General features: G+C 67.6%; 48 protein-coding genes and 1 tRNA gene (2 of these 49 only partly in view). 23 read left to right on the top strand and 26 right to left on the bottom strand.

Going from position 1 to position 56812, the window contains the following annotated elements:
• Positions 1–99, top strand: partial view of a stealth family protein gene (locus ACP7AI_RS08215; protein WP_426165991.1) — the 3' portion only. It extends 864 nt beyond the left edge of the window; 99 of the gene's 963 nt are visible here — the last part of the coding sequence; its start codon lies off the left edge, out of view; it ends in the stop codon at positions 97–99.
• Here the strand turns inward: ACP7AI_RS08215 and ACP7AI_RS08210 are convergent, their stop codons facing one another.
• Genes ACP7AI_RS08210 through mutS form a run of 3 tightly spaced genes read right to left on the bottom strand, consistent with a single transcriptional unit; the run spans position 100 to position 4789 of the window.
• Positions 100–1071, bottom strand: a complete 972-nt coding sequence (locus ACP7AI_RS08210) for an NAD(P)H-dependent glycerol-3-phosphate dehydrogenase (RefSeq protein ID WP_426165988.1) — start codon at positions 1069–1071, stop codon at positions 100–102.
• The gene (tsaD, locus tag ACP7AI_RS08205; protein WP_426165986.1) at positions 1068–2192 is read right to left on the bottom strand and encodes a tRNA (adenosine(37)-N6)-threonylcarbamoyltransferase complex transferase subunit TsaD; all 1125 of its coding nucleotides are present in this window, start codon (positions 2190–2192) and stop codon (positions 1068–1070) included. Before tsaD ends, ACP7AI_RS08210 begins: the two co-directional genes overlap by 4 nt.
• 32 nt (positions 2193–2224) lie before the next feature.
• On the bottom strand, positions 2225–4789 hold the full coding sequence (gene mutS / locus ACP7AI_RS08200) for a DNA mismatch repair protein MutS (RefSeq protein WP_426165983.1): 2565 nt from the start codon (positions 4787–4789) through the stop codon (positions 2225–2227).
• 206 nt (positions 4790–4995) lie between these two features.
• Here mutS and ACP7AI_RS08195 point away from each other — a divergent pair, with 206 nt between their 5' ends.
• The 3 genes from ACP7AI_RS08195 (at position 4996) to queG (ending at position 9215) form a co-directional block, all read left to right on the top strand.
• The gene (locus ACP7AI_RS08195; RefSeq protein ID WP_426166592.1) at positions 4996–7203 is read left to right on the top strand and encodes an NADP-dependent malic enzyme; all 2208 of its coding nucleotides are present in this window, start codon (positions 4996–4998) and stop codon (positions 7201–7203) included.
• Positions 7203–8018, top strand: coding sequence for an alpha/beta fold hydrolase (locus ACP7AI_RS08190; protein WP_426165980.1), 816 nt, complete (start codon positions 7203–7205; stop codon positions 8016–8018). Before ACP7AI_RS08195 ends, ACP7AI_RS08190 begins: the two co-directional genes overlap by 1 nt.
• 156 nt (positions 8019–8174) lie before the next feature.
• Entirely contained in the window at positions 8175–9215 is a 1041-nt protein-coding gene (gene queG, locus ACP7AI_RS08185; protein WP_426165978.1) for a tRNA epoxyqueuosine(34) reductase QueG, read from the top strand.
• Between the two features lie 6 nt (positions 9216–9221).
• Here queG and ACP7AI_RS08180 read toward each other — a convergent pair whose 3' ends face one another.
• The 4 genes from ACP7AI_RS08180 to coaBC are packed head-to-tail and all read right to left on the bottom strand — an operon-like array spanning position 9222 to position 13713.
• Complete coding sequence (locus ACP7AI_RS08180) at positions 9222–11270, bottom strand: transglycosylase domain-containing protein (protein WP_426165975.1); 2049 nt, start codon at positions 11268–11270, stop codon at positions 9222–9224.
• A 31-nt stretch (positions 11271–11301) separates the two neighbouring features.
• Positions 11302–12072 carry a HesA/MoeB/ThiF family protein gene (locus tag ACP7AI_RS08175; RefSeq protein WP_426165973.1) on the bottom strand — a complete coding sequence of 257 codons (771 nt, stop codon included), beginning with the start codon at positions 12070–12072 and terminating at the stop codon, positions 11302–11304.
• A gap of 5 nt (positions 12073–12077) precedes the next feature.
• On the bottom strand, positions 12078–12530 hold the full coding sequence (dut, locus tag ACP7AI_RS08170) for a dUTP diphosphatase (RefSeq protein WP_426165970.1): 453 nt from the start codon (positions 12528–12530) through the stop codon (positions 12078–12080).
• Entirely contained in the window at positions 12520–13713 is a 1194-nt protein-coding gene (gene coaBC / locus ACP7AI_RS08165) for a bifunctional phosphopantothenoylcysteine decarboxylase/phosphopantothenate--cysteine ligase CoaBC (protein ID WP_426165967.1), read from the bottom strand. The genes dut and coaBC overlap by 11 nt, the downstream gene beginning before the upstream one ends.
• A 175-nt stretch (positions 13714–13888) precedes the next feature.
• On the opposite strand from coaBC, the gene ACP7AI_RS08160 reads away from it, so the two are divergent.
• Entirely contained in the window at positions 13889–14833 is a 945-nt protein-coding gene (locus tag ACP7AI_RS08160) for a DUF2853 family protein (RefSeq protein ID WP_426165964.1), read from the top strand.
• A gap of 35 nt (positions 14834–14868) precedes the next feature.
• Here the strand turns inward: ACP7AI_RS08160 and ACP7AI_RS08155 are convergent, their stop codons facing one another.
• Both ACP7AI_RS08155 and ACP7AI_RS08150 read right to left on the bottom strand, forming a co-directional pair.
• The gene (locus ACP7AI_RS08155; RefSeq protein WP_426165961.1) at positions 14869–16410 is read right to left on the bottom strand and encodes an AarF/UbiB family protein; all 1542 of its coding nucleotides are present in this window, start codon (positions 16408–16410) and stop codon (positions 14869–14871) included.
• A gap of 7 nt (positions 16411–16417) precedes the next feature.
• Entirely contained in the window at positions 16418–17161 is a 744-nt protein-coding gene (locus tag ACP7AI_RS08150) for a class I SAM-dependent methyltransferase (RefSeq protein WP_426165959.1), read from the bottom strand.
• A gap of 56 nt (positions 17162–17217) precedes the next feature.
• Between ACP7AI_RS08150 and mutM the strand changes: the two genes are divergently transcribed.
• The 6 genes from mutM to ACP7AI_RS08120 all read left to right on the top strand — a co-directional run bounded on the left by mutM (position 17218) and on the right by ACP7AI_RS08120 (position 23018).
• Positions 17218–18033 (top strand): bifunctional DNA-formamidopyrimidine glycosylase/DNA-(apurinic or apyrimidinic site) lyase, encoded by an 816-nt coding sequence (mutM, locus tag ACP7AI_RS08145; protein WP_426165957.1) that lies wholly within the window; start codon positions 17218–17220, stop codon positions 18031–18033.
• A gap of 277 nt (positions 18034–18310) precedes the next feature.
• Complete coding sequence (gene rpsT, locus ACP7AI_RS08140; RefSeq protein ID WP_426165954.1) at positions 18311–18580, top strand: 30S ribosomal protein S20; 270 nt, start codon at positions 18311–18313, stop codon at positions 18578–18580.
• 896 nt (positions 18581–19476) lie between these two features.
• On the top strand, positions 19477–20787 hold the full coding sequence (dnaA, locus tag ACP7AI_RS08135; RefSeq protein WP_426166590.1) for a chromosomal replication initiator protein DnaA: 1311 nt from the start codon (positions 19477–19479) through the stop codon (positions 20785–20787).
• 60 nt (positions 20788–20847) lie between these two features.
• Entirely contained in the window at positions 20848–21735 is an 888-nt protein-coding gene (locus tag ACP7AI_RS08130) for a DMT family transporter (protein WP_426165951.1), read from the top strand.
• Between the two features lie 91 nt (positions 21736–21826).
• Positions 21827–22606: an SDR family NAD(P)-dependent oxidoreductase gene (locus ACP7AI_RS08125; protein ID WP_426165948.1), complete on the top strand. Its 780-nt coding sequence runs from the start codon at positions 21827–21829 to the stop codon at positions 22604–22606.
• A 229-nt stretch (positions 22607–22835) separates the two neighbouring features.
• On the top strand, positions 22836–23018 hold the full coding sequence (locus tag ACP7AI_RS08120; protein WP_426165945.1) for a YegP family protein: 183 nt from the start codon (positions 22836–22838) through the stop codon (positions 23016–23018).
• Between the two features lie 33 nt (positions 23019–23051).
• Here ACP7AI_RS08120 and ACP7AI_RS08115 read toward each other — a convergent pair whose 3' ends face one another.
• Positions 23052–23327 (bottom strand): 4a-hydroxytetrahydrobiopterin dehydratase, encoded by a 276-nt coding sequence (locus tag ACP7AI_RS08115; protein ID WP_426165943.1) that lies wholly within the window; start codon positions 23325–23327, stop codon positions 23052–23054.
• A 44-nt stretch (positions 23328–23371) separates the two neighbouring features.
• On the opposite strand from ACP7AI_RS08115, the gene ACP7AI_RS08110 reads away from it, so the two are divergent.
• The gene (locus ACP7AI_RS08110; RefSeq protein ID WP_426165940.1) at positions 23372–23773 is read left to right on the top strand and encodes a metallopeptidase family protein; all 402 of its coding nucleotides are present in this window, start codon (positions 23372–23374) and stop codon (positions 23771–23773) included.
• A 147-nt stretch (positions 23774–23920) separates the two neighbouring features.
• Here the strand turns inward: ACP7AI_RS08110 and ACP7AI_RS08105 are convergent, their stop codons facing one another.
• Complete coding sequence (locus ACP7AI_RS08105) at positions 23921–26314, bottom strand: TonB-dependent receptor (RefSeq protein ID WP_426165938.1); 2394 nt, start codon at positions 26312–26314, stop codon at positions 23921–23923.
• 176 nt (positions 26315–26490) lie between these two features.
• Positions 26491–27576, bottom strand: coding sequence for a Gfo/Idh/MocA family protein (locus tag ACP7AI_RS08100; RefSeq protein ID WP_426165935.1), 1086 nt, complete (start codon positions 27574–27576; stop codon positions 26491–26493).
• A 28-nt stretch (positions 27577–27604) separates the two neighbouring features.
• Here ACP7AI_RS08100 and ACP7AI_RS08095 point away from each other — a divergent pair, with 28 nt between their 5' ends.
• Together ACP7AI_RS08095 and ACP7AI_RS08090 are read left to right on the top strand one after the other, a co-directional pair.
• On the top strand, positions 27605–28540 hold the full coding sequence (locus tag ACP7AI_RS08095) for an aldo/keto reductase (RefSeq protein ID WP_426165932.1): 936 nt from the start codon (positions 27605–27607) through the stop codon (positions 28538–28540).
• Entirely contained in the window at positions 28495–29595 is a 1101-nt protein-coding gene (locus ACP7AI_RS08090; RefSeq protein ID WP_426166588.1) for an LLM class flavin-dependent oxidoreductase, read from the top strand. Before ACP7AI_RS08095 ends, ACP7AI_RS08090 begins: the two co-directional genes overlap by 46 nt.
• A 41-nt stretch (positions 29596–29636) precedes the next feature.
• Here the strand turns inward: ACP7AI_RS08090 and ACP7AI_RS08085 are convergent, their stop codons facing one another.
• Complete coding sequence (locus tag ACP7AI_RS08085; RefSeq protein ID WP_426165929.1) at positions 29637–30554, bottom strand: N-acetylmuramoyl-L-alanine amidase; 918 nt, start codon at positions 30552–30554, stop codon at positions 29637–29639.
• Between the two features lie 231 nt (positions 30555–30785).
• Here ACP7AI_RS08085 and ACP7AI_RS08080 point away from each other — a divergent pair, with 231 nt between their 5' ends.
• Positions 30786–31019 carry a biotin/lipoyl-containing protein gene (locus ACP7AI_RS08080; protein ID WP_426165927.1) on the top strand — a complete coding sequence of 78 codons (234 nt, stop codon included), beginning with the start codon at positions 30786–30788 and terminating at the stop codon, positions 31017–31019.
• A 259-nt stretch (positions 31020–31278) separates the two neighbouring features.
• Here the strand turns inward: ACP7AI_RS08080 and ACP7AI_RS08075 are convergent, their stop codons facing one another.
• The 7 genes from ACP7AI_RS08075 to ACP7AI_RS08045 form a co-directional block, all read right to left on the bottom strand.
• Positions 31279–32100 (bottom strand): enoyl-CoA hydratase-related protein, encoded by an 822-nt coding sequence (locus ACP7AI_RS08075; protein ID WP_426165924.1) that lies wholly within the window; start codon positions 32098–32100, stop codon positions 31279–31281.
• Complete coding sequence (locus ACP7AI_RS08070; protein WP_426165922.1) at positions 32097–33071, bottom strand: NAD(P)H-dependent flavin oxidoreductase; 975 nt, start codon at positions 33069–33071, stop codon at positions 32097–32099. Before ACP7AI_RS08070 ends, ACP7AI_RS08075 begins: the two co-directional genes overlap by 4 nt.
• 69 nt (positions 33072–33140) lie before the next feature.
• Positions 33141–33875: an HAD family hydrolase gene (locus ACP7AI_RS08065; RefSeq protein WP_426165919.1), complete on the bottom strand. Its 735-nt coding sequence runs from the start codon at positions 33873–33875 to the stop codon at positions 33141–33143.
• 15 nt (positions 33876–33890) lie between these two features.
• On the bottom strand, positions 33891–34814 hold the full coding sequence (locus ACP7AI_RS08060; RefSeq protein ID WP_426165917.1) for an aminotransferase class IV: 924 nt from the start codon (positions 34812–34814) through the stop codon (positions 33891–33893).
• A gap of 118 nt (positions 34815–34932) precedes the next feature.
• Positions 34933–35006, bottom strand: a tRNA-Gly gene (locus tag ACP7AI_RS08055).
• A gap of 53 nt (positions 35007–35059) precedes the next feature.
• Positions 35060–35557: a RidA family protein gene (locus tag ACP7AI_RS08050; RefSeq protein ID WP_426165915.1), complete on the bottom strand. Its 498-nt coding sequence runs from the start codon at positions 35555–35557 to the stop codon at positions 35060–35062.
• Positions 35558–35634: 77 nt separating this feature from the next.
• Positions 35635–38265, bottom strand: coding sequence for a TonB-dependent receptor plug domain-containing protein (locus ACP7AI_RS08045; protein WP_426165913.1), 2631 nt, complete (start codon positions 38263–38265; stop codon positions 35635–35637).
• A 418-nt stretch (positions 38266–38683) separates the two neighbouring features.
• Here ACP7AI_RS08045 and ACP7AI_RS08040 point away from each other — a divergent pair, with 418 nt between their 5' ends.
• Both ACP7AI_RS08040 and ACP7AI_RS08035 read left to right on the top strand, forming a co-directional pair.
• Positions 38684–39289 carry a thymidine kinase gene (locus tag ACP7AI_RS08040; protein ID WP_426165911.1) on the top strand — a complete coding sequence of 202 codons (606 nt, stop codon included), beginning with the start codon at positions 38684–38686 and terminating at the stop codon, positions 39287–39289.
• Positions 39286–39765, top strand: a complete 480-nt coding sequence (locus tag ACP7AI_RS08035; protein ID WP_426165909.1) for a glutathione peroxidase — start codon at positions 39286–39288, stop codon at positions 39763–39765. The genes ACP7AI_RS08040 and ACP7AI_RS08035 overlap by 4 nt, the downstream gene beginning before the upstream one ends.
• 12 nt (positions 39766–39777) lie before the next feature.
• Here the strand turns inward: ACP7AI_RS08035 and ACP7AI_RS08030 are convergent, their stop codons facing one another.
• Complete coding sequence (locus tag ACP7AI_RS08030; protein ID WP_426165907.1) at positions 39778–40155, bottom strand: hypothetical protein; 378 nt, start codon at positions 40153–40155, stop codon at positions 39778–39780.
• 179 nt (positions 40156–40334) lie between these two features.
• Between ACP7AI_RS08030 and ACP7AI_RS08025 the strand changes: the two genes are divergently transcribed.
• From ACP7AI_RS08025 to ACP7AI_RS08005, 5 genes are all read left to right on the top strand, one after another.
• Entirely contained in the window at positions 40335–41660 is a 1326-nt protein-coding gene (locus tag ACP7AI_RS08025) for an aspartate aminotransferase family protein (RefSeq protein WP_426165905.1), read from the top strand.
• 59 nt (positions 41661–41719) lie between these two features.
• Complete coding sequence (locus ACP7AI_RS08020) at positions 41720–43003, top strand: cystathionine gamma-synthase family protein (RefSeq protein ID WP_426165903.1); 1284 nt, start codon at positions 41720–41722, stop codon at positions 43001–43003.
• Between the two features lie 112 nt (positions 43004–43115).
• Positions 43116–44834 (top strand): ABC transporter ATP-binding protein, encoded by a 1719-nt coding sequence (locus ACP7AI_RS08015; RefSeq protein WP_426165901.1) that lies wholly within the window; start codon positions 43116–43118, stop codon positions 44832–44834.
• Positions 44821–45909 carry an efflux RND transporter periplasmic adaptor subunit gene (locus ACP7AI_RS08010; RefSeq protein WP_426165899.1) on the top strand — a complete coding sequence of 363 codons (1089 nt, stop codon included), beginning with the start codon at positions 44821–44823 and terminating at the stop codon, positions 45907–45909. Before ACP7AI_RS08015 ends, ACP7AI_RS08010 begins: the two co-directional genes overlap by 14 nt.
• Positions 45845–47284 carry a TolC family protein gene (locus tag ACP7AI_RS08005; RefSeq protein ID WP_426165897.1) on the top strand — a complete coding sequence of 480 codons (1440 nt, stop codon included), beginning with the start codon at positions 45845–45847 and terminating at the stop codon, positions 47282–47284. The genes ACP7AI_RS08010 and ACP7AI_RS08005 overlap by 65 nt, the downstream gene beginning before the upstream one ends.
• Here the strand turns inward: ACP7AI_RS08005 and ACP7AI_RS08000 are convergent.
• The 5 genes from ACP7AI_RS08000 to ACP7AI_RS07980 form a co-directional block, all read right to left on the bottom strand.
• Entirely contained in the window at positions 47281–49449 is a 2169-nt protein-coding gene (locus ACP7AI_RS08000; protein ID WP_426165895.1) for a molybdopterin cofactor-binding domain-containing protein, read from the bottom strand. The genes ACP7AI_RS08005 and ACP7AI_RS08000 overlap by 4 nt on opposite strands.
• Positions 49446–49907 carry a (2Fe-2S)-binding protein gene (locus ACP7AI_RS07995; RefSeq protein ID WP_426165893.1) on the bottom strand — a complete coding sequence of 154 codons (462 nt, stop codon included), beginning with the start codon at positions 49905–49907 and terminating at the stop codon, positions 49446–49448. Before ACP7AI_RS07995 ends, ACP7AI_RS08000 begins: the two co-directional genes overlap by 4 nt.
• 82 nt (positions 49908–49989) lie before the next feature.
• Positions 49990–51645 carry a DEAD/DEAH box helicase gene (locus tag ACP7AI_RS07990; protein ID WP_426165891.1) on the bottom strand — a complete coding sequence of 552 codons (1656 nt, stop codon included), beginning with the start codon at positions 51643–51645 and terminating at the stop codon, positions 49990–49992.
• Positions 51646–51820: 175 nt separating this feature from the next.
• Positions 51821–54796, bottom strand: coding sequence for a TonB-dependent receptor (locus tag ACP7AI_RS07985; protein ID WP_426165889.1), 2976 nt, complete (start codon positions 54794–54796; stop codon positions 51821–51823).
• 256 nt (positions 54797–55052) lie between these two features.
• Positions 55053–55553, bottom strand: coding sequence for a hypothetical protein (locus tag ACP7AI_RS07980; RefSeq protein WP_426165887.1), 501 nt, complete (start codon positions 55551–55553; stop codon positions 55053–55055).
• 173 nt (positions 55554–55726) lie between these two features.
• On the opposite strand from ACP7AI_RS07980, the gene ACP7AI_RS07975 reads away from it, so the two are divergent.
• Positions 55727–56812: the 5' portion of an FAD-binding oxidoreductase gene (locus ACP7AI_RS07975; protein ID WP_426165885.1), read on the top strand. Its footprint extends 342 nt past the window's final position; only the first 1086 of its 1428 coding nucleotides appear in the window; it begins with the start codon at positions 55727–55729; its stop codon lies beyond the right edge, outside the window.

Raw genomic sequence — 56812 nt, 5'->3', positions numbered from 1 at the left:
TTCCTGTGCGTCAACGACCTGCCGCAGGTCGAGGCGGCGATCCCCGACACCCGCGCCTGGATCGAGCGCGCCATCGGCGGGCAGCAGCTGGCGGCGTAGCTATTCGGTCTTCAGCGGCCGGGACAGCAGCGCGGCGATGGTTTCCTTGAGCGGTGCCCCGCCGATCAGCGCGGCGACCGCGTTGCAGATCGGCATGTCGACGCCGGCGGCGGCGGCCGCGGCCACCAGCACCGGCGCGGTTGCCGCCCCCTCGGCCACCGTGCGGGTGTCGAGAAGGTCGGCGGCGCGTTCACCGCGGCCGATGCCGAGGCCGAGCGTGAAATTGCGGCTGTTGGCCGATGAGCAGGTCAGCACCAGGTCGCCGAGGCCCGACAGGCCGGCCAGGGTTTCGATGCGGCCGCCGCGCGCCAGGCCGAAGCGCGTCATTTCGGCAAAGCCGCGGGCGATCAACGCGGCGCGGGCGTTGAGGCCGAGGTCGGCGCCCTCCACAACCCCGCAGGCGATGGCGAGGACGTTCTTGACCGCGCCGCCGATCTCCGCACCCGTCACATCGTCGGACAGATAAGGCCGGAACGCCGGCCGGGCGAGCCGGGCGACCAGCGTTTCGCCAAGCGCCGCATCGGCACAGGCAAGGGTGACGGCGGTGGGCAGCCCGCGCGCGACCTCGCCGGCGAACGTGGGCCCCGACAGCACCGCGAACGGCAGGTCGGCGCCGGCGACATCGGCGACGACCTCGGCCATGAGGAGATGCGTGCCGGCCTCGATACCCTTGGCGCACAGCACCAGCGTCGGGCGCTGGCCGAGCGGTGCGGCGGCGAGGACGCGGCGCAGATGCTGGGCCGGGGCGACGACGAGCCAGGTGGCGACGCCGGCGAGATCGGCCATGTCGCCGGTGGCGTGAATGCGCGGCGACAGCGCGACGCCGGGCAGGAAATCGCGATTTTCATGGGTCGCATTGATGCCGGCGACAACCTCGGGTTCGCGCGCCCAGAGCAGGACGTGCTCGGTTTCGGCCATGACCTGAGCGAGGGCCGTGCCCCAGGCGCCGCCGCCGATGACACCGACGGTCATGCCCTGACACCAGCCCCGCGGACGGCCTCGGCCCCCGGATCGAGCGGCCAGCGCGGGCGGGCGGGGGCATCGAGGCCATCGACGAGGTCGAGCTTGAAGCGCTCCGCAGGGCTCAGTGTCAGTCGCTCCGCAGGGCTCAGTGTCAGTCGCTCCGCAGGGCTCAGTGTCAGTCGCTCCGCTCCGGCCCAGGCGATCATCGCGGCATTGTCGGTGCACAGCCACAGCGGCGGCGCGACGAAGGGCAGGCCGTTGGCGGTGGCGAGGCCCGAGAGCGCGGCGCGGATGGCCTGGTTCGAGGCGACGCCGCCGGCGACGACCAGCGCCGTTGCCTGCGGGAAGGCCGCGATGGCGCGGGCGGTACGGTCGACGAGGCAATCGGTGGCGGCAAGCTGGAAGGCGGCGGCGAGGTCGTCGCGGTCGGTGTCGGTCTTGTCGGGGAGCGCCTGCCACTGCCGCAGCACCGCCGATTTCAGCCCGGCAAAGGAGAAATGCGGCTCGTCGCTGCCCAGCAGAGGCCGCGGCAGTGCAAAGCGCCGGGCATTGCCGCGCGCCGCGGCTTGTTCCACCCGCGGTCCGCCGGGAAAGCCCAGCCCGAGGATCTTCGCCGTCTTGTCGAACGCTTCCCCGATCGCATCGTCGATCGTCGTCGCCAGCCGACGGTAGCGGCCGACGCCCTCGACGCCGAGCAGCTGGCAATGGCCGCCCGACACCAGCAGCAGCAGATAGGGGAATTGCAGCGAAGCATCGGCCAGCCGCGGGCTGAGGGCATGGCCCTCGAGGTGGTTGATGGCGAGCAGCGGCTTGCCGGCGCCCCAGGCCAGCGCCTTGCCGGTGACCAACCCGACCATGACGCCGCCGATCAGCCCTGGCCCGGCGGTGGCGGCGACGGCATCGACATCGGCAAGGGTGACGCCGGCTTCGCCCAGCACCTCCGCCACCATCGGTGTCAGCCGGTCGACATGGGCGCGCGCCGCGAGTTCGGGCACGACGCCGCCGAACGGGCGATGCTCGGCGTCCTGGCTGGCGATACGCTGCGCGACGATGGTGCGGTCGCCGCGCACCAGCGCGACGGCGGTTTCATCGCAGGAGGATTCGATGCCGAGGATGAGGGGGTTGGACACCTGCCCCCCATAGGCGCTGCACCGCGGCGGGTCTATTCCCCGGCGGTGAGCGCCTTCAGCTCGGCAAGCAGGTCGAGCGCCTCGCGCGGCGTGATCGCATCAGGGTCGATCGCCGCCAGCCGGGTGCGCAGCACATCGCCCACCGGCTCGGGCGGCGCAGCGCCGAACAGCGGCAGGTCGCCGAGGCCGGCAGCGATGCCGCCGGTCTTGTCGCGATTGGCCTCCAGCCGCGACAGCACGCCCCGCGCCCGCGCCAGCACCGGGCCGGGCACCCCGGCGAGGCGGGCGACGGCGAGGCCATAGCTCTTGTCGGCGGCGCCGGGGCGGACTTCGTGGAGGAAGACCAGTTCGCCCTTCCATTCGCGCGCCGTGACATTGACGGTGGCGAGGCAGCGCAGCTTGTCCTTCAGCTGGACGAGCTCGTGATAATGGGTGGCGAACAGACAGCGGCACTTGAGGTCGTCGTGCACCGCCTCCAGCACCGCCCAGGCGATGGCGAGGCCGTCATAGGTGCTGGTGCCGCGCCCGACTTCATCGAGGATGACGAGGCTGCGATCAGTGGCGCCGCCGAGGATGGCGGCGGTCTCGACCATCTCGACCATGAAGGTGCTGCGGCCCTGCGCCAGGTCGTCGGCGGCGCCGACACGGCTGAACAGCCGGTCGACGACGCCGATATGGGCGGCTCGTGCGGGCACGAAGCTGCCGGCCTGGGCGAGGACGGCAATCAGCGCATTCTGGCGCAGGAAGGTCGATTTGCCCGCCATGTTGGGGCCGGTGACGAGCCATAGCCTGGCATCGGCGGACAGGTCGCAGTCATTTGCGACGAACTGGCCCCTGTTTGCCTTGACCGCCGCCTCGACCACCGGATGCCGGCCGCCTTCAATATGGAAGGCGGCGGTGCCGTCGACGCGCGGCCGCGCCCAGTTTTCGGTCGCTGCCAGCTCCGCCAGCGCCGCCGCGACGTCGAGCCGGGCGAGCGCCGCGGCGGTTTCGGCGATGGCCTGGCTGTCGGCGAGGACGAGGCTGCGCAGTTCCTCCAGATGCGCCGCCTCGGCGGCCAGCGCATGGTCGCCGGCCTGGGCGATCGTCGTCGCCAGTGCCGCCAGGTCGACGCTGCCGAAGCGGACGACGCCGGCGAGCGTCTGGCGGTGGATCAGCCCCGAATCGGCGCGCAGCAGCGGGTCGGCGAATTTGGCGGCGACCTCGATATGATAGCCGAGGACGCCGTTGTGGCGGATTTTGAGCGCCGCGACGCCGGTTTCGCCGCGCAGCCGGGTTTCCAGCGCGATCACCGCGCTGCGGCCGTCGCGGGCGGTCTCGCGTAGCGCGTCGAGGGCGGCGTCATGGCCGGGCGCGATGCTGCCGCCGGCAGCGGCGTCGATCGGCGGTTCCGGGACCAGCGCGCGGCGCAATGCCTCGACCAGCCCGCCATGGGCGCCGATGCGGGCCAGCGTTGCCGTCAGCAGGGCGGGCGTCGTCAGGCTTGGCGTGCCGAGCGCGGCCTTCAGCGCCAGCGCCAGCGCCAGCCCGTCGCGCATCTGGGCGAGGTCGCGCGGCCCCCAGCGGCCGACCGCCAGCCGGCCGAGCGCGCGTGCCACATCGGGCATGGCGCCCAGCGCCTCGCGGGTCCGCATCCGCCGCACGCCGCCTTCGCAGAACCAGGCGACGAGTTCGAGGCGGTCGGCGATCGCCGCGGCATCGGTCAGCGGCGCGGCGAGATCCCCGGCGAGCAGCCGCCCACCGCCGGCGGTGACGGTTCGGTCGATGCACGCCTCCAGACTGCCGGCGCGGCCGCCGCCGGCGCCGCGGGCGAGTTCGAGGCTGGTGCGCGTCGCGGCGTCGATGGCCATGGTGCTGCCGGGCAGTTCGGGTCGCGGTGGCGCCAATAGCGGCACCGCGCCTTTGGCCGTCGCCTCGACATAGGCGAGCAGGGCGCCGGCGGCGGCGATCTCCGGGGCCGAAAAACTGCCGAAGCCGTCGAGCGTCACGACGCCGAAGCGCGCCTTCAGCCGGGCCTCGCCGCGGGCATGGGTGAATTCGAGCGGCGAGCGCAGGGTTGCCGGCGCGCCGTCCCAGCCTTCGGGGGCAATCAGCTCCGCAGGGTTCAGGCGCGCCAGTTCGGCGGCAAGTTCGGCGGCCGGGCAGGCGCGGGTGGCGAAGGCGCCGGTCGACAGGTCGCACCAGGCGAGACCCATCGTATTGCCTGGGGCGACGGCCGCCAGCCAGTTGGCGCGCTTGGGCTCGAGGAGGTTGGCCTCGGTCAGCGTGCCGGGCGTGACGACACGGGTGATGGCGCGGGCGACAATGCTCTTGCCGGGGCGCTTCCGGGCTTCCGCCGGGTCCTCGATCTGCTCGGCGATGGCGACGCGGTGGCCGCCCTTGATCAGCCGCGCCAGGTAACCGTCGGCACTATGGACCGGCACGCCGCACATCGGGATCGGTACGCCGGCATGTTCGCCGCGTTTCGTTAGTGCGATGTCGAGCGTCGCGGCGGCGGCGGCGGCATCGTCGAAGAACAGTTCGTAGAAATCGCCCATACGAAAGAACAGCAGGCAATCGGGCGCCTCGTCCTTCAACGCCAGATATTGCGCGATCATTGGAGACGGCGGGTTCATCGGCCCTGCAACTAGCCGGTATGCCCGCCATAGGGAACCGGGCGGGACGCGACGGATGGCCCGTCACGGGGGTTTCGCTTGCCCGAGGGGATAACGAACCCCTATCAAGGTGCCCACAAGGAGAGCCGCTGGTGCCCGACGACATTACCGACGATTTCGGCGACCGCGAGGCGCTTGCCTTTCACCGCATGGGTGGCAAGGCCGGCAAGATCGAGATCATCGCGTCGAAACCGATGGCGACCCAGCGCGACCTGAGCCTCGCCTATTCGCCAGGCGTCGCCGCCCCGGTGCGCGCCATCGCCGCCGATCCCGATGCCGCCTATGACTACACGATCAAGGGCAATCTCGTCGCCGTCATCTCCAACGGCACCGCGATCCTGGGGCTCGGCAATCTGGGCGCGCTGGCGTCGAAGCCGGTGATGGAGGGCAAGGCGGTGCTGTTCAAGCGCTTTGCCGACATCGATTCGATCGACATCGAGCTTGCCACCGAAGACGTCACCCGCTTCATCGACGCCGTCGAGCTGATGGAGCCGAGTTTCGGCGGCATCAATCTTGAAGACATCAAGGCGCCCGAATGCTTCATCATCGAAACGACGCTGAAGGAACGGATGAACATCCCGGTCTTTCACGATGACCAGCACGGCACCGCCATCGTTGCCGCCGCCGGCGTCATCAACGCGCTGCACCTGACCGGGCGCAACGCCGCCGATGTCCGGATGGTGGTCAATGGCGCCGGCGCCTCGGCGATCGCCTGCACCGAATTGATCAAGGCCTATGGCGTCAAGCACGTCATCATGTGCGACACCAGCGGAGTCATCTACCAGGGCCGCGAAAAGGGCATGAACCAGTGGAAGTCGGCGCACGCCGCCGTCACCGACGCCCGCACGCTGGAGGAGGCGATGGTCGGCGCCGATCTGCTGCTCGGCCTGTCGCAAAAGGGCGCCGTCAGCGCTGCCATGGTGGCGACGATGGCGAAGAACCCGATCATCTTTGCGATGGCCAACCCCGATCCCGAGATCACGCCCGAGGAAGTCGCCACGGTGCGCGACGACGCCATCGTCGCCACCGGGCGCAGCGATTATCCGAACCAGGTCAACAACGTCCTCTGCTTCCCCTACCTGTTCCGCGGCGCGCTCGACGTGAGGGCGACGGCGATCAACGAGGAGATGAAGCTCGCCGCCGCCAATGCCATCGCGGCGCTGGCCCGCATGCAGGTGCCCGACGAGGTCGCCGCAGCCTATGGCGGCAAGGCGCGCACCTTCGGCCGCGAATACATCATCCCGGCGCCATTCGACCCGCGGCTGATCGAGGAGATCCCGACCGCGGTCGCCAAGGCGGCGATGGCGTCCGGCGTCGCCAAAAAGCCGTTCTTCGACGAGGCGGCCTATCGCACCGAGCTGCGCAGCCGATTGAACCCGACGACATCGATCCTCGCCGGCACCGTCGAGGCCGCCAAGGCCAGGCCGCGCCGTTGCGTGTTCGCCGAGGCCGAGCAGGAAGTGGTGCTGCGCGCCGCCGTCAATTACCGCAATTCGGGCTATGGCGAGCCCGTGCTCGTAGGCCGCGAGACCCCGGTCCGCGAAGGCCTGGCGCGGATCGGCGTGCCCGATGTCGAGGCCTACGAAATCCACAACAGCAGCATCAGCCCGCTGGTGCCGCGCATGGTGGAGCGGCTGTATAACCGGCTGCAGCGCCGCGGCCATCTGCTCCGCGACGTCCAGCGCATGGTCAATCACGAGCGCAACATCTTCGGCGCGATGCTGGTCGAGCTGGGCGAGGCCGACATCATGATCACCGGCGTCACGAGGAATTTCGCGACCACATTCCGCCAGGTCCGCCAGGTCATCGACCCGTCGGAGGGGCATCGCCCGTTCGGCATCCACATGCTGGTCGGCAAGTCGGAAACGATCTTCATTGCCGACACGACGGTCAACGAGCGGCCCGATGCCGGCCAGCTCGCCGATATCGCCGAACAGACGGCGGCGGTGGCGCGGCGGCTGGGCCAGGAACCCCGCGTCGCCTTTGTCAGCTATTCCAATTTCGGCAACCCGCCGGGCGAATTTGTCGGCAATCTGCGCGGCGCGGTGAAACTGCTCGACGAACGCGGCGTCGGCTTCGAATATGAAGGCGAGATGTCGGCCGATGTCGCGCTCAACCCGGCGATGCGCAGCCTGTATCCGTTCAGCCGGCTGTCGGGGCCTGCCAATGTGCTGATCATGCCGGGGCTGCATTCGGCCAACATCGCCGCCAAGCTGCTGAAGGAAGTCGCCGGTGGCCGGGTCATCGGGCCGTTGCTGGTTAACATGAGCCGGCCGATCCAGATCGCGCCGATGACGGCGACGGCGTCGGACCTGGTGACGATGGCGGTGCTGGCCTCCACCGGCGTCTGCCGTTGATGAAGCCGCCGCTGTTCCTCATCCACGGCTATTGGTCGACACCGGCGACGTTTGCCCGGCTGAAATCGCGCTTCGAGGCGCTGGGACATGAGGTTCACGCGCCGGCACTGCCCTATCACGACCGCGACCCGTCACTGGCGCCGGCGGCGGAGATCGGCACGCTGACGGTCGAGGATTATGCGCGCTTCCTGGTGGCGGAGATCGTGAAACTGGCGGCACCGCCGGTGATCATCGGCCATTCGATGGGCGGCATGCTGGCACAGATCGTCGCCGCTCGGGTGCCGCATGCCGGGCTGGTGCTGCTGTCGACGGCGGCGACCGCGGCGACGCTGGTGCCGTCGCTGGCGACGGTGCGGACGATGGGCGGGGTGATGATCCGCTGGGGCTGGTGGCGGTCGCCGACGCAGATTTCGCCGGAGGCGGCGATGTGGGGCATCTACAACAATGTCCCCGATGCCATCGCCCGCGCCGAATATGCGGCGCACGTCTGGGATTCGGGCCGGGTGCTGGCGGAAATGACGCTGCCCGGCGTGTCGGCAACCGGCGCCACCAAGGTCGATTACCGCCGGCTCGACCGGCCGGCGCTGGTCATCGTCGGCACCGAGGATCGCATCACCGTGCCGGGCATCAGCCGCGCCACGGCGCGCAAGCTGGCGGGCACGGTCGATTATCACGAGATCGCTGGATCGGGACACTGGCTGTTCTGGGGCGCGTTCGAGATGCGCGTCGGGGACTATATCGCCGATTGGCTGGGGCAGTTCGATACCTCGATCCCGGCGGAGGCCGGGACCCATGAATCCACATCTCCGGCATAAGCGGGCAATCCGCAGTAACCCCGGCGCAGGCCGGGGCCCATACACCACGAATTCGCCCGCGAGCAGCGCCGCCCGCGGTATGTGCGTTCGCGGGCCAACCTGTGGTTTATGGGCCCCGGCCTTCGCCGGGGTGACTGTTTTGCGTACCGACGCACCATGACCGACCCCGCCACCCTCCGCGCTGCGCTTGCCGCCGAGGCGGCCCGCCTGGGCTTCGTCGCGTTCGGCGTAGCGCCCGCCGACGCCGCACCCCTCGCCGGCGCCCGGCTACGGCAATGGCTGGCGGATGGCTGCCACGGCGACATGATCTGGATGGCGGACACCGCCGACCGCCGTGCCTCGGCGCCGGGGCTGTGGCCCGAGGTGCGCTCGGTCATCATGCTCGGCACCAGCTATGCCCCGGCGCTCGATCCGCGGCGCCATGCCGACCATCCCGACACCGGGGTCATCTCGGTCTATGCCCAGGGGTCGGATTATCACGACACGATCAAGAAGCGGTTGAAGGCGCTGGCGCGCTGGTTGGTGGCGCAGGCGCCCGGCGCGCCGCTGAAGGTCTTCGTCGACACTGCGCCGGTGATGGAAAAGCCGCTGGCGGAGGCGGCCGGGCTCGGCTGGCAGGGCAAGCACACCAACCTCGTCAGCCGGGCGCATGGCTCCTGGCTGTTCCTCGGCGCGCTGATGACGACGCTGGAGCTGCCGACCGACGCCGCCCATGGCGACCGCTGCGGGTCGTGCAATCGCTGCCAGGTCGCCTGTCCCACGGACGCGTTTCCGGCGCCCTATCGGCTCGATGCGCGGCGCTGCATTTCCTACCTGACAATCGAGCACAAGGGGCCGGTGCCGGTGGAATTCCGGACGGCGCTCGGCAACCGCATCTATGGCTGCGACGATTGCCTGGCCGCCTGCCCGTGGAACCGCTTTGCCCGGGCAGCGCGGGACCTCGCCTTCCAGCCGCGCGCCGAGCTGACCGCGCCGGCGCTCGCCGATTTGCTGCAACTTGATGATGCCGGCTTCCGCCAGGTCTTCGCCGGCTCGCCGATCAAGCGGATCGGCCGCGACCGGCTGGTGCGCAACTGCCTCTATGCCGCCGGCAACAGCGGCAATGCGGGGTTGCGGCCGATCGTGGCGCGTCTTTGCGATGATGCCGACGCGGCGGTCGCCGATGCGGCGCGCTGGGCGCTGGCACGCCTCGCGTAACGCCTTTTACTGCGGCGGCGGCCCGTCGTTCAGGGTCCGGTCGAGCCATTCGTCGCTCAACTGCGGCGTGTCGCCATTGGCCGGCGGCGGCGCCTGGGTGGGTTCGGCATAGGGCGATTCGGGCAGCGGTTGCTGGACGTTGCGCGGGATCGGCCGACCCATGCTGTCGACTTCGGTCGCTTCCGGGGCTTCACCTTCGCTAAGGCCATAGACCTGGTCGTCGGGCTCGAGGAAGGTCTCGCCGGTGTCGATGTCGGTGACCAGCGGCGCCGGCGGAGTGCCGCCAACGGCGCGCGCCATGAACTGGGCAAAGGCGCGCGCCGGGGCGCGGCCGCCGGCAAGGCCCGACACGGCGCGGGCATCGTCGCGACCCATCCAGACGCCGGTGGTCAGCTCGCTGGTGAAGCCGAGGAACCAGCCGTCCTTGTTGGAGCTGGTGGTGCCGGTCTTGCCCGCCAGCGGCCGGCCGATCTGCGCCGCCTTGCCGGTGCCCGTCTCGACCGCGGCCTGCATCAATTCGGTCATCTTGGCGGCGACGAACGGCGCCACGATCACCCGCGCCGGCTCGGGCTCGCGCTCGTACAGCACCTTGCCCGACCCGGTGACGATGCGGGTGACCGCATAGGGCCGCGCCTCGACCCCGCCGGCGGCGACGGTCGCATAGGCCTGGGTCATTTCGAGCAGCGTCACGTCCGACGAGCCGAGCGCCATCGCCGGCTGGCGGCTGATCGGCGTGGTGATGCCGAAGCGTCGCGCCATGTCGGCAACGGTATCGAAGCCGACCCGCGCCGCCAGCTCTACGGCAACGGTGTTCACCGACAGCGCAAAGGCGTCGCGCACGCTGATCGGCCCCAGAAAGCGGCCGTTGCTGTTGCGCGGGCTCCATTTGCCGATCGACACCGGCTGGTCGACCATCTGATCGTCGGGGGTGACGCCATCCTCGATCGCCGCGGCATAGACGAAGAACTTGAACGCCGACCCGGGCTGGCGCCGCGCCGCGACGGCACGGTTGTAGTTCGACTGCACATAGTCGCGGCCGCCGACCATCGCCTTGACCGCGCCGTCGCGCGCCAGCGACACCAGCGCGCCTTGCGCGCCCTTGGGCGTTTCGGCGGCGAGCGCGACCTCGGCATAGCGCTGGGCCTTGGGATCGAGCGTCGTCGTCACCTGCAGCGGCTCGATGGCTTCGTCGGTCAGGTTCTCGACTTCCGACAGCACCCAGTCGGTGAAATAGCGCACGCTTGCCTTGCGCTCCTGGGGGACGAAGGCGACCGTGGCCATGTCGGCGGTGGCGGCTTCCCCCGGCGTGACGGTGCCCGAATCGACCATCGTCGCGATGACGGTGGCGGCGCGGCGGCGGGCGGCATCGGCATCGGCGGACGGGGCATAACGCGACGGCGCCTTGACGAGACCGGCGATGACCGCTGCCTCGGGCAGGCTGAGCGCGGTTGCCGAATGGCCGAAGAACTTGCGCGACGCGGCGTCGATGCCATAGGCGCCGCCGCCGAAATAGACGCGATTGAGGTACAGCTCGAGCAGCGCTTCCTTGGTGAACTTGCGCTCCAGCGCCAGCGCCAGGATGATCTCGCGGGCCTTGCGGCCGAAGGTCTTGGTCGACGTCAGGAAGACGTTGCGCGCCAGCTGCTGGGTGATCGTCGATGCGCCCTGGACGTTGCGGCCGGCCCTGAAATTGACGACGGCGGCGCGGACCATGCCCAGGGGGTCGATGCCTGGATGGCCCATGAACCGGCGGTCCTCGACGGCGATCATCGCGCCGGTCATCGTGCGCGGGATGCGGCCATAGGGCAGCCATTCGCCATAGCTCGGCCCCAGCGAGACGAGGACGGTGCCGTCGGCTCCGCGCAGCTCCACCGATTGGCCGTTTGGCGAGCGCATCATCTCGTCGAAGCTCGGCAGCGTCGAATAGGTTATGGCGACCGCGGCGGCGAGCATGATCACGCCGATCAGGCCCGCGATGACGCCGGCCTTGAGCGTGAGCGTGAAGAACCGTGCGATGCCGCTCGGCTGCCGTCGGGATGAGGGGGAGCGGGCCACGGAGCGCGCAGATAGGCGGCAATTGCGGCGGTTACAAGGAAGCCCTGGCCGATCGTGGTCCACAGCCGGGACAGTCCGGGTCCTTGGGCAGGCGCACGGTGCGCATGCGGGCGCCGAGCGCATCGTAAAGCAACAAGCGGCCGGCGAGACTGTCGCCGAAACCGGTGATCTCGCGGATGACTTCGAGCGCCATCAGCGAACCGATGATGCCGGTCAGCGCGCCGATGATGCCGGTGTCCGCACAGCTTTGCGCGTCGCGGTCATGAGCGGCGCCGACGAGGCAACGATAGCAGGGCAGGGCAGGATCATGGCCCCTAAAGGTCGCGACTTGGCCGTCGAACGACCCGACGGCGCCGGAGACGAGTGGCAGTTTCAGGGCGACCGCCGCGTCGGACACGGCGAGGCGGGTCGCAAAGCTGTCGCAGCCGTCGGCGACGACGTCTTGCCCGGCCAGCAGGGCAGCGGCATTGCCGGCGTCGATGCGGGTGGCGACCGGCGCGACGGCGACGTGCGGATTGAGCGCGTGGAGATGTTCGGCGGCGGCCTCCACCTTGGCCCGGCCCTGGTCGGCGGTGGTAAACAGCACCTGGCGCTGCAGGTTGCTGAGCGCGACGCTGTCGTCATCGATGACGGTAATGCGGCCGACCCCGGCGGCGGCGAGGTAGAGCAGGCACGGGCTGCCGAGCCCGCCGGCGCCGATGACGGCAACATTGGCGGCGTTGAGCAAGGCCTGGCCGCGGCCCCCGACCTCGCGCAGCACAAGGTGCCGGGCGTAGCGGTCGAGTTCGGCGTCGGAGAGCATGGCTCCTAGCGGCCGGTCGAGCCGAAGCCGCCAGTGCCGCGAGCGGTGTCATCGAGCGAGTCCACCACGACCAGCCGCGCGCGGGTGACGGCGGTGGGCACCAGCTGTGCGATGCGCATGCCGCGTTCGATGGTGACGGGTTCGGTGCCGAGATTGACCAGCAGCACCTTCACTTCGCCGCGATAGTCGCTGTCGATCGTGCCCGGCGCATTGGCCACCGTCAGGCCATGCTTGAAGGCCAAGCCGGAGCGCGGGCGGACCTGGATTTCGAAGCCGTCGGGGATCGCCATGGCGAGGCCGGTCGGCACGGCGGCGCGAACGCCCGGCGCCAGCACCAGCGGCTCGGTGACGGCGGCGACTGCATCCATGCCGGCGGCACCCGCGGTCGCATAGGCGGGCAGGTCGAGGTCGCGGCCGTGCGGCAGCACTTCGATGGCAATGGCGATATCACTTGTCACGGTTGAACTCGGCGGAGATGCGGCCCGTCAGGCGATAGGCGACCGTCAGTTTCGACGCCGGCCCCCAATCCTCGCTGCCCTGTCGGGTGACCAGATGGACGTGGGTGTCTTCCGACCCGAACACGCCCGCCGAAACATCGTTGGCGACAATCCAGTCGGCGCCCTTCTTGGCGAGTTTGGCGGTGGCATTGGCCAGCAGGTCGCCGGTTTCGGCGGCAAAGCCGATGACCAGCCGCGGTCGGTTGGCGCCATGGCCGGTGGTGGCAAGGATGTCGGGATTTTCGACAAGGGTCAGCGGCGGCGGGCCGCCATCGCCCTTTTTCAACTTGCCTTCGGCGGCGTCCACCCGCCAGTCGGCGACGGCGGCGACCATGACGGCGATGTCGGGCACCATGAACTTGGCAACGGCGTCGGCCATCTCGCGCGCGCTGGTGACGTTGACACGATAGACGCCATCGGGCGTTTCCAGCGCAACCGGCCCGGCGACCAGCGTCACATCTGCCCCGGCGGCGGCGAGCGACGCGGCGATGGCAAAGCCCTGCTTCCCCGACGAGCGGTTGCCGAGATAGCGGACCGGGTCGATGGCCTCGTGCGTGGGACCCGCGGTCACGATCGCCCGGCGGCCGGCGAGCGGCAGCGGCGTCGGGTCCAGCAGGTCGGCGATGCTTTCCATGATGGCCGGCACCTGGGGCAGGCGGCCGGGGCCGAATTCACCGCACGCCATCTCGCCGACATCGGGCTCCATGACAGTCACGCCGTCGTGGCGCAGCGTTGCAACGTTCCGCACCGTCGCCCGATGCTGCCACATGCGGACATTCATCGCCGGCACCATCAGCACCGGCGTGTCGGTGGCGAGCAGCAGCGTCGCCGCCAGGTCGTTGGCCTCGCCGGTCGCGGCGCGCGCCATCAGGTCGGCGGTGGCGGGGCAGACGACGATCAGGTCGGCGGAGCGGCTGAGCTGGATATGGCCCATGCCGGCTTCGGCCTCGAGATCCCAAAGCGAGGTCCGCACCGGCGCTTCGGCAAGCGCGGCGAGCGACAGCGGGGTGACGAAGCGGGCGCCGTTCTCGGTCAGCACCGGCGTAACGCGGGCGCCCGCGCGGCGCAGTTCGCGGACCAGCTCGAGCGATTTGAACGCTGCGATGCCGCCGCCGACGATGAGGAGGATGGTCTTGCCGTGCACGGCGGCGGGTTTAGCCCGGGACGGGCACGGTTGTCGAATGGTAGCAGGCCCGCGACGGGCCCGTGTTTACTGATCCGAAAAACCCGGCTAGCCTTTTGTCCTGAGTTGTTTTGTCGCGGGCCGAACACGGCGCAGACCGGCGTCGACCGCCCGCAGCCAAGGGGAGGTAACCAGGATGGATGAAGATTGGGCAGCCGACGTTCGGAAACATGCGCCGGGCGCCGATGAAGGCGCCATTGCCGGGATCGTGCGCTATTGCGGCATCGCGTTGCGCAATCGCGATTCGGCGCTGGTGTCGTTCAGCGATCCCGCCGAAACCGGCCGGGTCCGCGAGAACTATCTAAAGAAAAAGCTCGGGTTGACCGATCCGGACAGCGATCTCGACGCTGCCATCGCCGGTGTCGGCGCGCACATGGGCGACGATCCGACGCGCAACCGGGTGACGGTCTATTATCTGCTCGCCGATCGGTTCGGAAAGCTCGGCCTGTTCGGCGGCGGTGCGGCGGCACCCGTTGCCACCGCCGCACCGGCCGGCGCCGTGCCGTTGATGGCCGTGCCTGCCGCTGCCGTCCCCGCCGCCACTCCCGCCACGGCCAAGCGCCGCGTCGGCGCCGGGCTGTGGCCGGCGGTGCCGCTGCTGCTGCTGCTGCTGTCCGCCATCGGCCTGTTCTGGATAATTTCGCGCGGCCATCCCGGCCCGGCGGCCGCCCCTGCGGCGGCCGACTCCGTGGTGGCGCCAGCCGCGGCGCCGGCTGCGCCGGCGATCCCCGTCGGCATGGGCCTGACACAGGAGGAAATCGACGGCGTGCCGTCGGCGTCGGTGTATTTCGACACCGCCAAGACCGATGTCAGCCCGGAAATCGTCGGCGTCGCCGCCAGGTTCAAGGCCTATCTGGCCGATCATGCCGGGGCCAAGCTGGCAGTGTCGGGCTATAACGACCCGCGCGGTGATGCGGCGATGAACGCCGAGCTGTCGAAGAACCGGGCGATGGCGGTTCGCGACGCCCTTGTCGCCAACGGCATCGCGGTCGAAGCGATCGACCTCGTCAAACCCGAAGCCACCAGCGACACGACGACCAGCCTCGAGAACGCCCGGCGCGTCGACATCAACGTGGTGTAACAGGCGGGGTTCGGCCCAGGGGTGACAGTGAAGGACTAGTGCAGCAGCCATACCGCCGCGGCGCCCAGCCCCGATGCCAGCACCACCCACCCCGTCGACCAGCGCGCCACGCGGCGGACGGGGAGCGGGGGCAGCGGCGGGCCTTCGGGGGCGGCGCCGGGGATGGGGTTGGCAGCCACCCACTGGCGCAGGATGCGCGGCAGTTGCGCCAGGGCACGGCTGTTCTCGACGATGGCATCGGCGATGATCGCCTCGGGCCCCATCTCGTCGCGCACCCAGTCGCGGACATAGGGTTCGGCGACCTCCCACATGTTGACCTGGGGGTCGAGCGTCAGCGCCACGCCCTCGACCATCACCATCGTCTTTTGCAGCAACAGGAGATGCGGCTGCACCGCCATGTCGAAGCTGCGGGTGATGCCGAACAGCCCGTCGAGTAGCTGTGTGATGTTGACGTCCTTGGCGCGCTTGCCGCGGATCGGTTCGCCGACGGCGCGCAGTGCCGTCGCAAAGGCGCCGACGCTGTGGTGCGGCGGCACATAACCCGCCTCGAAGTGGATTTCGGCGACGCGTTTGTAGTTGCCGGTGACGAGGCCGTAGAGGATTTCGGCGAGGTACATGCGGGCGCGGCGATTGATGCGGCCCATGATGCCGAAATCGATGACGCCGAGCCGCGCGCCGTGATGCTCTGTCGGCGGGATGACGAACAGATTGCCCTGGTGCATGTCGGCGTGGAAGAAGCCGTTGGCGATGGCCTGGGCGAGGAAGCCGTGGACAAGCACTTCGGCGAGCTTGCGGCGATCGAAGTCGAGTGCGGCGAGGGCGGCGGTGTCGCCCATCTTGATGCCGTCGATCCAGTCGATGACCAGCACCCGGCGTGACGACCGGGCCCAGTCGATGCCGGGGACGACGAAATCGGGCTCCCCCAGCACCGCCTCGGCCAGTTCCGACGCGTTGGACGCTTCGCGGCGCAGGTCGAGCTCGGCCTCGGTCCAGCCCTTGAAGGTGGCGATGACGGCGCGCGGCCGCAGCCGGGCAAATTCGCCGCCGAGCAGCTCGATATGCCCCGCCGCCCATTCATAGGTGTCGATGGCCTCCACAAGCTGGGCCTCGATGCCCGGACGCAGCATCTTGATGGCGACCTGGCGGCCATCGGTGGTGACGCCGCGGTGGACCTGCGCCATCGAGGCGGCGCCGACCGGCGTTTCGTCGATGGAGGCGAAGCGATCGCGCCAGGTGCCGTTGGCATAGCTGGCGTTGAGCACCGCCTCCATCTCGGCGAAGGGCAGCGGCGGCAGTGAATCCTGCAGGCGAACCAGGTCCATCGCGGCTTCGAGGCCGATGAGATCGGGGCGGGTGGCAAGCGCCTGGCCGAGCTTGACCGCCGCCGGACCGACCGCCGCCAGCCCGGATGCGAAGTCGGGCCTGGCCGGCGCACCGGTGCCGATGCGGGCGACGCGAGCGACAGCCCGGATGGCAAAGGGCGCCCTGGGGCTTTCGAACGGCCGCAGCGCACCATGGCGGGCGAGGCGGCGCCCCCAGACGAGCATCCGCCAGAGATGGGTGACAGTCGCGGTCATGCGGGCGCTAGATCTTCCAGCCCGAATGCATGGCGACGGCCCCGCCCAGGATGGGGCGGTACTTGACGTTCTTGAACCCTGCGGCTTCGATCATCGCGGCGAAATCGGGCATCTTCGGAAAGCGCCGGATCGATTCGATCAGGTAGCGATAGCTGGCCTCGTCGCGGGCCACATATTTGCCGATCTGCGGCACGAGCTTGTCCGAATAGATGTCGTAGAGCTCGCCGAAGCCCGGCCATTCGGTGGTCGAGAATTCGAGGCAGAAGAAGCGACCGCCGAACTTCAGCACGCGATGGGCTTCCTTCAGCGCCGCGGGGATATCGGTGACGTTGCGAATGCCGAAGGCGATGGTGTAGCCGTCGAAGCTGCGATCGGGGAAGGACAGGACCTCGGCATTTTCCTCGCGCCAGATCATCGAAGTGATGCCCTTTTTCGCGGCGCGCTCGATGCCCACGCCGAGCATGTCGGGGTTGATGTCGGCAACGGTGACATCAGCGCCCGATTTTTCGATGCGAAAGGCGATGTCGCCGGTGCCGCCCGCCATGTCGAGGATATGCTCGCCGGCGCGGGGTTTGAGCGCACGGACGAAATCGTCCTTCCACACCCGGTGCATGCCCGCCGACATCAGGTCGTTCATGATGTCGTAGCGCTTGGCGACCGACGCGAAGACCTCGCCGACGCGGCGGGTCTTCTCGGCGGGCGCCACGTCTTCATAGCCGAAGCTGACGGTTTCTGCTGTGCTGTCGTTCATGTGGTGCGTCCTAGCCTCCCCTTGGCGGCACCGCAAACCCGCCGTATGTCGCGCCCATGCCCGAATTGCCCGAAGTCGAAACCGTGATGCGCGGGCTGAGCCCCGTCTGGCTCGGTGAGCGTTTCACGCGGGTGACGCTGCATCGCGGCGACCTCAGGCGGCCGTTCCCCGACGGCCTCGGCCAGCGGCTGACCGGCGCTATTGTGACTGGCTGCCGGCGGCGGGCGAAATATGGCTTGGTGGACACCGACCGCGGCGACACGATGATCCTGCATCTCGGCATGTCGGGGCGGATGCGGGTCGATCCCGACGAAATCGGCAAGCATGACCATGTCGTGTTCGAAACCGGCAACGGCCGGGTGGTGGCGTTCAACGATGCGCGGCGCTTCGGCTCGCTCGATCTGGTCGCCACCGCCGATGTCGACGCCCATCCGCTGCTCGCCGGCATCGGGCCGGAGCCCCTGGGCCCGGATTTCGGTGCGGCCATGCTGGCCGTCGCCTTCAAGGGCCGGCTGGCGCCCGCCAAGGCGCTGCTGCTCGACCAGCGCATCGTCGCCGGGCTGGGCAACATCTATGTCTGCGAGGCGCTGTTCAAGGCCGGCATCCATCCGGCGCGGGCCGGCGGCACGGTGCCGGCGATAAAGCTGAAGCGACTTGCAGAGGCGGTGCCGGCGGTACTGATGGACGCGATCAGCGCCGGCGGATCGTCCTTGCGCGACCATGCGGCGCCCGACGGCACGCTCGGCTATTTCCAGAAGACCTTCTGCGTGTATGGGCGGGAAGGGGAGGCGTGCCCCAAATGCGGGACGACGATCGCGCGAATCGTCCAGTCCGGGCGGTCGAGCTTCTTTTGTCCCAAGGACCAGCGCTAGGTCTTGAGCTCATGAGTGCCCTGCGGTTGGCGTCAGACGGCGAAATGGCGTCGTTGCACGAGCTTGCCGGGGACCGCAGGCCCGCCTGCGCTCGCGCGCCCAGCCATTGCGCCGCCTGACACCATGACGGGGCATCACACGCATGAGTTCAAGACCTGGTTGACCGAATCTCCTGTCACGGCTATGCGGCACGGCTTCCGGCGCTGGGTTTCCCGACGCCGTTCCGGTCATGTGCCGGGAAACCGACACGCAACCGAAGCTGTTTCATAGGACGACCATGGCCAATACGCCCCAGGCTGAAAAGCGCATCCGCCGCAACGACCGCCGCGCCGAGATCAACAAGGCGCGCGTCAGCCGCATCCGCACCTTTGTGAAGAAGGTCGAATCGACCATCGCCGGCGGCGACGCCGCCGCCGCTGCCGCCGCGCTCGCCGCGGCCCAGCCCGAGATGATGCGCGGCGTGTCGAAGGGCGTGCTCCACAAGAATACCGTTGCTCGTAAGATCTCGCGTCTCGCCAAGCGTGCCAAGGCGCTCAGCCCCGCCTGATTGCGACCCGGCGCTCGCGGGCGCCTGGGAGATCGAACGACATGATCCGGCGCAGGCGGCAAGCCTGCGCCGGATTGCGTTTTGACGTCAGCGAGAATGGCCCGCCGACACGCCGCCGTCGTTGCTGGCCGATTCGCGACTGCCCGCGCCGGCAATCGGTGCCGCAATACCGCACCTCGCCTCGCGTGGTGCGCAAGAATGCGCGATACCCGCGGCGCTTTGTAACGGGTTGCCAACGACCATGGCCGAATCGTCGGCCCGCGTTAACTATTTGGCATCTTGCGAATCAAGGGGTTGGTTCAGATTCCCGCGCGCCCGTCACATTGCCGTAATGAAGATGTCATACAATTTCAGCGCCTTGCCAGAGGTCGATGATGGCCTTGGGTCGAATTGGCCGTAATGCGTGTCAACGGAAATATTTCAGTTTTGCGGTAATTCTGACGCTTGCTTGGCGGCGCCGCGATTGCTTATCTGGCCCCGGTTTCGTGGCTTCGGCGCAGCTCTTGCGTCCATCGGCCCGATCGACAGACCTGTTCAGCCTCGCGCGTGGCATCCGCCGCGCCCGGGAGAGATTTTGCCCTTTGCACGGGCCTGTCGAACGGACCGAGGGATACCGGCTGCCCGGGGTGCGATCTGCACCGGGGGCGGTGACGTGTCACGTGTTTCCAGTTCGATCCGGGTTTCCCGCGGCCGGACGGGATCTGTCATCAGCCTGCCGGAGACCGGCGAGGCGATTGGGGAGGTAGCGGTTCGTGGCTTCATCGGCATTTTCGGCAGCATCGACGGCACCTGCGCATCGGCCTGCCGATCGCGGCGGCGTCTGGTCGCCGACGGGCCCGCGCGGCCCGGTCGCGGCCGCCGAGGATGTCGCGGCCTGGACGCGCGTCCGCGAGGCGCTGCGCATCGAGGCCGGCACCCGCAATTTCGATACCTGGCTGGCGCCGCTGGCGCTGATCGCCGGCGATGGTGACCAGGTTCGCCTGGCCGCGCCCAGCGCCTTTCTCGCGGACTGGATCGGATCCAATTATGCCGATCGGCTGCGCGCTCATTGGGCTGCCCAGCGCCCGGGCACCCGCCAGGTTGCGGTCATCGTCCAGCCCAGCCTGGGGGCCGGCGGCGTAGCCGGCACGCCCGCGGCGATGCCGATGGCGCCGACGCCGCAGCCGGTCGGCACGGCGATCAGCCTGCCGGTCGAAAACCGCTACACCTTCGACAGCTTCATCGTCGGCAAGTCGAACGAGCTCGCCTACAATGCCGCCCAGGCCGTTGCCGAGCCTGGCCCCATCGGCTTCAACCCGCTGTTCCTCCACGGCACCACCGGGCTGGGCAAGACCCATCTGATGCACGCCATCGGCAACGCCTTTCTGCAGGGCCAGCCCGATGCGCGGGTCGCCTATATGTCGGCCGAGAAATTCATGGTGGAGTTCCTCGCCGCGCTCCGGGCCAAGGACACCATCGCCTTCAAGCAGCGGCTGCGCTCCGTCGACCTGCTGATGATCGACGATGTCCAGTTCATCGCCGGCAAGGAATCGACCCAGGAAGAGTTCTTCCACACGATGAACGAGATCATCAGCGCCGGTAAGCGCCTGGTGATCACCGCCGATCGCAGCCCGCAGAACCTCGAGGGCATCCAGGAACGCATCCTCAGCCGCATGGCCTGGGGCCTGGTCGCCGACATCAACCCCGCCGATTACGAGCTGCGGCTCAACATCCTTCACGCCAAGCTGGCCGGGATGACGCAGAACATCGCCGTGCCGGACGAGGTGGTCGAGTTCCTGGCGCGCAAGATCACCGCCAATGTCCGCGAGCTGGAAGGCGCGCTCAATCGCGTCGTTGCCTATGCGGCGCTGGTCAACGTGGCCGTGACGCTCGAATTCACGCGCGAGACGCTCGCCGACCTGCTCCGCTGCCACGAGAAAAAGCTCACCATCGACGAGATCCAGCGCAAGGTCGCCGACTATTACCATCTGAAGCTGTCGGACCTGCTGTCCGCCCGCCGGGCCCGCGAAGTCGCGCGTCCGCGTCAGGTGGCGATGTACCTCGCCAAGAAGCTGACGCCGCGGTCGCTGCCCGAGATCGGGCGCCGCTTCGGGGGCCGCGACCACACGACGGTGATGCACGCCGTCAAGCGCATCGACGAACTGCGCGCGGCCGATCGCGAGATCGACGCCGATGTGGTCCACCTGACCCGGCTGCTCGACGCCTGAAGGCGATCCTGCGCCGATCGCCCCTTTTCGCCGGGCGCGCTTCGCTCTAACCGCAGGGGCGTGGCAGCTTCCCCCAAAAGTGGCGTCTTCTGGATGATCGTGTCCTGCCTCGCCTTCGGGTCGATGTGGGTGCTGATCCGCTATGCCTCGCGCGACGTCCATGCCTTCGAGATCGTGTTCTTCCGCAACGCCATCGGCACGGCGGTGCTGCTGCCGATGATGCTGCGCAACAAGGGGCTGATGCGGCTGGATCGGGTGCGCGCCAACCTGCGCCGCGCGACATCGGGCTTCATTGCCACCACCGGCACCTTCTATGCCGTCGCCCATGCGCCGCTGGCGACGGCGCTCAGCATCAACTACACGGCGCCGCTGTTCGCCACCGTCGGCGCGGTGCTGTTCCTGGGCGAAACGATCCATGCCCGGCGGGTGGCGGCGCTGGTCGCGGGCTTTGCCGGCATGCTGATCGTCGTGCGGCCGGGCGCGCTGCCGATGACGGCGGGGGTACTCGCGGCGGTGATCTCGGCAGTGTCGACAGCGTTTTCGATCATCGCGATCCGCCAGCTGGTGGCAACCGACGACAGCCGCTCGGTGGCGGCCTGGACCTTCATCCTGATGACCCCGCCCAGCCTCCTCGTGGCGCTGACTGTGTGGGAATGGCCGCCGGCGCACGTCTGGCCGCTGCTGGTGGCGATCGGCTGTGTCGCCGCGGTGGGCCAGCTGTCGATGAACCGCGCCTTTGCGCTCGCCGAGGCGTCGGCGATCATGCCCTATGATTTCGTGCGCTTCGGAATCGTTACCCTGGCCGGGATTACGCTGTTCGGCGAACGGCTCGATGCGTTGACGATCGTCGGCGGTGTCGTGATCTTCGGTGCGACGGTTTACCTGGCGGTGCGCGAGCGGCAACTGGCAAGGAACGCGATTGCGGCGCTGCCGGAGCGGCCGGACTAAGCGGTGACAGGTGGGGCCCCTCCCTTTCTAAATCGGTTGCGCCGTGCCGTGCCGCTTCGCATAAGCGGGCAAATCTTGGGGAGTTCGAGACATGAAGCTTGCAGGTTGTTCGGCCGTCGTCACCGGCGGCGCATCGGGACTGGGTGAAGCCACCGCCCGCGCGCTGGCCGCCGAGGGCGTCAAGGTCGCCATCTTCGACATGAATGCGGAGAAGGGCGAGAAGGTCGCGGCCGACATCGGCGGCGTGTTCTGCCATGTGAACGTCACCAATGATGAATCGGTCGATGCCGGCTTTGCCAAGGCGCGCGCCGCGATCGGCCAGGAACGCATCCTGATCAACTGCGCCGGCACCGGCAACGCCGCCAAGACCGCCAGCCGCGCCAAGGAAACCGGCGAGATCCGGCATTTCCCGCTGGATGCCTTCAACATGATCATCCAGATCAACCTCGTCGGCACCTTCCGCTGCATCGCCAAGTCGGCGGCCGGCATGCTGACGCTGGAGCCGATGGAAGACGGCGAGCGCGGCGCCATCGTCAACACCGCCTCGGTCGCCGCCGAGGACGGTCAGATGGGCCAGGCGGCGTACAGCGCGTCCAAGGGCGGCGTGGTCGGCATGACCCTGCCGATCGCCCGCGACCTGATGAGCGAGGGCATCCGCGTCAACACCATCCTGCCCGGCATCTTCAACACGCCGCTGCTGCAGGGCGCACCCGACAATGTGAAGGCGGCGCTGTCGGCTTCGGTGCCATTCCCCAAGCGCCTCGGCGCGCCGGCGGAATATGCGTCGCTGGCGGTGGAGATGTGCCGGAACAGCTATTTCAACGGCGAGGATGTCCGGTTGGATGGGGCGATCCGGATGGCGCCTCGCTGAAGCGCCGCGCGCGTATAACGGACGATTTGCGCAGCAAATCGCTGTTATGCGCCGACAGGCGCGAAGCCGATGGGCCGGGCGGTCGGAGACCCCGACCGGCGGCGACGTCGCCAGCATGGGCTTTGCCCATGCCCTGCCCCTCCGGCCCGGAGAGCGCGACGCCCTGACGATTGACGGACCGCGCCGCTGCCCATAGCATCGCTCCCGAAACGACCCGGGGAGAGGCCGCGTGGCGCACAAGTTCGAGATCTACAAGGACAAGAAGGGCGAGTTCCGCGTCCGCTTCAAGTACAACAGCGAGCCGATGTTTTCGACCGAGGGTTATGCGTCCAAGGCGTCGGCGATGAATGCCATCGCGTCGATCCAGAAGAACGGCCCCGGCGCGCCGACGGAAGACAATAGCGACGCATAGCACGCACTCCCTTCCGGGGGGGGGAGGCAGTCTTCAGCCGTCGATCGCCTTTGCCAGCGCAAAATCGCGAGTCGACAGCCCGCCGGCGTCGTGCGTCGTCAGCCTGATGTCGACCTTGTTCCAGACGTTCGACCATTCGGGATGGTGGTCGGCCTTTTCGGCGAGCAGCGCGACCCGCGCCATGAAGCCGAAGGCGGCGGTGAAGTCCTTGAAGACATAGCGGCGGTCGATGCCGTCACCATTGCGCGTCCAGCCCGGAACATCGATCAGTGCCGCGGTGATCGCGGCATCGTCCAGTTTATCGACCATCTTCATCCCTCGCATTGCGGCTGCGCATCGCCTATCTCGCGGCGATGACCGATCGTCAAACATTCGCCCCCAGCCTCGCCGATTTCGAGGCGCTCGCCCAGCGCGCCGTCGAGCGGCTGCCGCCGCTGTTCCGCGACCATCTCGGCACCGTCCTGCTCCGCGTCGAGGATTTCCCCGATGCCGAGGTCATGGCGGCGATGGAACTGGAGACCGAATGGGACATCCTCGGGCTCTACTGGGGCCGGCATGTCGGTATGAAGGGCGACGAGCCGTCGGGCGCGCTGCCCGACATGATCTTTCTCTATCGTCGGCCGCTGCTGGAGGAATGGTGCGAGGGCGAGGACAGCCTGGAGGCGCTGGTAACGCATGTGCTGGTGCACGAGGTCGGGCACCATTTCGGGCTGAGCGACGAGGCGATGGAAGCGATCGAGGCGCAGGCCGCCTAGCGCGGGAAGGGCCGCGGCAAAGCCGCGGCTGACGTCAGGCGAGATCGGCAGCGAAGCTGTCCGCCTCGCTGGCCGGTCTTGCGCCTGTCGGCGCATGACAGGGATTTGCGTGGCAAATCGTCCGTCATGCGCGCGCGGCGCTGCGCCTTAAAAGTTGACCCTGCCGGTCACGCCGAAATAGCGGTCGGCCTCGCGCGGGATCAGGTAGCGCAGGCTGCCGCCCGGGCCGCCGTTGGTGATCTGCGCCGGGAAGCTGGTGTCGAACAGGTTCTTGGCGACGAAGCTGATGCGGAAGGCGTCGTCGCTGGAGACGATGCCGATCTGCGCGTCGACGAGGCTATAGGCATCGATCAGGCCGGCGGCGCGGATCGCGGCGCTGGCGTCGAACAGCGACAGCTGGCTCGACTGGGTCGACCCCTGGGCGCCGAAGGTGACATCGATCGGCCCGCCGGTGCGCAGGCGATAGTCGACGGTCAGCGAACCCTTCCACTTCGGGGCAAAGGCGAGCTGGGTGCCGGCGGGGACCGCGGCGCCGCCGGCCGGGGCATTGAACGAGTCGACGCGGGCATCGGTATAGGCAACGCCGCCGCCAAAGCTCAGGTCGGGCACCGGCCGCCAAGCGAAATCGAGCTCGCCGCCGCGGGTCGACACGTCGCCGGCGTTGGTGAAACGGGTAACGACGACGCCGGCAACCAGGTCGGGATTATTGGCCTGAAAATTCTTGTACTTGGCGTAATAGCCGGCGAGGTTGACGATCAGCGCGCCGTCGAACAGCGCGTTCTTCAGGCCGATCTCGAACGAGTCGGCTGTCTCGGGGGCGATGACGTTGGTGCCATTGCCGTTCAGGTTGAAGAACATGTTGTAGGCGGGGCCCTTGTAGCCGCGCGAGTAGGTGCCATAGGCCATCACATCGTCGCTGACGTCGAACTGCAGGCCGGCCTTGCCCGACAGGTTGTCCGCATTGGTCTGCGCGCGGAACGGCACGCCATTCGTTGCCGCCGGGTTGCCGTTCAGGTTGGCCGGGGTCGAGGTTGCGAAGACACCGGCGTCGAAGTTGCGGTTAACGCCCGGGATGTTGGCGATATTCGGCGTGGCGACGCGGCTGTGGAACACCGACAGGTTGTCGATGGTATAGCGCAGGCCGAAGATGCCGCGGAAACGATCCGAGAAGTTCAGCGTCGACTGGCCGAACAGCGCGACGTTGTCGAACACCGAACCGAACGTGGCGGTGCCGCTGGCGACGTCGCTGGGGGGTGCGCCGGGGCTGCCGCAGGCGACGAGAGAGGTCGGCGCCAGCGCCGTGTCGCAGCGCAGGACGGTGCGCGTGAACGTCCGTTCCGATTCGGCGCGGCTGTAGAAGGCGCCGACAACATAGCTGAGGAACTGGTCGGCGGGCGAGGTCAGCCGCAGTTCCTGGCTGAACGTGTTGCCGGTCTGCGGGCCATCGTCGTGCAGCTGGTTGAGGCCGAGCCGGCCCGGGTTCACCGCCTTGTCGGAAAAGGCCTGGCCAAGCCAGTCGCCATCGCGGATCTCGCGGTTGTCATAGCGGCGATAGGCGGTGATCGAGGTGACGGTCAGGCCACCGAGCTCGGCATCGAGCTGCGCGGACAGGCCCCAGCTGGTTTCCTTGGTCTGGGTGATCAGGTCCTGCCGGATGGTCCGGGTCCTGTCGCCCTTCAGCGCGATGCCCGCCAGGGCGCCGGCAGCGATGCCGGCCGGCGTCGTGCCGATGACTTCCGCGCAGCAATCGTCGTCGGCGCGGCGCCAGTCGGCGATCACGGTCAGCGTGACGGTATCGCTGACATCGGCCTCCAGGATGCCGCGGACGCCATAGCGCTCATAGCCGTTGACGCGGCGGTTCACGTTCGGCGCATCGTTGAAGATGTTGCCGTCGTACTTGCCGTAGAACCCCGTCAGGCGGGTGCGGACATTGTCGCCGAGCGGCATGTCGAGTGCGCCGCGGATACGATATTCGTTGCCGTTGTCGAAGAAGAAGCCGCCATCGACATAGCCGCCGAAATCATTGCCCGGCCGCTTCGACACGATGTTGACCACGCCGGCCGACGAGTTCTTGCCGAACAGCGTGCCCTGGGGGCCGCGCAGCACTTCGATGCGCTCGATATCGACGAGGTCGCTGAACGCTTCGCCGGCGCGGGCGAGGACGACGCCGTCGAGGACGGTCGAAACCGACGGCTCGCCGGCGATCGAGAAGGTCGCGGTGCCGACGCCGCGCAGGTAGAGCGACTGGTTGATGCTGGTGCCCGACTTGCGGAAATTGAGGCTGGGGACGAGGTACTGCGCGCCCTCCAGATTGACGGCGCCCTGGCGCGCCAGTACGTCGCCCGAGACGACCGACACGGCGAGCGGCACGTCCTGCAGACGCTCGCTGCGCTTTTGCGCGGTGACGACGATCTCGGTCGGCTCGCCGGTGGGTGCGTCGGAAGCGGCGCCTGCTGCAGCGGTCGCAGTCTGGGCGGCGGCCGGTGCCATCGCGGCGACGGCGAACAGCGCGGCTGTGCAAAGCAAGGTCGGACGGATCATGTCTCTCTCCCCAATTCGGGCGGCAGGCCATATGGCCACTTGGTTGCTGGGATTTGCCCCAGTGCCGTTACGCGGTGCAAGATAGCGGTTCTTGCCCGTCGTCAAGCCGGACGCTGCCCGAATGGCGCGAGGCTGTTGCGCAGCGGCAACAGACATTGCCGCCTTCGTACGGCCGCCTACAGCCCCAGTTCGCTCATCGCGACGACGCGGTGTTCGCGGGCGCTGGTTTCCGCGGCCACGCCCATGGCGACGGCGCGCAGGCCGTCGTCGGCCGACACGATGATCGGCCCGGCGCCGCGCACCGCCGCTGCAAAGGCCTGGTGCTGGAAGAAGGTCGAGCCGTGATGCTGCCCCGCCTTCAGCGCCGCCGCCGGGGTCTCGACATGGGCGCGGCTGGCGTTCTTGGGGTTCATGAAGCCGACGCGCGGGGAATAGACGATGTCGCCGGCGGGGATCAGCACGTCGAGCCGGGCCTCGCTGCCGACCGCGACGATCTCCTCCTGCTGCTCGGCGCCATCGGCGAACATGCACAGGTCGAGCATGGCGCGGACGCCATTGGCGAAATCGACGGTGGTGAAGCTGTTGTCGATGATGTCGGGCTTCTGCCCGTCATAGCGTTCATCCTGGTGGTTGACGTCCATGGCGCCCGAACAGAAGACCCGCACCGGCTCGGCGCCGACGATCAGCCGCATCATGTCGAAGAAATGGCAGCACTTTTCGACCATGGTGCCGCCGGTGTTGGCCGAAAAGCGGTTCCAGTCGCCGACCTTGACGAGGAACGGAAAGCGATGCTCGCGGATCGACAGCATCTGCAGCTTGCCGGTGCGGCCGTCATGGACCTGGCGCACGAATTCGGCGACCGGCGGCATGAAGCGATATTCCATCGCCGTCCAGAACACGGGCGCATAGCCGGTCGCGGCCATGGCGACGGCACGGGCATCGTCGATCGTCGTCGCCAGCGGCTTTTCGCACAGGGTGTGCAGCCCGGCATCCATCAGCGGCGGCAACACGTCGACATGGGTGAAATTGGGCGAGGCGACGACAACGGCATCGCAGAGGCCCGACGCCGCCAGCGCCGCCGCATCGCCGAAGCGGGCGACGTCGGTGCCCACCGCCGCCGCGGCCCGATCGAGCGACGATGCCACCGGATCGGCAAGCGCCGTCACCACCGCATTTTCGGTCAAGCCGATGTTGGCGATATGCTCGATCGCCATCATTCCCGACCCGACGATGCCCCACCGGATGGTATCGCTGCTTTTCATTTTGGCCGGCTCCGGGCATTGGGGGGACATGGATCAGATCGCCCTTTCCCCCGAACGCCGCCCGCTCGGCAAGTCCGATATGCAGGTCTCGCCGATGGCCTGGGGCATGTGGCGTTTCGGCGGCAGCGATGTGACGGCGGCGCGGGCCAGGGTGGAGGCGGCGCTGGCCGCCGGCATCAATTTCTTCGACACCGCCGACATCTATGGCCCCGACAACGACGAACCCTTCGGCGCATCGGAATTGCTGCTCGGCAAGGTGTTTGCCGAGGCGCCCGCCTTGCGCGACCGGATCGTGCTGGCGTCGAAGGGCGGCATCCGCATGGGCGTGCCCTATGATTCGTCGCCCGCGTACCTGCGCGAAGCCGTCGAGGCGTCGTTGACCCGGCTCGGCGTCGAACGGCTCGACCTGTGGCAGATCCATCGCCCCGACATGCTGGCGCATCCGGCCGAGACCGCCGCGACGCTCGACGCGCTGGTGGCGGAGGGCAAGATCGCCGCCGTCGGCGTGTCCAACCACACGCCGGCGCAGACAGCGGCGCTGGCTGCGCATCTGAAGGCCGGCGTGCTGACCACCCAACCCGAATTTTCGCCGCTGGCGACGGCGCCGCTGTTCGACGGCACATTGGACCGCGCCGTCGAGCATGGCACCGCCGTGCTGGCCTGGTCGCCGCTGGGGCAGGGCCGGCTGGGCGATGGCGACCCGCGGCCAAGGCGCAAAGTCGCCGAGGACGCCCGCATCGCCGCGACCAAGGCGGCGCTGCAGGCGCAGGGACAGAAATACGGCGTCGGTATCGCGGCCGCCGCCTATGCCTGGATCATGGCGCATCCTGCCGGCATCATCCCGATCGTCGGTACGCAGTCGCCCGCAAGGATCGCGGAGAGCGCCGACGCCTACAAGGTGCAGTGGACGCGCGCCGAATGGTATGCGGTACTGGTCGCGTCGCTTGGGGAGAACCTGCCGTGAGCGCATGCGAAGTCAGCTGGTTTTCGGCGCTCTGCGACGATGATTACGAATTCCTGGGCCAGCCCGACCCGGCGCTGAAATCATCGTGGGAGCATTGCCGCAACATCGTCCTCGCGGCCGAAAAGGGCGGCTTCGACAACATCCTTTTGCCGTCGGGCTATGCGCTCGGCATCGACACGACGGTGTTCGCCGGGGCCATCGCGGCGCTGGTGCGACGCATCCGGCTGCTGATGGCGGTGCGGGTCGGCGAAACCTGGCCGCCGCAACTGGCGCGCCAGATCGCGACCCTCGATCGCATCCTCGAGGGCCGGTTGACGGTCAACATCATCTCGTCGGACATGCCCGGGGAGACCATGGCCTCGGCGCCGCGCTATGCCCGCACCGTCGAGGTCATGCAGATCCTGAAGACCATACTCAACGGCCAGCCGCTCGACCATCAGGGCGAGCACTACAAGCTCAAGCTCGATCCGCCCGGCGTCACGACGGTCAGCGGCAAATGCCCGCCGCTGTATTTCGGCGGCCTCAGCGAGGACGCCCGCGAGGCGTCGGCCAAGGCGGCTGATGTCTATCTGATGTGGCCCGACACGATGCCGGCGGTGCAGGCGATCGTCGACGACATGTCCGCGCGGGCGGCGAAACACGGTCGTACGCTCAAGTTCGGCTACCGGGTCCATGTGGTTGTCCGTGAAACGGAAGAGGCGGCCCGCGCCGCTGCCGACCGGCTGCTGTCGCACCTCGATGCCAAGACCGGCGATGCGATCCGCGCGAAATCGCTCGATGCCACCAGCGTCGGCGTGCTGCGCCAGGCCGAGCTGCGCGACACGGCCAAGGACGGCTATGTCGAGGACAATTTGTGGACCGGTATCGGCCGCGCCCGCTCCGGCTGCGGCGCCGCGATCGTCGGCGATCCCGACCAGGTGCTGGCCAAGCTGCAGGCCTATCAGGCGATCGGCATGCAGGCGTTCATCCTGTCGGGCTATCCGCACGCGGCAGAGGCCGACCTGTTCGCCCGCCATGTGCTGCCGCGCATGAGCCACGGGCCTTTGGTGCTGTAAATCCTGTCATCCCGGCTTGCGCGATGACGGCGAGGCAGTCGCTACCCCAGCCCCTCGCCGGCTCTTGGCACCGGCGCTTCGTCCAGCACCATTTCCTCCACGCTTTCGGTCGGGTCGCCAAGGTAATTGCTGCGCATCCAGCCGGTCGCCACCGGCGCGCCGTTCTGCAGCACGGTAACCTCCAGCCAGTCGCCGTCGCGGCGCAGTGGGCGCACCTGGGTGCCGCGGGCAAACGCTGCCTCGCGCACCTTGGCGTGGCTGACATCGGGCCCGGCGCGCAGGAACAGCCCGGCGTCGGGCAGCACGATCTTCACATTGTCGCCATCCTCGCGGCGACCGCCGAAAACGCGCTCGCGGAAGGCCGCCATGTTCCACGCCGGGCCGGGGTCGCATTTGCGCACCGGGGCGATGTCGTCGTGCCCGACGACTTCGCTGACCCCGCGGGCGACGAGCAGCGCCATCAGTTCATGCGTCGCGTCGATCTGGGCGGCGGGGTAGGGCTCCCAGCCGATCGGATGGCGGCTGCCGTCGGGGTTGCCGTTGCGGTGGATCGCGAGCAGCGGATTGGCGACGACGCGGTCGCTGGGGCCGGCCCAGGCGCCGCCGATGGCGCGCAGATTGCCGTAGTTGGCCAGCTCGATGCCGATCGAGTGGCCGTTCAGCCCGACCAGCCCGCGCCACGACGAGCGCCCGGCGTGCCAGGCGACACGATCGAGCGCCACGCACTGGACGATGCTGCCGTCGCGATCGATGACGACATGCGCCGACGATCCGCTCGCCGGCGGGCGGCTGCGGTCGGCAAACCAGTTGGCACTCGACATGGCGGTGCCGCCGCCGGTGAAATGGATGACGGCGATGCGCGGCGGGTTGGCAAAGCCACCACCGATGAACGGCGAGGCGACGAACTTGACCGGCTTGCCATCCCGCACCAGCCGGCCGTCCTTGACGGTGAATGCCATCGCCGCAGTCCTCCCGCTTGTTACGGTAGGGAGATTAACCTTTTTCCGGTGCTTCCGCCATCGTATCGCGACCGCCCGGCGACTAGCTAATTCATTGGCTGGTTGGTTGCCGGCCACCGCCTAGACTGTCGATCGAGTGGTCCGGGTTTGGAATTCGACAATGCCAGTGACATCGGAATCGCGCCGGACCCTGCGTTGCCGGATGACCGATGCGGCGCGAAAGGCCGGGCGATGACCGAAGTGCGCGTGCCGCTCGACCTGTGGGACGAGGCCGACAAGACCGGATCGATCGTCGTCTGGCTATGCCCCGACGGCGCCGCGGTCACCGAGGGCGACCTGATCGCCGAGATCCTGGTCGAAAAAACGACGCTCGAGCTGCTGGCACCGGCGACCGGCACGCTGCGCATCTGCGTCCAGCCCGAAACCGAGATCGATCGCGGGCAACTGGTGGCGAATATCGTCTGAGCTGGGGCAGGGCCGATACCAGCCCGTCATCCCGGTAAGGGCGGGGATCCGTCGCCAGCGCGTCATTCCGAAGGTGACGCGAGCTCGGGCGTATCGCGCCCGCCCAAGCTGGAGGCAGTTTAGCCTTGCATTTTATCACCATATAGGTTAGTGACGGGCTATGCGCCCCGACTTCGCCCCAAATCCCGTACCACCGCCAAGATATATCTTGGCTCGCCAAGTGAGTGACTTTCGAGACTTTCGGGGCCTCCGCCGCCGGTTATTTTCCGGTAAATCGCGGAATCCGCTTGTCGCGGTAGCTGCCGAACGCCTCGCGAAAATCCGCCGTGCCGGTCGCCAGTTCCTGTTCATGGTCGGCATAGGCAAAGCCGACGTCGTAGCTGTCGTCGATCGCCGTCCAGATCTGCGCCTTCATCGCCGCCAGTGCCCGCGGCGCCGAGAACTGCGCGATATTGCGGGCATATTCCGTAACATGCGGCATCAGCGCCTTGTCGTCGAGCACGGCGTTGACGATGCCCAGCCGCTCCGCCTCCGCCCCGTCGAAACGGCGGGCGGTGTAGAGCAGGTCGGCGGCGCGGGCGGTGCCGACCAGCCGCGACAACAGCCAGGCCGACCCCTTTTCGCCCGGCACGCCGATACGGGCGAAGGTGGCGTTGAGCAGCGCCGAGCGGCCGGCAAAGCGGATGTCGCAATGCAGCGCCAGGATGAAGCCCCAGCCGAAGGCCGGGCCGTTGATCGCGGCGATCGTCGGCTTGCGGCAGGTGATCAGCGTGTTCCAGCCGCCGGCGAAGAAGCGCTGCATTTCGGGGCCGATGTCGTCACCCCATTGCGGCGCGATGCCGGGATCGGTGGTGACGCCGCCGCTGGCGCCGCTGCCGATCAGGCCGAGATCGAGCCCCGCCGAAAAACCGCGGCCGGCGCCGGTCAGCACGATGACTCGCACCGCCGGATCGGCGCCGGCCTCCGCGACGTGGCGGAAGACGGCGCTCAGCATGTCGGGCGTCAGCGCATTGAGCTTGTCCGGCCGGTTGAAGGTGATCGTCGCGACCCCGTCGTCGACGGCATAAAGCACATCGCTCATGCCGCGAACCGGGCCAGCCGATCGCTGATGATCGCGTGCGCATCGGCCATGATGCCGTCGATCAGTTGCTTGCAGGTCGGGATGTCGTGAATGAGGCCGACCACCATGCCGCACGACCAGGCGCCGGCCTCCATGGTGCCGTCGGTCATGATCCTGGGATAGACGCCGGCGACTTCGGGCAGGATGTCCTGGATGGTGATGGTGTCGCCGAGCTCCTTTTCCTTGGCGAGCAGGCGTTCGACCGCAGCATTGTTGAGCACGCGCTCGGTATTGCGCAGCGGCCGCATGACCAGCCTTGTGTCGAGCTCGCTGGCGGCGACGATGGCGTTCTTGACGTTGATGTGCACCGGCGCTTCCTGGGTGGCGATGAAGCGGGTGCCCATGTTGACACCCTCGGCGCCCATCGCCAGCGCGGCGACGAGCTGCTTGCCGTTGGCGACGCCGCCCGAGGCGACGAACGGGATCGTCAGCTCCTCGGCGGCGCGCGGCAGCAGGATGAAATTGGGCACGTCATCCTCGCCGGGGTGGCCGCCGCATTCGAAGCCATCGACCGAGACGGCGTCGCAGCCGATGCTTTCGGCCTTCAGCGAGTGACGGACCGAAGTGCATTTGTGGATGACCTTGATGCCGTTTTCCTTGAGGACCGGCAGCCATTTCACCGGGTTGTTGCCGGCGGTTTCGACGATCTTGACGCCGCCGTCGATGATCGCCTGGATATAGCCGGGGTAATCGGGGCTCGCGAGGCCGGGCAGGAAGGTCAGGTTCACGCCGAACGGCTTGTCGGTCATCGTCCGGCAACGCGCGATCTCGGCGGCGAGTTTTTCGGCGGTCGGCTGGGTCAGGCCGGTGATGATGCCGAGCCCGCCGGCGTTGGAGACGGCGGCCGCCATTTCGGCGAAGCCGACATAGTGCATGCCGCCCTGGATGATCGGATGCTCGATGCCGAACAATTCGGTGATGCGTGTCTTCATGCCAAGGCTCCCAAGTCTGTCCGGCCAAGGGCTAGACGTTACGATGGGCGGCGGCAATCGATAGCCCGGCTACCCAGCAGTTTTGAGGGCAAAGCCGCGGAGGTAATCATAGTCGGCGCGGCAGGCGGCAGCGACGGCGGCGGCCTCGGCATGGAGGGCGGGCGTTGCGGCGTCCGCGGGTCCGAAGCCGGTGGACGCCTCGACGCTGGCATACCAGTGGCTGGCCCAGATGCCGTCGGTGGCGCGGCGGCCGGGCGGCCAGGCGAGCATCGCCGGGTCCCAGGAAATGTCGAGCGCGGCACAAAGGCTGGCGAGCATCGTCGCCGGGTCGGCAAGGATGTCGGCGGAATCGATGACGGGTGGCGCGGTGCCGGTGCGGTCGGCCTCGGCATCGAAATAGGCGCGCTGGCGGCCGATGCCGAGATGTTCGGGCCGCACCGCGACGCGCTTGGCGGCATAGCTGGCGACGACGCGTTCCGGGGCGCGGATCAGGAAGGCGTGGCGGTGCGCGGGCATGTCGGCGATGCCGACGGGCCCTTCCATGTGATGGGCCATGTGCTTCTGGTACCAGATCGGCCGTGGTTCGGGCGGCGGGCCGGACATGCTGGCGGCGACGCTCGTCCAGTCGCAGTCCATGTCGGCGATGACGGCGTCCTTCATCGGCTGGTCGTCGCCGGTATGGCGGAGATAGGCGCCGTAAAAGGGTTCATCGGAAATGACGGTGTCGGGCCGGGCGCCAAAGCTGCGCATCATTGCGGTCGACAGGTTGCGTGGTCCGGACCACATCGCGATGCGAACTGTCATGCTGACCTCAGGCGATCACGGGCGGTCGCGGCCGGCGCAGTCGCTGGCGATCAGGTCCTTGTAGAGGCCCTGCAGTCGCTCGACCATCGGGCCACGGGCGGGCGTCAGGTCGCGGCCGTCGACCCGGGTCACCGGCACGACGCCGGCAAAGGTGCCGGTCACGAACGCCTCGTCGGCGCCATAGACATCGGTCAGCGAGAAATTGCGCTCGAACACCGGTATGCCGTTGGCCCTGCACAGCGCCACGACATTGCCGCGCGTGATGCCGCCGAGGCAGTAGTCGCCCGTCGACGTCCAGACCTCGCCGCGCCGCACGATGAAGAAATGCGTCGAATTGCAGGTCGCGACGAAGCCGTGCGGATCGAGCATCAGCGCCTCGTCGGCGCCGGCCTGGGTCGCCTGGATGCAGGCGGTGATGCAGTTGAGCTTGGAATGCGAATTGAGCTTGGGGTCCTGCACATCGGGGAAGCCGCGGCGGACATGGACGGTGAACAGCGTGATGCCGCGCTCGATGGTGGCGGGCAGCGGGTCCTTGTGCTCGGCGATGATGACGATGGTGGCGGGCGAGACGACGACGCGCGGGTCCTGGTACGGTGTCGAGCGGACGCCGCGGGTGGTCATCAGCCGGATATGGCAGCCGGCGCCCATGTCGTTGGCGTCGATGGTGTCGTAGAGGCGCTGCTCCATCTCGGCGCGGGTGACACCGAGGTCCATGAAGATCGCCTTGGCGCCCTCCCACAGCCGGTCGAGATGCTGGTCGAGGAAGGCGATGCGGCCGGCATGGACGCGCAGCCCCTCCCAGACGCCGTCACCGAGCATGAAGCCCGAATCGAACACCGAGACCATGGCCTCTGCCCGGGGTGTCAGCGTGCCGTTGACGTTGATGAGGATCGACGCATTGCGCGGATCGGGGGTGAAATCGTGGGTGCCTTGGGCCATTGGGCAACGTTATCGGGTCATCGGCGCCCGTACCAGCGGTTTGGAGCGGGTGAAGGGAATCGAACCCTCAGCGCGGAGCGCGCCGCAAAGATCGAGGGTTCGGAGGCGCCATGGAAAATGGAGCGGGTGAAGGGAATCGAACCCTCGTCACTTGCTTGGGAAGCAAAAGCTCTGCCATTGAGCTACACCCGCTTGCGCGGCCTGCCGATTGCCACGGCAGGCCGGCTGCGGTCAACGCAAATGCGCTATTTCTTCGCTCGGGCGGCGGTGACCTCGATCTCGATGAGGAAGTTCGGGCCGGCGAGCCCCGCGACCTGGACGGTCGAACGTGCGACCTTGTTGGGGTTTTCGGCGGTGCCGAAGAATTCGCCGTAACCGGCGTTGAAGCCGGCAAAATCCATCTTGCCGTCCATGCCGGGCGCCGCGGTGACGAACACCGTCATCTTGAAGATGTCCGACATGGCATAGCCCTGGGCCGCCAGGATGCCCTTGATCTTGTTGAAGATGCTGACCGTCTGGGTCTTGGTGTCGCCGAATGCCTCGACCGTCGTCGCCGGCTTCGACGGATCGATCGGGGACGCGAGCTGCCCCGACAGATGGAAGATTTCGGCACCCGGCGCGACGATGGCCCCGGTCAGGATGCGCGCCTGGGGCGTGTTGCCGATCCGGTTGACGACCTGGGCATCGACGGCCGCGGGGACCGCTGCGGCCAGCAGGGCAGCGCTGATTGCGAGGATCTTCACCCGAGTTCTCCTTTGTTGGAAACAGCAAGACGGGCGACAGCTTAACCCTGCCGCCCGCTTGCGCAATGATCGTTACCCTAGAATTTGGCAGTGCCGCGGACGTACCAGAAGCCACCCATGTAGCTGAGCGGCGAGGCATCGTTGTAGATGCGTCCGTTCACCGCCGCGCCGGTCTGCGCATAGATGTTGCGCAGGTCCTTTTCCGGATAGCGGTCGAAGATGTTCTCCCCGCCGACGGCGAGGCGGAAGCGTTCGGCAAAGGTGATGCCGACTTCAAGGTCGAGGCTCCAGTCGGCGCGGAAGGACTGGATGGTCGCCGGCGCCAGGCTGACGTTGTTGAACGAGGTGATGCCGCCGAAGTAGTTCAACCGGCCGGTGGCATCGAACATGCCGCTCGACCAGCTTTCGGACAGCACGGCACGCCAGCGCGGGGTCAGGCCCTCGATGTTGCCGATGCGCTGGACGTCGATGGCGCCCGCTGCCGTGACTTCGAGCACCTTGGTCTTGTTGTAGTTGACCGCCAGCGCCGTCGCGAAGCTGCCGGCGCCGGTGTCGGCGCGATGCGACAGCACCGCGTCGAAGCCCTGGGTCCGCGTCGTGAAGCCGTTGGTGAAGTAATTCACCTGGCCGAGATCGAAGGCGTTGGCGACGCCCAGGTCGAACAGCTGCTGCTGCTGGGCCGGGGTGACGTTGATCGACGACCGGATGCTGATGCGGTCTTTTACGCGGATATTGTAGTAATCGAAGGTGGCGGTGAAGCCGCTGCCCGGGGTGAGCACGAAGCCGCCCGAGAAGCTCAATGACTTTTCAGGCGTCAGTGGCACCGAGCCGAGCGTGGTGCCGGTGATGCTGCTCGCGGTGACCGTCGCGGTCGCGACCGGAACGACGCTGCCGTTCGGGAAGCCGGTCTGGACGTTGGAGGTGAACAGCTGGCCGGGTGTCGGCGCCCGGAAGCCCGTGCTGGCGGCACCGCGCAGCGCGATCGCATCGTTGATCGCCCAGCGTGCGCTGACCTTGCCGTTCACCGTCGTGCCGAAATCGCTGAAGTGATCGTAGCGACCGGCGATCCCCAGCGAAAAGCTTTCGACGATGTCGGTTTCGAAATCGATATAGGCCGAATAGCTGTTACGCGAGCCGTCGGCCGTGGAGTCGGGACCGTAGCCCGGGAAGCCGTTGGCGCCGACCGCCGCCGTGGACTGGAACCGCGTGCCGTCGGCGCGCTGGACGGTCTGCGTGGCATAGGGACCGATGGCGTACGATGCGGGGTCGCCCAGGCCGACGATATAGGATTCACGGCGGAACTCGGCACCCGCGGCGATGTTGAGCGGGCTGAAGAAGCCGACCTCCACCGGGTAGCTGACGTCGAGGTTGAAGTTGGTCTCGCGCTGCTCGAGATAGCCCAGATAGAAGGTCGTCGGCGATTGTGGGCCGAGCGACGGGTTCAGCGTTTCGGGCATGTTGTAGCGGATGCGATCGCGGCCCGATGCGGCGCTGAAATCGAACTTCATGCCGAACGACGTTTCGCCGCGATAGCCGATGACGCCCGACCAGTCCTCGTTGCGGCTCTTGAACAGTGGCACAAAGCCATCGGGGAATACCGAACTCGCCTCGAACGTCCGTCCGGTTGCGCTGTAAACCGGCCGGCCGCCGGCGGTGAACACGCCCGGGATGGTGTCGAGATAGACGGTGCCGATCGATTTGCCGAAGGTCTGGGGGCCCGCCTGCGGCAGACCCGGAGCCGCGATCGCGCCGGGAACCGTGACGGCGATCGGCCGGCGATAGTTGAAGTCGACTTCCTGCTTGGCATAACCGTAGTTGCCGAAGAAATAGACCTCGTCCTTGTCACCGACCGGCACCGCCGAATTGATCACGAAGCGATAGCTCTGGCTTTCGGGCTGGCCATAGCGGGTCGGCGGGAACGGCACGTCGACGCCGAGCGCCCGCAGGGCGGCCGAATCCGGTCGGTCGAGGGCGCGGTTGAACTGGCCCTGGTCGTTGAATTCGCCCGAGATATTCACAAAGCCTTCGCCGAGCTGGAAGCCGGCGTTACCCGACACCTGGATGTCCTTGCCGTCGCCGGCATAGGTCTGGCCGTAGCGGGCATTCAGTTCATAGCCGCTGTCGTTGGTGCGCAGCCCCAGGTTGATGACGCCGGCGATGGCGTCCGACCCGTATTGGGCCGCGGCGCCGTCGCGCAGAACTTCGATCCGGCCGAGCGAAACCGACGGGATCTGCGACAGGTCGGGACCTTGCGAGCCCGCCGACAGCGAGTCACCGGCGACCTGGACGAGCGCGGAGCGATGCATGCGCTTGCCGTTGATGAGGACGAGGATCTGATCGGGCGGCAGGCCGCGCAGCGTCGGCGGGCGGACGAAGGCGGAGCCGTCGGCGCCGGCGTTGCGCTGCTGGTTGAACGACGGCACGAGATTTTTCAGGATCGTCTGCAGGCTCGGGCTGGCTTGGGTGGACAGGTCCTTTGTCGTGAACACGTCGACCGGTACCGCCGATTCGGCCACCGTGCGGTCGGTGCGGCGTGTGCCGGTAACGATGATCGTGTCGCCCGGTGCGGCGGCGTCAGCGGCCACATCGGCGGCGGCCATGGCCGTCTGAGTGGTCTGGGCATCGGCGGATGCAGCCAGGCCGGCCAGCGCCAGCGCCGACAGCGATGCGGCGCAACGCAGCTTCCAGCTATTGATATTCGAAGTCATGATCGGCCTCCTCCTTTTATTAAAGAGCGATAGGCCTCCCCCGGGTAACGACTAGCCGATCTGCGTCGGCTGTATGATGCGCCCGCAACAAACTGAGAACATGAAAATGACACGGCTTGTCTGTAAACAGAAAGAAATATCAGCAATATTTACTATGAATTTCCGAGTCTACCGCCTGCATCTAGTTGCAGATATTTCAGGACGTCGCGCAATAGGGTATTGTGGATCGAGAGAATATTATATCCACGCCGTATCAAAAATGTGACACCCCCATGACCATCGTCGCCCCTGCAACCGCTGACAGTCGCGCGATTTTGCCCGGGACCGACAATACGTCATTCGACCACGACGGCCGACGGCGGCGCCTGACATGCGGAACGGTTGACCGCGGGGTGCCTGCCATCGACAAGCGGTCGCGATGGCCAAGCTCTACTTCTACTATGCCTCGATGAACGCCGGAAAGTCGGCGATCCTGCTGCAATCGAGTTTCAACTATCGCGAGCGCGGCATGCGGACGCTGCTGTTTACCGCCGCCATCGACGATCGCTCTGCCGCTGGCGCGATCACCTCCCGGATCGGACTGCAGGCGCCGGCGACGCCATTCGATGCCGACACCGACATCCACGCGATCGTCGCCGCCGAACATGCCCGCAGCGCCGTCCACTGCGTGCTGGTCGACGAGGCGCAATTCCTGGCGCGCGATCAGGTGTGGCAGCTGGCACGCATCTGCGATGACCTCGGAATCCCCGTGCTCGCCTACGGCCTGCGCACCGATTTCCAGGCCAATCTGTTTCCCGGCAGCCAGTGGCTGCTGGCGATCGCCGATGTGCTGAGCGAAATCAAGGCGGTGTGCGCCTGTGGCCGCAAGGCGACGATGAACCTGCGCATCGATGGCGACGGACGCGCCGTCGCCGCCGGCGCGCAAACCGAAATCGGCGGCAATGATCGTTATGTGGCGCTATGCCGACGCCACTTCACGGCGGCGCTCGCCGGGGCTACCGTCGCGCAAGGGGAATCAGCATGACCGGCATCTACGACATCGACGCCAAGGCCATCGACGGTAGTACCGTTTCGATCGGCGATTACCGCGACAAGGTGCTCCTTATCGTCAACACTGCGAGTAAATGTGGCTTCACGCCGCAATACGAAGGGCTTGAGGCGTTGCAGAAGCAATATGCCGGCAAGGGCTTCAGCGTGCTGGGCTTTCCCTGCAACCAGTTCGGTGCCCAGGAGCCCGGAGACGAGGCCGAAATCGCCAACTTCTGCAAGCTGAGTTACGACGTCGATTTCCCGATGTTCGCCAAGGTCGACGTGAATGGGGACAATGCCCATCCGCTGTTCAAGGCTCTGAAGAAGGCGGTGCCGGGTTTCCTCGGCAGTGAAAGCATCAAGTGGAACTTCACCAAGTTCCTGGTCGACCGCCGCGGCGAGGTGGTCGAACGCTTTGCGCCGACCACCAAGCCCGAGGCGATTGCATCGGATATCGAAAAGCTGCTGTAGCGCAGCCGTTTGCTATGCGGCCTTGCGACGGCGCGGATTGGCCGCCGCGGCCTGGTCTTCTTCCTCGTCGCTCTGCGCTTCGCCTGCGTCGCTCAGCGCTTCGCCGAGCGTCTTCAGCTTGTCGCCATTGGTTTCGGCGCGGCCGGCGATCTTGGTGACCGCATCGCCGAGCCGGGCGAGTAGGGCTGTCACGCGCTCGCCATCCGGCTCCTTCGCTTCGAACTGCTTGCGCAGCGCGGCGAGGTCGCGGGCGATACCCTTGGTCCCCGGGGTGTCGATGTCGGCGAGCGCCGTTTCCCAATCCTCGATCATCGTCGCCGCAGTGCTGGGGCGGGTCGATTCGATCCCGCGATTGAAGGCATTGAGGGTCGCTGCAAAACGAATTGCCATGTATCGGATCCTTCCCGGATAGCCCGGCATCGGTGCCGGGTCTGGGGGTAAAAGCCGAGGCGCAAGCGTGCGGTTCCAGGCAGTTTCTCGCCCGGCCAAACTGTCGCAGGCGTGAGTTGCATGCGGCGGCGCAGCATGCTTTGTCACGCCGACAGTGCGTTCCTGTTGCGAGGCCGACCATGTTGCAGAACCCGCCGAACGACCTCGATGCCTTCTGGATGCCGTTCTCCGACAACCGCTATTTCAAGGCCAATCCGCGGCTGCTCGCGTCGGCCAGCGGCATGTATTACCAGACGCCCGAGGGGCGGCAGCTGCTCGACGGTACTGCCGGCTTGTGGTGCGTCAACGCCGGCCATGGTCGCGACGCGATCGTCGCGGCGATCCGCGACCAGGCCGGCCGCATGGATTTCGCGCCGACGTTCCAGCTCGGCCATCCGCTCGCCTTCCAGGTCGCGGCCCAGGTCGGCGCGCTGATGCCGGGCGATCTCGATCGCATCTTCTTCGCCAATTCGGGGTCGGAAGCGGTCGATACCGCGCTGAAGATCGCGCTCGCCTACCAGCGAGTGCGCGGGCAGGGCACGCGGACGCGGCTGATCGGCCGGGAACGCGGCTATCACGGCGTCGGTTTCGGCGGCATCTCCGTCGGCGGCATCGTATCCAATCGCCGCACTTTCGGGCCCGGCTTGCCCGGCACCGATCACCTGCCGCACACCCATGACCTTGCCCGCAACGCCTTCAGCCGCGGCCAGCCGGCGCACGGTGCGGAACTTGCCGACGCCCTGGAGGGCCTGGTGGCGCTGCACGGTGCCGACACGATCGCCGCCGTGATCGTCGAGCCGATGGCCGGCTCCACCGGCGTGCTGGTGCCGCCGCAGGGGTATCTGCAGCGGCTGCGCGACATTTGCGACAGGCATGGCATCCTGCTGATCTTCGACGAAGTCATCACGGCGTTCGGGCGCCTGGGTGCGGCGACCGCGGCGGAACGCTTCGGCGTCATCCCCGACATGATCACCATGGCCAAGGCCATCACCAACGCCGCGGTGCCGATGGGCGCCGTCGCCTGCCGCCGCGGCATCTATGACACGGTGACCGGCGGCATGGCGGAGGCGGCAGGGATCGAGCTGTTCCACGGCTATACCTATTCGGCGCACCCGCTGGCCTGTGCGGCTTCGCTGGCGACGCTCGGCCTGTACCGGGACGAGGGGCTGTTCGCGCGCGCACGCAGCCTGGAGCCGATGTGGGAAAACGCGGTCCATTCGCTGGCCGGGCGCCGGCACGTCATCGACATCCGCAACATGGGCCTGGTGGCGGGGATCGAGCTGCAGCCGCGCACCGGGGCGCCGGGGGCGCGGGCGATGGAGGTGTTCCGCAAGCTGTTCGATACCGGGCTGCTGGTCCGCGCCACGGCCGACATATTGGCGCTGTCGCCGCCATTGATCATCGAGGAAGAACAGGTCGAAACCATGGTGGCGATGATCGGCGCGGTGCTCGACGCCACCGATTGACGCGCCTTTTCGCCTAGGCTGCGTTATAGCCGGACATTATCGATTCCGGAGAGCATGCCATGGCCGACGACACACGCATCATGAACCACCAGGCCCGCAGCATCGGCAATCGCAAGCTGAAGCCGGCGACGATGATGATGGGCCACGGCTATGATCCGCGCCTGTCCGAAGGGTCGCTGAAGCCGCCGATCTTCCTGACTTCGACCTTCGTTTTCGAAAGCGCCGCCGACGGCAAGCGCTTCTTTGAAGGCGTCACCGGCGTGCGGCCGGGCGGCGCCGAGGGTTTGGTCTATGGCCGTTTCAACGGTCCCGACCAGGAGATCCTCGAGGACCGGCTGTCGCTGTGGGAAGACGCCGAGGAGTCGCTGACCTTTTCCAGCGGCATGTCGGCGATCGCCACGACGTTCCTGGCGCTGGTCAAGCCGGGTGACGTCATCGTCCATTCGGCGCCGCTCTATGCGGCCACCGAAACGCTGATCAACCGCATCCTCGGCAAGCTGGGCGTGACCTGGCTCGATTTCCCTGCCGGTGCGACCCAGCCCGAGATCGAGGCGGTAATCGAGGCGGCGAAGGCGAAAGGCCGCATCGCCGCCATCTATCTCGAAAGCCCGGCCAATCCGACCAATGCGCTGGTCGATGTCGAGGCGGTCCACGCCGCCCGTGCCGCGGTGCTTGGCGAAGCGGAACTGCCGCCGATCGTCATCGACAATACCTTCCTGGGGCCGTTGTGGGCGCAGCCGCTGGCGCAGGGTGCCGATGTCACCATCTATTCGCTGACCAAATATGTCGGCGGCCACAGCGACCTGGTCGCCGGTGCCTGTGTCGGGGCCAAGTCGGTGCTGACGCCGATCCGGATGATGCGCAACACCATCGGCACGATCACCGATCCGCACACCGCGTGGATGCTGCTGCGCTCGCTGGAAACGCTGGAGCTGCGGATGAGCCGGGCCGGCGAGAACGCCGCCAAGGTCTGTGCTTTCCTGCGCGACCATCCCAAGGTCGAGCGGGTCGGCTATCTCGGTTTTCTCGAGCCCGGATCGCGCCAGGCCGACATCTATGCCCGGCATTGCTCGGGCGCCGGCTCGACCTTTTCGCTGATCGTCAAGGGCGGTGAGGCCGAGGCTTTCCGGCTACTCGACAATCTGCGGCTGGTGAAGCTGGCCGTCAGCCTCGGCGGGACCGAAAGCCTGGCGTCGCATCCCGCGGCGATGACGCACCTGTCGGTGTCGCGGGAGCGCAAGGCCGACCTCGGCATCACCGACAATCTGGTGCGGGTGTCGATCGGCGTGGAGGACGCCGACGACCTGATCGCGGATTTCGAGCAGGCGCTTGCTGCGGTCTAGGCGCGCACCGGCCATTCAGGATATGAAATATCACGCCTGCCCTTGAAGATGACAAACCGGCAACCCAACATGGGACCGCCGGCGAAATGGACCGGGCGAATTCGGGGACACAATGGCCGGCAGCGACCAACAGCCCATCCGCCTGCGCGATGTCTTTCGCTGGGTCGGCCCGATCCTTGGGCCGGAGCGGAACTTCTTCTGGTTGGCGATCGTCTATGGCCTCGGCATCGGCGTCCTGACGCTGGCGACGCCGATATCGGTGCAATTGCTCATCAACAGTATCGCCAACACGGCCCTGCCGGCGCCGCTGTTCACGCTGGCGACGGTGCTGTGCGTGCTGTTGCTGATCTCGGGCGGGCTCGGGCTGCTGCGCAATCACCTGCTGGAGCTGTTCCGGCGACGCTTTGTCGCAAGGCTGGTCGCCGATGTCACCGTGCGGACGATCAACGCCGCGGACCCGTTCTTCCAGGATGACCGCCGCATCGACCTGTTCAACCGCTATTTCGAGCTGATCAATGTCCAGAAGGCCATCCCGTCGCTACTGATCGGCGGCTTCACCATCCTGCTGACGGCGGCGGTCGGCTTCATCGTCACCGCTTTCTACCATCCGTTTTTTCTGGCCTTCAACATCATCGTCATCGTGCTGATCTGGGTCATCTGGCTGGTCTGGGCACGGCCGGCGATGCTGAGCTCGATCACGCTCAGCCACCAGAAATACTATGCCGCGCACTGGCTCGAAAGCGTCGGTGCGTCGAACGGCTTCTACAAATCGGCGCAGCATCTCGACTATGCGATCGAACGTTCCGAAGAGGTTTCGGCGCGCTATGTCGCCGCCCACAAGCTCAACTATCGCCACACGCTGCCGCAGAATATCGCCCTGGTGGTACTGTATGCGGTCGCCAGCGCCGGGCTGCTGGCGCTGGGCGGCTGGCTGGTCATCCGCGAACAGCTGTCCATCGGACAGCTTGTGGCCGCCGAGCTCATCCTGTCGGGCGCGCTGTTCGGCGTCTCGCAGCTTGGGACCTATCTGGAAAGCTTCTACACGCTGGTCGCCAGCGTCGAGGAGCTGTCGCTGCTCTACGGCATCCCGCAGGAACCGCTGCCCGACAAGCGCCAGGGCGCGCAGGCACCACGTCATTCCGCGCTTTTGCTCAACAGCGTCCGTTTCCTCCATATGGGCGGCCCGGTGCGCATGGACCTCGAGATACCCGCCGGGTCGCGACTGCTTGCCCAGGGCGATCCGGGCATGGAACGGGCCTTTTCCAACCTGCTGAAGCGCCTGCAGGTATCCTATACCGGCCTGATTTCCATCGGCGGCGTCGACATCGGCAGCATCGATGCCCTGGCGCTGCGCCGCGATGTCATCGTGCTCGACCGGCCCTTCATCGTCGAAAGCAGCATCATCGATTATCTTCGGCTGTCGAGCACCGATGAAGACCCCGCCGCGATCATGAATGCGCTGCGCCTCGTGGGGCTGGAAGGCCGGCTGGCGATGCTGCCGCAGGGCCTGCAGACCAGCCTGTCATCGACGGGCTGGCCCTTGTCGCTGGCCAAGACGATGCAGCTGAAACTGGCCGCTGCGGTGCTGTCGAAGCCGCGCATCCTCGTGCTGTCACCGCTTTATGACATCGTCGCCACCAACCGGCTGCAGGCGGTGCTCGATCATTTTGCCGGCAGCGAGACGACGCTCATCTATTTCAGCAACCGGCCCGAGGACGTGGCTCTCGATCGATATCTCTGGATGGGCCGGGAATCCCAGGCGATCGTCGACAGTCGCGACGAGTTCGACGCGCTTCGGTCCGGGCGGGAGGTGTTCAATGCCCATCCGTAGCGATGATCCCACGGCGTTTCCGACGCTCGCCCGCATCCGGCCGCCGCGGCTGTTGCGCGCCATCGGCATATCGCTGATCGTCACCACCGTCGGCCTGATCGTCTTTGCGCTGACAGTGCCCTGGGTGCAGACCGCCGCCGGCACCGGCAGCGTCATCGCGCTCGATCCACGAGACCGTCAGCAGAACATCACCGCGATGGTGCCGGGCCGCATCGAGCGCTGGTACGTGACCGACGGTAGCGCGGTGAAGGCCGGTGACCCGATCGCCCGGGTCGTCGACATCGATCCGCAGCTGCTCGACCGGCTGGACAGCCAACGCAGCCAGTTGCGCGCCGAGATCGACGCGGCGCGGGAGGCGATGGCCGTTGCAGCGCGCGACGTCGATCGGACCGGGACATTGTTCCGCGAAGGCCTCGCGTCGCGCCGCGATTGGGAACTGGCGCAGATCAAGGTCGCCGACTATCGCGCCAAGATCGCCAAGTCGCAGGCCGACATCAACACCATCGAGGTGAGCCGCAATCGCCAGTCGGTCCAATTAATCAGCGCGCCGCGGGCCGGGCGCATCATGCGAGTCACCGCCTATGACACGGCAACGATGGTCAAGCAGGGCGATGTGCTGGCGACCTTTGTGCCCGAGGATTCGAAGCGGGTGGTCGAGCTGTACGTCGATGGCCGCGACGTGCCGCTGATCCGCGTCGGCCGCCGGGTGCGGCTGGAATTCGAAGGCTGGCCGGCGATCCAGTTCAGCGGCTGGCCGTCGGTGGCGCGCGGACTGTTCGATGGCCGGGTGGTGGCGCTCGACGTCGCCGCCTCGCAGAACGGGCTGTTCCGCATCCTCGTCGAACCGTCCCCCGACCGGCCGCCCTGGCCCGGCGAGCCTGCCGTCAGGCTGGGGGCCAAGGTGCGCGGCTGGGTGCTGATGGACACCGTCAAGGTGTGGTTCGAGCTGTGGCGCGTGCTCAACGATTTCCCGCTGCAGTTTACCCGGCCCGGCGCCCAGCCGACGGCCAATGGCCAGGCGCCGGCGGGCGGTAGTGGCGGCGGCGGCGACGCAAGTGGCGGCAATGCGAAGTAGCGTCATCGCGCTGCTGCTGCTGTTTGCTGCCCCATCGGCAGCGGCGCCGCTGACGCTGCCCGAGGTGCTTGCGTCCTCGCGCTTCCACGCCCCGCAGGTGCTGGAGGCGCTGGCCCGCGTCCGCGGTGCGGAAGGCAAGCTGCTCAGTGCGCAGGCGGCATTCGACACGGTGTTCAGCGCGCAGGGCGATACCCGCTTGTCGGGCTATTACGACGGTCGCGACATCGAGGCCAAGGTCACCCAGCCGCTCGGCACGCTCGGCGGCCAGGCCTATGCCGGCTATCGGGTTTCGGGGGGGCGTTTCCCGATCTACGAGGACAAGCGCTATACCAACCAGCTCGGCGAGATAAAGGCCGGTGCCGTATTCTCGCTGCTGCGTGACCGCATGATCGACGATCGCCGCTTTGCGCTGACGTTGGCGGAGGGCGACATCGCGCTCGCTGATGCCGACCGTCTGATGGTGGCGATCGGCGTGCAGACCCGTGCCATCCAGGCCTATAACCTGTGGGTCGCCGCGGGCCTGCGCTTGCGCGTCTATCGCGACCTGCTGGAACTGGCGGAAGGTCGGCAAAAGGCGTTTCGCCGCCAGGTCGAGGAGGGGGCCCGGCCGACCATCCTGCTGACCGAGAACGAACAGAATATCCTGCGCCGTCGGACGCTGGTCGTGCAGTCCGAACAGGCGCTGGCGCAGGCGCGACAGACGCTTTCGCTGTATCTTCGCGATGCCGATGGCCGGCCGCTGCTGGTCGGCGACGATCGCCTGCCGGCGACGTTGGCGCCGCCGTTGCCGCGTGCCGCCGATCCGCGCGGACTGGTGGCGGCGCGGCCCGACCTGCGCACCATCGACATCCGCATGCGCCAGGCCGGGCAGCGGCTGGCGCTCGATCGCAACGCCTTCCTACCCAAACTCGACCTGATGGTGGAGGCATCGCAGGATATCGGCGATCCGGGTGTTGGCGGCTCGTCGCGCAGCGGCACCGACAGCCGTATCGGGTTCACCTTCACCGTGCCGTTGCAGCAGCGTGCGGCGCGCGGTCGCCTCGCCCAGACCAATGCCGAGATCGACGCCTTTCGCCAGCGCCGGCGGTTTGCCGAGGAACAGATCATTGCCGATATCGAAAGCCTGGGCATCGCCGCCACGCAGACGGCCCGGCTGACGGTGCTGGCGGCCGAGGAGGCGCAGCGGGCCGACGCCATGGCCGTCGCCGAACGCCGACGCTTCGGACTCGGCGCCAGCGACTTTTTCCTCGTCAACGTCCGCGAGGAGGCCGCCGCCGATGCCCAGGTGCGCCGCCTCGACGCCGCGGTGCGCCAGGTTACGGCCCATGCCGACCTGGCGGCGGCCACCGCCGATCTCGACGCGCTGGCGCTTTAGGCCTTCAGCAAGGCCGAATCGAACGGCAGCGACCTGAGCCTGACGCCGGTCGCGGCGAAGATGGCGTTGCCGAGCGCCGGCGCCACGGCCGGATAGCCCGGCTCGCCGAGCCCGGTCGGGTTATTGTCGCTGAGCACGAAGGCAACCTCCACCGGCGGGGCGTCGGCCATGCGCAGAATCGGGTAGTCGCCGAAATTGCGCTGCTCGACCGCGCCGTCGCGGAAGGTCACGCTGAGGCCCTGGGCGGCGCCGAGCGCGTCGAGCACGGAACCCTGGACCTGGTGGAGGGCGCCCGACGGGTTGACGATCTGCCGGCCGACATCGGCGGCGACCCAGATGCGGTCGATCCTGACGGTGCCATCCGCCGCCACGCCGGCCTCCACGACATTGGCGAAATAGCCGAGGTGGCTGAAGTGAAAGGCGATGCCGAGGCCATGGCGCGCCGGCAGTTTGCGGCCCCATTTCGCCATCGTCGCCACCTTGTCGAGCACGCCCAGGGCCCGCTTGCCGTTAAAGCTTTCAGGGCTCTTGGGATCGCCGACGATATGCCCGTCGGCGAGCAGGGTGCGGCGGAAGGCGAGGGGGTCCTGCCCGGCGGCATGGGCGAGTTCGTCGATGAAACCCTGCATGACAAAGCCGAAGGCATTGTTCTCGGGCGCGCGCAGCCACCAGGTCGGGGTATCGAGCGCCATCGCCGAACCGCCGACCTGAAAGTTGGCGACAAAGCCGGCCGGGAACTGCGCTTCGTCGATGCCGGCGGCGCGGGCAAATTTCTGGGGCGTGCCGAAGCTGACGAAGTGATTGCGCCAGGCGGTGACCCGGCCGGCGTCGTCGAGCCCTGCTTCGAAATGGTGGAAGCCGCCGGGGCGATAATAGCCCCCGGTCAGGTCGTCCTCCCGGCTCCAGGTCAGCTTGACGGGCACGCCGGCTTCGCGCGCGATCCAGGCCGCCTCGACCATGAAATCGCTCGCCAGGCGCCGGCCGAAGCCGCCGCCGCTGCGCAGCATGTGGATGGTGATGTCGCTGCCGGCGATGCCCAGTGCCTTGGCGACCTTGGCGCGGCCGTCCTCGGGCAATTGCGTCGGCGCCCAGATCTCGACCTTGCCATCGGTGACGTGCGCCGTGCAGTTCATCGGCTCCATCGTCGCATGGGCGAGGAACGGGTAGCTGTAGTCGGCGCTGACCCGCTTGGCGGCGCCGGCGAGCGCGGCGTCGGCATCACCGTGGCTGGTGATGGTGCGCTGCGGCGGCTGGGTGGCGAGGCGGGTGGCTTCTGCCAGGAAGTGCGCGGTCGACTGGTGCGTGGTCGCGGGCTGCTTCCATTCGATCTGCAGCGCGTTGCGGGCGCGGTTGGCAGCCCAGCTGTTGTCGGCGACGACGGCGACGCCGGCGGCGAGGCCGTCGGTGCCGGGAACGACGAACACCTTGCGAACACCGGGCATCGCCAACGCCGCCGCCATGTCGACCTTGGCGACAGTGCCGCCATAGGCGGGGCATTTCTGATAGGCGGCGAACTTCATGCCGGGCACCTGGGCGTCGATGCCGAACAGCGGTTCGCCGGTCACGATGGCCCGGTTGTCGACGCCGGGGATGAACCTGCCGACGATGCGAAAGGTCTTGGGATCCTTAAGGACCAGCTTGGCGGCGTCGGGTGCCGGCAAGGTGGCGGCGAGGGCCACCAGCGTGCCATAGCCGGCGCTGCGGCCGGTCGCGGCATGGACGACCTTGCCCGATGCGGTGGTCAGGCTGTCGACGGGCACCTGCCACATCTTTGCGGCAGCAGCGACGAGCATGGCGCGTGCGCCGGCGCCGACGCGGCGCATCGGCTCGTACTGCGTCGGTGTCGCCATGCTGCCGCCGGCATATTGCTCGCCGTAGCGGGCGGCATCGGCAAGGCCCTGTTCGACGCGCACCTGGCGCCAGTCGACGTCGAGCTCCTCGGCGATCAACATCGGCAGCGACGTCTTCACGCCCTGGCCGATCTCGGGATTATGGGCAATGATCGTTACCGTGCCATCGGTGCCGATGCGCACCCAGGGGTTGAGGCTGCCGGGCGCGTTCGCGGTTGCATTGGCGGGCGGTGCATAGCCGAGCCACAGGCCGCCGCCGGCGACGGCGCCGGCAACCAGCATGGTGCGGCGGCTGATCCTTGTGTGGGCGTTCATGCCGTCACCCCCGCGGCTTGCTTGATGGCCGCGCGGATGCGCGTGTAGGTGGCGCAGCGGCACAGATTGCCGTTCATCGCGGCGTCGATCGCGGCATCGTCGGGCCGTGGTGTCTCGCGCAGCAGCGCGGTGGCCGCCATCAGCTGGCCGGCCTGGCAATAGCCGCATTGCGGCACGTCGAGGGCCACCCAAGCGTCCTGCAGCTTGCGGCCGATCGGGTCGGCCGACAGCCCCTCGATGGTGGTGATGCGCGCGGTGCCGACACTGGCGAGCGTCGTCTGGCAGGACCGCACGGGCTGGCCATCGACATGGACGGTGCAGGCGCCGCAATAGGCTGCGCCGCAGCCGAACTTGGTACCGGTCATGCCGAGCAGGTCGCGCAAGGCCCAGAGCAGGGGCATCTCGGGATCGGCGCTGACGGTGTGAACCGTGCCGTTGATCGTGAGTTTCGTCGCCATGCTGCCCTCCGTTGCGGACCGGACAATAGCGCCTTCGCGATATCGGCGGGAGAGGCTATTTACCCCATGCCGCCGGTGCCGGTCAGCGCTGCAGCGTCGCCTTGTGCATCAGGAATTCGGGGATGCCTTCGGCGCCGAAGCCGACGAAGCTTTCCCCTTCGTCGCGATCGCGGCGGTCGTCACGCCGCGGCTCGTCGCGCCGGCCGCCGCGATAGTCGCGGATCGGATCGCGGGCGATGCGGGCGGGCGGCGTCGCGCGGCGGGTTTCGTCGCGGCGCGGCTCTTCACGACGTGCCTCATCCCGGCGCGGTTCGTCACGGCGGGGCTCCCCGCGACGCGCTTCCTCGCGTCGGGGCGCCTCGGCGCGTGGTGCTTCGCGGGGTTCCGCGCGGCGGGGTGCCGGCTCGGCAGCAAGTGGCGCAGCGGTGGCGTCGATCGTGGCTTCGCCGCCTTCGCGCTTGCGGCCGCGGCCACCGCGACGGCGGCGCCGCGCGCGGTCATCGCCGGCTTCGGCGTCACCCGCGGGTGATTCGGCTGGGACGATATCGTCGGCGACGATGTCATCCGCGGCGATGTTGTCGGGTACCAGCACGACCGCGGCGGGCGGGGCGGTCGTGACGACCTCGGCAGCGCCGTAGCGCGGGATTTTCTGGTGGATCAGCTTTTCGACTTCGGCGAGATTTTCGGCCTCGGCTTCGGTCGCCAGCGTGTAGGCGATACCGGTCCGCCCGGCGCGGCCGGTGCGACCGATGCGGTGGACATAGTCCTCGGCGTGATGTGGCACGTCATAGTTGACGACATGGCTGACGCCCGGGATGTCGAGACCGCGGGCGGCAACGTCCGACGCGACGATGATGTTGATGTCGCCCGACTTGAAGCGGTCGAGCTCCTTGATCCGGTCGGACTGGTCCATGTCGCCGTGGATCTGGCTGACCGCGAAATCGGCGCGGCGCAGCGCGTCGACCAGTTCCTTGATGTCGCGCTTGCGATTGCAGAAGATGATGGCGTTGCGCACCTCGGGGTCGCGCAGCAACGTGCGGAGCGCCTCGCGCTTGCCGCGCGGCGTCGTTTCCACGACATATTGCGCGATCGAGGTGTTGGTGGAGGCCGGGCGCGCCACTTCGATGAGGCGGGGCGAATCCATGAACTTGTCGGCCAGTTTCTTGATCGGCGGCGGCATGGTCGCGGAAAACAACAGGGTCTGGCGCGGCGCCGGCAGCTTGGTGCAGATTTCCTCGATATCGGGAATGAACCCCATGTCGAGCATGCGGTCGGCCTCATCGATGACGAGCAGGCTGCACTGGTTGAGCATGATCTTGCCGCGGCCGAACAGGTCCATCAGCCGGCCTGGCGTGGCGATGAGGACATCGACGCCCTTTTCGAGCGCCGCGAGCTGGTCGCCCATGCTGACGCCGCCGATGAGCAGGGCCATCGAAAGCTTGTGATACTTCCCGTACTTGTCGAAATTCTCGCTGACCTGCTGGGCGAGTTCGCGCGTCGGCTCCAGTATCAGCGAGCGTGGCATGCGGGCGCGGCTGCGGCCTTCGGCGAGGATGTCGATCATCGGGAGGACGAACGACGCCGTCTTGCCGGTGCCGGTCTGTGCGACGCCGATGATGTCGCGGCCCATCAATACGGGCGGGATCGCCTGGCGCTGGATGGGCGTCGGGTCGTTGTAGCCACTATCGGCGACCGCACGGAGAAGTTCCTCCGACAGGCCCAGTTCTGCAAAGCTCATGCAATTCCTTGGAACGCGATTGCCGAACGTCCGGGAACCTGCGTCGCCTGCGCCATGCGCTGCAAATGCGGCAAAAGTCAATGCGGCGCAGCGGTGATCATGGCGTTCGGTGTGCGCGCTACCAAAGAAAACGGGCGGAGCTTGCACCCCGCCCGCCAGTTTGTCGTCGAGCCGACTAGAAGCGGAAGCCGATGGCGCCGCCGTAACGGCGCGGTTCGAGCGTGAAGATGTTGGTAAACAGGCCCGACGACTGGTCGGTGACGTAAAGCCCGGTGGTGGCGCTGTTGTTGGTCAGGTTCTGGACATAGGCGCGGGCGTACCAGCGGTCGTCCTTGCCGTTGAGCTGGACCTGGGCATTGATGACCGAATAGCTCGGGATCCGGTTGACATAGCCGTTGAAGATATTGCCCGAGCTGGTGCCGGTGACGGCAAGATCGACACGCGGCACCATCGACATGCCGTTGGCGAATTCCAGCGTGTACTGCGCGCCTGCGGAGAACTTGAAGTCCGGCGCCTGTGGCAGCTGGTTGCCCTTGATGTTCACCTCGACCCCGGCGAACAGCACGTCGAGACCGGCAGCGGCAGCCGAGGCACCGTTGGCGCCCGACAGGACGCTGCAGATACCGAACGCGCCGGTCGCGGTCAGGCCGCTGTCCGACGGAAAGGCGGTCGGCGCCTGCAGCCCGAGCGCCGCGTTGACGGCGGCGACATAGCCGTTGGCCCCGGCAGCGTTGCCGGCCACCCGCGGGACGACGGCGCAGTTGGAGCCGTTGGTGATGTCCTTGACGATGACGGTATCGCTGCGGCCGCCCGACGGGTCACGCGGGTTGGACAGGAACTTGTCCTGCGAAACCTTGGTGTGGAGATAGCTGGCGCCGAAGTTCAGTGCCAGCTCGCGGGTCGGCTGGATAATGAATTCGCCTTCCACGCCATAGACTTCGGCGTCGACATTGTCGTTGACCGAGGTGCGGGCAACGATGCGGCTGAGCTGCAGGGCCGAATATTTATAGTAGAATGCCGTGATGTTGGCGCGCAGCGTGCCGTCGAGGAACGTGTTCTTGGTGCCGATTTCGAAGGAGTCGATGAATTCCGGTGCGAAGGATTCGGGCACCGAGAAGATCGGCTGCAGCGGCGGGTTGATACCACCCGATTTGTAGCCGCGGGAGTAGGAAGCGTAGATCAGATTGTCTTCGGTGATGTTCCAGTCGACCACGAAACGGCCGGTGAATTCACCAAAGCTGACTTCCCGCACCTGAAATGCTTCGCAGCCGGCGACCGTGCCGATCTTGCCGGGTACGGCAGACCCGGCCGTGGCGCAGACCGAACCCGGATCGGCGTCGAAGCCTGCCGCATAGGGCGAATCGAACGGATCGGCGACACCGAACGGCACATAGAAGCTGGCGAGCGTCGAACGGGCGCGCACCGTCTTCTTGTCGTTGTTGTAGCGCAGGCCGGCGGTGACCTTGATGTTGTCGGTGATGTTCCAATAGAGCTCACCGAAGATGCCATAGGACTTCAGCGTCGTCTCGTCGGTGTTGTTGCGGAAGAACGGCGTGCCGAGATAGCCCGGGGGTAGGCCGCCGCCGAGGCCGGTGGCGCCGCCGAGCACGCCGGTGACGTAATCGATGCCGAACCCGTTCACGAAATAGCTGTTTTCCGGCAGCTTCGAGTCGAGATAGATGCCGCCGAGCAGGAAGTTGAACGGCCCGTCGAACTGGGTGCTGATGATACCTTCCACCGACCAGGTCCGGCGTTCCTCGTTCGACCGGTCGAAGTTGAGCGGCACCGCGCTGCAGATCTTGCTGCCGTCATAGGCACCATTGCCGGTCAGGTCGGTGTTCGACGTGCAATAGGGGCCGTTGACGCCGGTCGGGAAGATTGCCGGCTGGATCTTGTTGAAATAGGCGCCGATGCCGGGCGCCGACGCCAGGCCCTGGAGGCCGGCCAGGCCCGGCTTGAAGACGTTCGGGTCCTGGATGCCGAGGTTGTAGTCGACGCGGCTGTCGACGCTGGTCTTTTGATAAAGACCGGTGATCTGCGCCTTCACGGCGCCGAAGTCATGCTCGATGCGCGCCTGGTACTGCTGTTCTTCGGCGGCATATTCGGGCGTGAACGCGGTGTTGACCTGGCGGACGTTGCGCGGCTCCTGGAAGTTCGCATAGGAATCGGGGCCATAGAGGCTGCCGAGACCGGCGGTCGACAACGGCCCGCCAAAGCCGGCGCCGCCCTGGATGCGCAGAAGTTCGCGTGACGACAGGACGCCGACAAAGGTCGAGTTGCCGTTCAGCTTGCCATAGTCGAGGCGGCCGGGAAGGCAGCCCAGCACGCCGGTCGGGTCGCGCTGGCAGAGCTGCTTCTGGATGCGCGAGCGGTCGTCGTCTTCCTTGAAGTAATAACCCATCAGGTCGATGCGGGTATTCTCGGTCGGCTCCCACCGCACCGAGCCGCGGATGCCGTACATGTCGCGGCCGTCGATCTGTTCGCCGTTGAACAGGTTCTCGGTAAAGCCGTCGCGCTTCAGATAGAAGCCGGCGAGGCGTACGCCAAGCGTCTCGGTGATCGGCAGGTTGAACATGCCGCGCACGCGCAGCGATTCATAGTTGCCGTAATCGACTTCGCCGGCGGCGCCGATGGCCGACAGGTTCGGCTTGGCGGTGACGAAGTTGATGACGCCCGAGGTCGCGTTGCGGCCGAACAGCGTGCCCTGCGGCCCGCGCAGCACTTCGACGCGCTCCAGGTCGAAGAATTCGGATTCGAACAACCGCGTCGCGATCAAGGGGCTGCCGTTGATGTGGATGGCGGTGGCGCTGTCGCAGGTGACGCCGACGCAAAGATCGCCGATGCCGCGAATGGTGAAGCTCGACCCGGTGAAATTGCCCTTGGTGAAGGTGATGTTGGGCAGGGTCAGCTGCAGATCCGACGAATTCTGGATCTGCTGGCGCTGCAGGGCTTCGCTCGAAAAGGCGGTGATGGCGATCGGCACGTCCTGCAGGCTCTGCGCAGTGCGCTGGGCGGTGACGACGATTTCCTCGATCCCGCTGTCGACCGGCGCGGCGGCGCTGCTGGACTGCGCAAAGGCGGGCGCGCCAGCCATACCAAGAAGCGACACGCCGGCGATCAGGCCGGCACGGATTTGCGACGATGTCTTCATGTTTTCCTCCCCAGGTGCCCATTCGCGGCGCCCCCGTTTTGGCCGGGGTGTCACCACGATCACGCAGGCGTCATGCGCCGTCGTGATTGACCGCGAGTGTGGCGGGGGATTGACGCCTTTGTCCAGCGATCTCGCGTTTTTGCCGCGTTCCTCGGCAACCGGCTAAAAACTGTGGCAGAATCGCAACAGAACAAGGCTCTCAAGAGCGTCAGCCGCCCTCACTATTTCGCTAGCACTGCGACATTTCTGCGGCATATCATCGTGGGGACCGCCGCCGCTTTCCGGGTTTGCGCACTTCGATGATGCTGGCGATCGGGCACTCCCCGCCCGACCGCGCCCCGATGGCATCGCGACCGGCGCACAGCTGCCCGGCCTTTTCGCGGCGATAGTAAAAGCCCTGGTAGAAGGTCAGTGCCTGGCATTCCCGCGCAAAGAACAGCCGGTAGCGGCGGCCATCGCGCATGCTCAGTTCGAGCGCGCTGTCGCCGAACATCTGCGCTCCGGCCATGGCCGTCATCGGGATACAGCGGCTGCGTCCCTGGCGGGGCGGAAAGGGACGCATCTCGACAGGTCCACCCGGCGTCGCCGGCACACGCGTCCACGGCGCACCGAACGCCGGTTCGGATCCGGGCGGCGACGAGCGCTGCGACCGGTCGGCGCCATTGGCCGGCCAGGGTACCAGCGCCGCGGCCATCACGAGGGCCAGCGCCAGGTAAAGCCGGGCGGCTGCGAAGCTGCGCCACGCTGGCCCGGTCAAGACGACACTCCCCCTCATCGCGGCCCGCTTTTATCCCGTTGATCGTCCATGCGTTGCGTGGGTGCAATTGAACGCGGCATGAACCCTGCGCAACCCCGCCACGCCTTTCGCGGGCAGCTGTGTCGCGCCGGCAACGCTTTGCCGACGGCATTCACAAGGGCTATGCAGCCGCCGTGCCGACCGCAATTCCCTCGCCCGCTGCGCTGGCCGCTCTCAAGACGGCGGCGGGCGACGGCAATTGGACCGACGCGCCCGATGTGCTGGCGCCGCGGCTGGTGGACTGGCGCGGGCGGTATCGCGGCGCGACGCCGCTGCTGCTGTTGCCGCGCACGGTCGAACAGGTGGCGGCGATCGTAAAGGCGGCGGGACGGCACGACGTGGCGCTGGTCCCGCAGGGTGGCAATACCGGACTGGTCGGCGGCGGCATCCCGGCGGCCGATGGCAGCGGCGTGCTGGTCGGGCTGAACCGGATGGCGACCATCCGGGCTGTCGACGCCGGCGGCCTGACGTTGACGGTGGAGGCCGGCGCCATCCTGTCCGACGTCCATGACGCGGCTTCGGCGGCCGATTGCGCTTTCCCACTGACGCTCGGGGCCAAGGGGAGCGCCACCATCGGCGGCCTGATCGCGACCAACGCCGGCGGCATGCAGGTATTGCGCCACGGTACGATGCGCGCGCTGGTCATGGGCCTGGAGGCGGTGCTGCCCGACGGGTCGGTGCTGCACCAGTTGACGGGCCTCGCCAAGGACAACAGCGGCTATGATATCAAGCAGCTGATGATCGGCGGCGAGGGCACGCTGGGCATCATCACCGCGGCGGCGCTGCGGCTGGTGCCGAGGCCCCGGCATCGTGCTGTCGCCTGGTTGGGGTTCGGCGCCGCGGGCGACGGCCCGCAGCGCGCCCTGGCCGTGCTGGCACGGCTGCGCGCGGCTTCGGGCGGGCAGGTCGAAAGCTTCGAGCTGATGCCCCACTTCGGCCTGCAATTGCTCGATCGGCAGCTGGGCTTGCGGGCGCCGCTGGCGGGCACGCATGGCTGGCATGCGCTGGTCGAGCTGGCGGGGCAGGAGCCGCTCGATACGCTGCTGGTCGACACGCTGGCCGCGGCGTCTGCCGCCGGTGAGATCGCGGACGCGGCCGTGGCAGCATCGGACGCACAGGCGGCCGCGCTCTGGCGGCTGCGCGAGGAACTGCCGGCGGCCGAGCGGCGCGACGGGCCGGCGGTGCATCATGACATCTCGGTCGCGGTCGCGGCGATGCCG

This window comes from Sandarakinorhabdus sp. DWP1-3-1, from assembly GCF_049896705.1.
Taxonomy (GTDB): domain Bacteria; phylum Pseudomonadota; class Alphaproteobacteria; order Sphingomonadales; family Sphingomonadaceae; genus Sandarakinorhabdus.
The sequence above is the reverse complement of the archived record's forward strand: the minus strand, read 5'-3'. Positions and strand labels throughout refer to the sequence as shown.

What these genes read in the sequence shown, in the direction of transcription:
- rpsT (WP_426165954.1), top strand. Translation starts at nt 18,311, where the DNA reads ATGGCCAATACGCCCCAGGCTGAAAAGCGCATCCGCCGCAACGACCGC.
- ACP7AI_RS08100 (WP_426165935.1), bottom strand. Translation starts at nt 27,576, where the DNA reads ATGAAAAGCAGCGATACCATCCGGTGGGGCATCGTCGGGTCGGGAATG.
- ACP7AI_RS08105 (WP_426165938.1), bottom strand. Translation starts at nt 26,314, where the DNA reads ATGATCCGTCCGACCTTGCTTTGCACAGCCGCGCTGTTCGCCGTCGCC.
- ACP7AI_RS08195 (WP_426166592.1), top strand. Translation starts at nt 4,996, where the DNA reads ATGGGTGGCAAGGCCGGCAAGATCGAGATCATCGCGTCGAAACCGATG.
- ACP7AI_RS08000 (WP_426165895.1), bottom strand. Translation starts at nt 49,449, where the DNA reads ATGAACGCCCACACAAGGATCAGCCGCCGCACCATGCTGGTTGCCGGC.
- ACP7AI_RS08115 (WP_426165943.1), bottom strand. Translation starts at nt 23,327, where the DNA reads ATGGTCGATAAACTGGACGATGCCGCGATCACCGCGGCACTGATCGAT.
- ACP7AI_RS08080 (WP_426165927.1), top strand. Translation starts at nt 30,786, where the DNA reads ATGACCGAAGTGCGCGTGCCGCTCGACCTGTGGGACGAGGCCGACAAG.
- ACP7AI_RS08110 (WP_426165940.1), top strand. Translation starts at nt 23,372, where the DNA reads ATGACCGATCGTCAAACATTCGCCCCCAGCCTCGCCGATTTCGAGGCG.
- ACP7AI_RS08090 (WP_426166588.1), top strand. Translation starts at nt 28,495, where the DNA reads ATGGTATGCGGTACTGGTCGCGTCGCTTGGGGAGAACCTGCCGTGAGC.
- ACP7AI_RS07985 (WP_426165889.1), bottom strand. Translation starts at nt 54,796, where the DNA reads ATGAAGACATCGTCGCAAATCCGTGCCGGCCTGATCGCCGGCGTGTCG.
- ACP7AI_RS08065 (WP_426165919.1), bottom strand. Translation starts at nt 33,875, where the DNA reads ATGACAGTTCGCATCGCGATGTGGTCCGGACCACGCAACCTGTCGACC.
- ACP7AI_RS08045 (WP_426165913.1), bottom strand. Translation starts at nt 38,265, where the DNA reads ATGACTTCGAATATCAATAGCTGGAAGCTGCGTTGCGCCGCATCGCTG.
- ACP7AI_RS07990 (WP_426165891.1), bottom strand. Translation starts at nt 51,645, where the DNA reads ATGAGCTTTGCAGAACTGGGCCTGTCGGAGGAACTTCTCCGTGCGGTC.
- ACP7AI_RS08085 (WP_426165929.1), bottom strand. Translation starts at nt 30,554, where the DNA reads ATGGCATTCACCGTCAAGGACGGCCGGCTGGTGCGGGATGGCAAGCCG.
- ACP7AI_RS08155 (WP_426165961.1), bottom strand. Translation starts at nt 16,410, where the DNA reads ATGACCGCGACTGTCACCCATCTCTGGCGGATGCTCGTCTGGGGGCGC.
- ACP7AI_RS07995 (WP_426165893.1), bottom strand. Translation starts at nt 49,907, where the DNA reads ATGGCGACGAAACTCACGATCAACGGCACGGTTCACACCGTCAGCGCC.
- ACP7AI_RS08150 (WP_426165959.1), bottom strand. Translation starts at nt 17,161, where the DNA reads ATGAACGACAGCACAGCAGAAACCGTCAGCTTCGGCTATGAAGACGTG.
- ACP7AI_RS08210 (WP_426165988.1), bottom strand. Translation starts at nt 1,071, where the DNA reads ATGACCGTCGGTGTCATCGGCGGCGGCGCCTGGGGCACGGCCCTCGCT.
- ACP7AI_RS08125 (WP_426165948.1), top strand. Translation starts at nt 21,827, where the DNA reads ATGAAGCTTGCAGGTTGTTCGGCCGTCGTCACCGGCGGCGCATCGGGA.
- ACP7AI_RS08040 (WP_426165911.1), top strand. Translation starts at nt 38,684, where the DNA reads ATGGCCAAGCTCTACTTCTACTATGCCTCGATGAACGCCGGAAAGTCG.
- ACP7AI_RS08020 (WP_426165903.1), top strand. Translation starts at nt 41,720, where the DNA reads ATGGCCGACGACACACGCATCATGAACCACCAGGCCCGCAGCATCGGC.
- ACP7AI_RS08070 (WP_426165922.1), bottom strand. Translation starts at nt 33,071, where the DNA reads ATGAAGACACGCATCACCGAATTGTTCGGCATCGAGCATCCGATCATC.
- ACP7AI_RS08025 (WP_426165905.1), top strand. Translation starts at nt 40,335, where the DNA reads ATGTTGCAGAACCCGCCGAACGACCTCGATGCCTTCTGGATGCCGTTC.
- ACP7AI_RS08010 (WP_426165899.1), top strand. Translation starts at nt 44,821, where the DNA reads ATGCCCATCCGTAGCGATGATCCCACGGCGTTTCCGACGCTCGCCCGC.
- ACP7AI_RS08015 (WP_426165901.1), top strand. Translation starts at nt 43,116, where the DNA reads ATGGCCGGCAGCGACCAACAGCCCATCCGCCTGCGCGATGTCTTTCGC.
- mutS (WP_426165983.1), bottom strand. Translation starts at nt 4,789, where the DNA reads ATGATCGCGCAATATCTGGCGTTGAAGGACGAGGCGCCCGATTGCCTG.
- ACP7AI_RS08005 (WP_426165897.1), top strand. Translation starts at nt 45,845, where the DNA reads ATGGCCAGGCGCCGGCGGGCGGTAGTGGCGGCGGCGGCGACGCAAGTG.
- ACP7AI_RS08060 (WP_426165917.1), bottom strand. Translation starts at nt 34,814, where the DNA reads ATGGCCCAAGGCACCCACGATTTCACCCCCGATCCGCGCAATGCGTCG.
- queG (WP_426165978.1), top strand. Translation starts at nt 8,175, where the DNA reads ATGACCGACCCCGCCACCCTCCGCGCTGCGCTTGCCGCCGAGGCGGCC.
- ACP7AI_RS08095 (WP_426165932.1), top strand. Translation starts at nt 27,605, where the DNA reads ATGGATCAGATCGCCCTTTCCCCCGAACGCCGCCCGCTCGGCAAGTCC.
- ACP7AI_RS08190 (WP_426165980.1), top strand. Translation starts at nt 7,203, where the DNA reads ATGAAGCCGCCGCTGTTCCTCATCCACGGCTATTGGTCGACACCGGCG.
- ACP7AI_RS08160 (WP_426165964.1), top strand. Translation starts at nt 13,889, where the DNA reads ATGGATGAAGATTGGGCAGCCGACGTTCGGAAACATGCGCCGGGCGCC.
- ACP7AI_RS08075 (WP_426165924.1), bottom strand. Translation starts at nt 32,100, where the DNA reads ATGAGCGATGTGCTTTATGCCGTCGACGACGGGGTCGCGACGATCACC.
- ACP7AI_RS08175 (WP_426165973.1), bottom strand. Translation starts at nt 12,072, where the DNA reads ATGCTCTCCGACGCCGAACTCGACCGCTACGCCCGGCACCTTGTGCTG.
- ACP7AI_RS08030 (WP_426165907.1), bottom strand. Translation starts at nt 40,155, where the DNA reads ATGGCAATTCGTTTTGCAGCGACCCTCAATGCCTTCAATCGCGGGATC.
- mutM (WP_426165957.1), top strand. Translation starts at nt 17,218, where the DNA reads ATGCCCGAATTGCCCGAAGTCGAAACCGTGATGCGCGGGCTGAGCCCC.
- ACP7AI_RS08035 (WP_426165909.1), top strand. Translation starts at nt 39,286, where the DNA reads ATGACCGGCATCTACGACATCGACGCCAAGGCCATCGACGGTAGTACC.